The 51,963-nt window shown below is 63.2% G+C and carries 42 protein-coding genes, 2 tRNA genes and 1 pseudogene; 20 read left to right on the plus strand and 25 right to left on the minus strand.

Features of this window, described 5'->3' with window-relative positions:
- Positions 1-53: 53 nt before the first annotated feature.
- From ACQRCJ_RS05020 to ACQRCJ_RS05035, 4 genes and pseudogenes are all read left to right on the plus strand, one after another.
- Entirely contained in the window at positions 54-1,289 is a 1,236-nt protein-coding gene (locus tag ACQRCJ_RS05020) for an FAD-dependent oxidoreductase (RefSeq protein WP_427799428.1), read from the plus strand.
- 93 nt (positions 1,290-1,382) lie between these two features.
- Positions 1,383-1,586: pseudogene (locus tag ACQRCJ_RS05025) on the plus strand (FAD-binding protein); the annotation flags it as partial.
- A gap of 161 nt (positions 1,587-1,747) precedes the next feature.
- A complete protein-coding gene (locus ACQRCJ_RS05030) occupies positions 1,748-3,022 on the plus strand; it encodes an FAD-binding protein (RefSeq protein WP_427799429.1) in 1,275 nt (424 codons plus the stop codon).
- 159 nt (positions 3,023-3,181) lie between these two features.
- A complete protein-coding gene (locus ACQRCJ_RS05035; protein WP_427799430.1) occupies positions 3,182-4,648 on the plus strand; it encodes an SLC13 family permease in 1,467 nt (488 codons plus the stop codon).
- Positions 4,649-4,881: 233 nt separating this feature from the next.
- Here the strand turns inward: ACQRCJ_RS05035 and ACQRCJ_RS05040 are convergent, their stop codons facing one another.
- From ACQRCJ_RS05040 to pyrR, 5 genes are all read right to left on the minus strand, one after another.
- The gene (locus ACQRCJ_RS05040; RefSeq protein WP_427799431.1) at positions 4,882-5,781 is read right to left on the minus strand and encodes an NAD(P)H-hydrate dehydratase; all 900 of its coding nucleotides are present in this window, start codon (positions 5,779-5,781) and stop codon (positions 4,882-4,884) included.
- Complete coding sequence (locus tag ACQRCJ_RS05045; RefSeq protein ID WP_427799432.1) at positions 5,769-6,365, minus strand: DUF3343 domain-containing protein; 597 nt, start codon at positions 6,363-6,365, stop codon at positions 5,769-5,771. The genes ACQRCJ_RS05040 and ACQRCJ_RS05045 overlap by 13 nt, the downstream gene beginning before the upstream one ends.
- 47 nt (positions 6,366-6,412) lie before the next feature.
- The gene (locus tag ACQRCJ_RS05050; protein ID WP_168935002.1) at positions 6,413-6,631 is read right to left on the minus strand and encodes a sulfurtransferase TusA family protein; all 219 of its coding nucleotides are present in this window, start codon (positions 6,629-6,631) and stop codon (positions 6,413-6,415) included.
- Positions 6,631-7,725 (minus strand): YedE family putative selenium transporter, encoded by a 1,095-nt coding sequence (gene yedE / locus ACQRCJ_RS05055; RefSeq protein ID WP_303955718.1) that lies wholly within the window; start codon positions 7,723-7,725, stop codon positions 6,631-6,633. The genes ACQRCJ_RS05050 and yedE overlap by 1 nt, the downstream gene beginning before the upstream one ends.
- Before the next feature lie 346 nt (positions 7,726-8,071).
- Complete coding sequence (pyrR, locus tag ACQRCJ_RS05060; RefSeq protein ID WP_168935000.1) at positions 8,072-8,608, minus strand: bifunctional pyr operon transcriptional regulator/uracil phosphoribosyltransferase PyrR; 537 nt, start codon at positions 8,606-8,608, stop codon at positions 8,072-8,074.
- Between the two features lie 120 nt (positions 8,609-8,728).
- Between pyrR and ACQRCJ_RS05065 the strand changes: the two genes are divergently transcribed.
- The 12 genes from ACQRCJ_RS05065 to ACQRCJ_RS05120 all read left to right on the plus strand — a co-directional run bounded on the left by ACQRCJ_RS05065 (position 8,729) and on the right by ACQRCJ_RS05120 (position 22,196).
- Positions 8,729-9,055 (plus strand): IscA/HesB family protein, encoded by a 327-nt coding sequence (locus ACQRCJ_RS05065; RefSeq protein WP_168934999.1) that lies wholly within the window; start codon positions 8,729-8,731, stop codon positions 9,053-9,055.
- A gap of 171 nt (positions 9,056-9,226) precedes the next feature.
- On the plus strand, positions 9,227-9,553 hold the full coding sequence (locus ACQRCJ_RS05070) for an IscA/HesB family protein (RefSeq protein WP_168934998.1): 327 nt from the start codon (positions 9,227-9,229) through the stop codon (positions 9,551-9,553).
- Between the two features lie 176 nt (positions 9,554-9,729).
- Positions 9,730-10,050, plus strand: coding sequence for an IscA/HesB family protein (locus tag ACQRCJ_RS05075; RefSeq protein ID WP_081446798.1), 321 nt, complete (start codon positions 9,730-9,732; stop codon positions 10,048-10,050).
- 212 nt (positions 10,051-10,262) lie between these two features.
- Positions 10,263-13,721 (plus strand): transcription-repair coupling factor, encoded by a 3,459-nt coding sequence (gene mfd / locus ACQRCJ_RS05080; RefSeq protein ID WP_427799433.1) that lies wholly within the window; start codon positions 10,263-10,265, stop codon positions 13,719-13,721.
- Between the two features lie 57 nt (positions 13,722-13,778).
- The gene (locus ACQRCJ_RS05085) at positions 13,779-14,741 is read left to right on the plus strand and encodes a SurA N-terminal domain-containing protein (protein ID WP_427799434.1); all 963 of its coding nucleotides are present in this window, start codon (positions 13,779-13,781) and stop codon (positions 14,739-14,741) included.
- Positions 14,742-14,816: 75 nt separating this feature from the next.
- Positions 14,817-15,812: a helix-turn-helix domain-containing protein gene (locus ACQRCJ_RS05090; protein ID WP_427799435.1), complete on the plus strand. Its 996-nt coding sequence runs from the start codon at positions 14,817-14,819 to the stop codon at positions 15,810-15,812.
- Positions 15,812-16,564 carry a DNA repair protein RecO gene (gene recO / locus ACQRCJ_RS05095; protein WP_427799436.1) on the plus strand — a complete coding sequence of 251 codons (753 nt, stop codon included), beginning with the start codon at positions 15,812-15,814 and terminating at the stop codon, positions 16,562-16,564. The genes ACQRCJ_RS05090 and recO overlap by 1 nt, the downstream gene beginning before the upstream one ends.
- A 116-nt stretch (positions 16,565-16,680) precedes the next feature.
- Positions 16,681-17,559 (plus strand): glycine--tRNA ligase subunit alpha, encoded by an 879-nt coding sequence (glyQ, locus tag ACQRCJ_RS05100; RefSeq protein WP_006004641.1) that lies wholly within the window; start codon positions 16,681-16,683, stop codon positions 17,557-17,559.
- 3 nt (positions 17,560-17,562) lie between these two features.
- The gene (gene glyS / locus ACQRCJ_RS05105) at positions 17,563-19,653 is read left to right on the plus strand and encodes a glycine--tRNA ligase subunit beta (RefSeq protein WP_303953695.1); all 2,091 of its coding nucleotides are present in this window, start codon (positions 17,563-17,565) and stop codon (positions 19,651-19,653) included.
- Between the two features lie 144 nt (positions 19,654-19,797).
- Positions 19,798-20,067, plus strand: a complete 270-nt coding sequence (rpsT, locus tag ACQRCJ_RS05110; protein ID WP_006004646.1) for a 30S ribosomal protein S20 — start codon at positions 19,798-19,800, stop codon at positions 20,065-20,067.
- Positions 20,068-20,135: 68 nt separating this feature from the next.
- A tRNA-Arg gene (locus ACQRCJ_RS05115) sits at positions 20,136-20,212 on the plus strand.
- A 316-nt stretch (positions 20,213-20,528) separates the two neighbouring features.
- Positions 20,529-22,196 carry a sigma-54 interaction domain-containing protein gene (locus tag ACQRCJ_RS05120; RefSeq protein WP_303995543.1) on the plus strand — a complete coding sequence of 556 codons (1,668 nt, stop codon included), beginning with the start codon at positions 20,529-20,531 and terminating at the stop codon, positions 22,194-22,196.
- A gap of 258 nt (positions 22,197-22,454) precedes the next feature.
- Here ACQRCJ_RS05120 and ACQRCJ_RS05125 read toward each other — a convergent pair whose 3' ends face one another.
- The 6 genes from ACQRCJ_RS05125 to ACQRCJ_RS05150 form a co-directional block, all read right to left on the minus strand.
- The gene (locus tag ACQRCJ_RS05125) at positions 22,455-23,690 is read right to left on the minus strand and encodes an LL-diaminopimelate aminotransferase (protein WP_303955727.1); all 1,236 of its coding nucleotides are present in this window, start codon (positions 23,688-23,690) and stop codon (positions 22,455-22,457) included.
- A gap of 2 nt (positions 23,691-23,692) precedes the next feature.
- The gene (dapF, locus tag ACQRCJ_RS05130; RefSeq protein ID WP_303955730.1) at positions 23,693-24,592 is read right to left on the minus strand and encodes a diaminopimelate epimerase; all 900 of its coding nucleotides are present in this window, start codon (positions 24,590-24,592) and stop codon (positions 23,693-23,695) included.
- Entirely contained in the window at positions 24,585-29,165 is a 4,581-nt protein-coding gene (gltB, locus tag ACQRCJ_RS05135) for a glutamate synthase large subunit (protein WP_427799437.1), read from the minus strand. Before gltB ends, dapF begins: the two co-directional genes overlap by 8 nt.
- Positions 29,166-29,261: 96 nt before the next feature.
- Positions 29,262-31,418, minus strand: a complete 2,157-nt coding sequence (locus ACQRCJ_RS05140) for a glutamine synthetase III (RefSeq protein ID WP_303953712.1) — start codon at positions 31,416-31,418, stop codon at positions 29,262-29,264.
- A 109-nt stretch (positions 31,419-31,527) separates the two neighbouring features.
- On the minus strand, positions 31,528-31,863 hold the full coding sequence (locus ACQRCJ_RS05145; protein WP_300705723.1) for a P-II family nitrogen regulator: 336 nt from the start codon (positions 31,861-31,863) through the stop codon (positions 31,528-31,530).
- A 46-nt stretch (positions 31,864-31,909) separates the two neighbouring features.
- On the minus strand, positions 31,910-33,118 hold the full coding sequence (locus tag ACQRCJ_RS05150; RefSeq protein WP_427799438.1) for an ammonium transporter: 1,209 nt from the start codon (positions 33,116-33,118) through the stop codon (positions 31,910-31,912).
- Between the two features lie 755 nt (positions 33,119-33,873).
- Between ACQRCJ_RS05150 and ACQRCJ_RS05155 the strand changes: the two genes are divergently transcribed.
- The 3 genes from ACQRCJ_RS05155 (at position 33,874) to ACQRCJ_RS05165 (ending at position 35,713) form a co-directional block, all read left to right on the plus strand.
- Entirely contained in the window at positions 33,874-34,437 is a 564-nt protein-coding gene (locus ACQRCJ_RS05155) for an HPP family protein (protein ID WP_289615796.1), read from the plus strand.
- Between the two features lie 196 nt (positions 34,438-34,633).
- Positions 34,634-35,326, plus strand: coding sequence for a hypothetical protein (locus ACQRCJ_RS05160; RefSeq protein WP_304038326.1), 693 nt, complete (start codon positions 34,634-34,636; stop codon positions 35,324-35,326).
- 310 nt (positions 35,327-35,636) lie between these two features.
- Positions 35,637-35,713: transfer RNA gene (locus tag ACQRCJ_RS05165), tRNA-Arg, on the plus strand.
- A gap of 468 nt (positions 35,714-36,181) precedes the next feature.
- On the opposite strand, the gene groL is transcribed toward ACQRCJ_RS05165, so the two are convergent.
- From groL to greA, 7 genes are all read right to left on the minus strand, one after another.
- Positions 36,182-37,828: a chaperonin GroEL gene (gene groL / locus ACQRCJ_RS05170; protein ID WP_006004682.1), complete on the minus strand. Its 1,647-nt coding sequence runs from the start codon at positions 37,826-37,828 to the stop codon at positions 36,182-36,184.
- 60 nt (positions 37,829-37,888) lie between these two features.
- A complete protein-coding gene (gene groES, locus ACQRCJ_RS05175) occupies positions 37,889-38,179 on the minus strand; it encodes a co-chaperone GroES (protein WP_006004684.1) in 291 nt (96 codons plus the stop codon).
- A 475-nt stretch (positions 38,180-38,654) separates the two neighbouring features.
- On the minus strand, positions 38,655-39,092 hold the full coding sequence (locus ACQRCJ_RS05180) for an ACT domain-containing protein (protein WP_168934985.1): 438 nt from the start codon (positions 39,090-39,092) through the stop codon (positions 38,655-38,657).
- A gap of 11 nt (positions 39,093-39,103) precedes the next feature.
- Positions 39,104-39,310 carry a twin-arginine translocase TatA/TatE family subunit gene (locus tag ACQRCJ_RS05185; RefSeq protein ID WP_006004692.1) on the minus strand — a complete coding sequence of 69 codons (207 nt, stop codon included), beginning with the start codon at positions 39,308-39,310 and terminating at the stop codon, positions 39,104-39,106.
- An 86-nt stretch (positions 39,311-39,396) separates the two neighbouring features.
- Positions 39,397-40,254 carry a D-alanyl-D-alanine carboxypeptidase family protein gene (locus ACQRCJ_RS05190; RefSeq protein WP_427799439.1) on the minus strand — a complete coding sequence of 286 codons (858 nt, stop codon included), beginning with the start codon at positions 40,252-40,254 and terminating at the stop codon, positions 39,397-39,399.
- Between the two features lie 5 nt (positions 40,255-40,259).
- Entirely contained in the window at positions 40,260-41,363 is a 1,104-nt protein-coding gene (locus ACQRCJ_RS05195) for an AI-2E family transporter (protein ID WP_204626521.1), read from the minus strand.
- Between the two features lie 161 nt (positions 41,364-41,524).
- Positions 41,525-42,013 carry a transcription elongation factor GreA gene (gene greA / locus ACQRCJ_RS05200; RefSeq protein WP_168935013.1) on the minus strand — a complete coding sequence of 163 codons (489 nt, stop codon included), beginning with the start codon at positions 42,011-42,013 and terminating at the stop codon, positions 41,525-41,527.
- 242 nt (positions 42,014-42,255) lie between these two features.
- On the opposite strand from greA, the gene ACQRCJ_RS05205 reads away from it, so the two are divergent.
- Complete coding sequence (locus ACQRCJ_RS05205; protein ID WP_168934982.1) at positions 42,256-43,836, plus strand: lysylphosphatidylglycerol synthase domain-containing protein; 1,581 nt, start codon at positions 42,256-42,258, stop codon at positions 43,834-43,836.
- Positions 43,837-44,367: 531 nt separating this feature from the next.
- Here ACQRCJ_RS05205 and ACQRCJ_RS05210 read toward each other — a convergent pair.
- The 7 genes from ACQRCJ_RS05210 to ACQRCJ_RS05240 form a co-directional block, all read right to left on the minus strand.
- Positions 44,368-45,726: an MATE family efflux transporter gene (locus tag ACQRCJ_RS05210; protein ID WP_168934977.1), complete on the minus strand. Its 1,359-nt coding sequence runs from the start codon at positions 45,724-45,726 to the stop codon at positions 44,368-44,370.
- 13 nt (positions 45,727-45,739) lie between these two features.
- The gene (locus ACQRCJ_RS05215; RefSeq protein ID WP_427799440.1) at positions 45,740-46,594 is read right to left on the minus strand and encodes an ABC transporter ATP-binding protein; all 855 of its coding nucleotides are present in this window, start codon (positions 46,592-46,594) and stop codon (positions 45,740-45,742) included.
- A complete protein-coding gene (locus tag ACQRCJ_RS05220; protein WP_427799441.1) occupies positions 46,591-47,427 on the minus strand; it encodes an ABC transporter ATP-binding protein in 837 nt (278 codons plus the stop codon). The genes ACQRCJ_RS05215 and ACQRCJ_RS05220 overlap by 4 nt, the downstream gene beginning before the upstream one ends.
- Entirely contained in the window at positions 47,424-48,248 is an 825-nt protein-coding gene (gene opp1C, locus ACQRCJ_RS05225) for a nickel/cobalt ABC transporter permease (protein WP_304014540.1), read from the minus strand. The genes ACQRCJ_RS05220 and opp1C overlap by 4 nt, the downstream gene beginning before the upstream one ends.
- On the minus strand, positions 48,249-49,190 hold the full coding sequence (opp1B, locus tag ACQRCJ_RS05230) for a nickel/cobalt ABC transporter permease (RefSeq protein ID WP_427799442.1): 942 nt from the start codon (positions 49,188-49,190) through the stop codon (positions 48,249-48,251).
- 78 nt (positions 49,191-49,268) lie between these two features.
- Positions 49,269-50,858, minus strand: coding sequence for a nickel ABC transporter substrate-binding protein (gene nikA, locus ACQRCJ_RS05235; RefSeq protein WP_427799443.1), 1,590 nt, complete (start codon positions 50,856-50,858; stop codon positions 49,269-49,271).
- A 282-nt stretch (positions 50,859-51,140) separates the two neighbouring features.
- Entirely contained in the window at positions 51,141-51,482 is a 342-nt protein-coding gene (locus ACQRCJ_RS05240) for a WYL domain-containing protein (protein WP_427799444.1), read from the minus strand.
- Positions 51,483-51,963 lie beyond the last annotated feature (481 nt).

Below are 51,963 nucleotides of genomic sequence, written 5' to 3' on the forward strand. Positions count from 1 at the left end.
GCTTTGTTCCATCGCTGGAAGTGCTCGTGGACAGAGCTTTTTGATCCATGTGCATGGCGGCCTGTCCTGCGGGTGTGGATATTCGCGGCAACCATTATCTGATCCAGCAGGGCAACCTGGACGAAGCCGCGCGCAATTATCTGGCTGTCCAGCCGTTCCCGCCCATCACCGGCCGTGTCTGCTTCCATCCCTGTGAATCCGCATGCGCCCGTGCCCGTGTGGACAGCGCTGTCAATATCAATGCCGTGGAGCATGTGCTCGGCGACTGGGCCGCGCAGATGCCGCTGGAAAAGCCCGTGCGCCGTCACATCAGCAAGGTGGCCGTGGTGGGTTCCGGTCCGGCCGGTCTTTCCTGCGCCTGGTTCCTGGCCCTCATGGGCTATCCTGTCACGGTCTTCGAAGCCCGTCCGTTCCCCGGCGGCATGCTGCGTTACGGCATCCCCGCCTACCGTCTGCCCGATGACGTGGTGGCCACCCAGGTCCGCCGTCTTGAAGAGATCGGCGTGCGTTTCTGCTGCAATACCCGTGTGGGCAAGGGCGCGGACGTCAGCCTGGCCGAACTGAAGCGCCGCGGCTACAAGGCCATCATGCTGGCCCCCGGTACCTCCGCCAGCCGCCGTCTGGAACTGGAAGGCAGCGACCTGCCCGGCGTGCACTGGGGGCTGGATTTCCTGAGCGCCTGCCGCAGCGATGAAAAGCCTGTCATCAGCGGTGACGTGGTGGTCGTGGGCGGCGGTGACGTGGCCGTGGATGCGGCCATCACGGCCCGTCGTCTCGGTGCCGCCCGAGTCCACATGGCCTGCCTGGAAAGCCGGGAAGAGATGCCCGCCTATCCCCACAACCAGAAGGATGCCGAAGACGAAGGGATCGAGTTCCATTGCGGCTTCGGGCCGGCCCGCCTGCTGCAGGAAGATGGCCGTCTGGTGGGCCTGGAACTGCATGCCTGCACCAGCCTCAAGGGCGAGCGCGGCCGCAAGCGTCCCCAGGTTCCCGAAGACCGCCTGCCCGGCCAGGGCATCGGCCAGGAGCCCCGCCATGAGCGCGGCCGTGTGCCCGCCGATCCGCAGGATCCCATGGCGGAGAACGTGCGCCCCCTCGATATGGAAGCCTGCTTTGCCGAAGCCCTGCGCTGCATGACCTGCGGCAGCCGTTCGCGTATCGCCTACAATGACGACTGTATGACCTGTTTCACCTGTGAGCTGCGTTGTCCTTCCGGGGCCATCTTCGTGCATCCGTTCAAGGAACGGTTTGCCCGGACCCTTGATCAGGTTGACGTCGTAAAGAGCTAACTGCCGGAGGACATCATGAAAGAACCCAGAGGATACGAATACACGACGGACCTGCTCGTGGTCGGGTGTGGTTTCAGTGGCATGTGGGCGGCCATGCGCGCCAAGGATTTTCTTGACGACGTGCTGGTGGTGGACAAGGGCCCCCGTGACTGGGGCGGCCTTGGCGGCCTTTCGGGCGGCGACATGATCGTCAAGCAGCCCGACATGAACCTTGATGACCTGCTGGACGATCTGGTCTATTACTACGATGGCCTGGCCGACCAGAAGCTGCTGGGGCAGATCCTGACCCAGTCCTATGACCGCTTCATGGATTTTGAGAACTGGGGCCACAAGTTCGTCCGCAACGACAAGGGCGAGCTGTGCTTCATCCCCCAGCGTGCGCTGGATTACATGCGCTTCTATTACTACCATCCCTACGGCATGGGCGGCATCGACAAGGCCCGCCTGCTCAAGCGGGAGTGCGAAAAGCGCGGCGTGCGCCGTCTGGGCCGTGGGTCATCACCGACGTCATCACCGACGGCGAGCGCGTCACCGGTGCCGTGGGCTTCCACGCCCAGAGCGGCAAGCCCGTCTACATCCGGGCCCGTGCCGTGCTGCTGGCCACCAATACCGGCGGCTGGAAGCCTTCCTACCATCAGAACACCCCTGCCAGCGAAGGCGTGAGCATCGCCTGGAACGCCGGCTGCGCCATGCGCAACTTCGAGTTCTGGAAGGTCTGGAACGTGCCGGTGGATTTTGCCTGGGAGGGACAGACCGGTCTGCTGCCCAAGGGGGCCCGCTTCCTCAACAACAAGGGCGAAGACTTCATGCTTAAGTATTCCCCCAAGTTCGGCGCCAAGGCCGACCCGCATTACAATACGCGCGGCATGATCTGCGAAGTGCGCGCCGGTAACGGCCCCATCCTTTTCGACTGCAGCAAAATGTCGGCCGAAGACGTGGAGACCATGCGCCCGCGTGCGGGCTGGATGGGCCTTAACGACAAGAAGCTGCGGGCCATGGGCATGGACTTTTTCGCCCAGAAGCTGGAGTGGATGCCGCAGGTGCGCCATACCTACGGCGGCATCGTGGCCGATCTGGACGGCGCCACGGCCATCAAGGGCCTGTACGCCGCCGGTCTGGCCCGCAACCCCGACCCCGGTGTCTACATGGGCGGCTGGGCCACCTGCATCACGGCTACCACGGGCTATTCCGCCGGTGAGGCCGCGGCCCGTTTCGTGGAAGGCCATGACGCCGTCCCCTTCGACAAGGCCTATGCCGCTGACCGCCTGAACGGCATCCTGCGTTATCTGGGACGTGACGGCATCGCGCCCAAGGACGTCATCGCCGACATGCGCGAAGTCATGAGCGCCCCCGACGTGGCCCTGATGAAGACGGGGCGCGGCCTGAGCCGTGGCCTGGATCGCGTGGCCGAAGTGCGGGAAGAGTTCCTGCCCGAGCTGGGGGCCCGCGATGCCCACGAGCTGGCCAAGCTCTTTGAAGCGACCTCCACCGTGCTGCTGACGGATCTGTGCCTGACCGCGGCCCTGGCCCGCAAGGAATCCCGTGCCGGTCATTACCGCGAGGATTACCCCCAGCGTGGCAATGCCAACTGGCTCAAGTGGATCGAACAGCGGCAGGTGGACGGACGGCATGAGCTGCACACCGTGCCCGTGCCCCTGGATGACTATCCCGTGAAGCCGTACCGCTATTACATGGACAACTTCACCTGGCCCGAACCTCCGCGTGCGGACTAGACCGACGGCCCGGTGACTGCCGGTGCCATCCCTTGCGGCATGAGCCGTGAGCGGTTCCTTCTGTGAGCCGGGGGCGTCTTCTCCCTGCCTCCGGCTCATTCCGTCCGCAACTTCATCCCCGCGCAGGGCCCCGTGCCCGCGCGATTTACAGGAAACGATATGTCAGCAACGACCCCGGAGAAGAAAGCTCCCCTGTCTCTTGCCTATTATGTCCACAGCCTCGTCTGTCTGTGCATCATGTTCGGCTTCGGCCTGCTGGACCCTGTGGAACCCCTGACCCCGCTGGGGATGCGCCTGGTGGGCGTGTTCCTGGGGGTGCTGTACGGCTGGTTGTTCATCGAGATCGTCTGGCCCAGCCTGGCCGGCCTGCTGGCCATGATGCTGGTGGGCGGCATGAAGCCCGCGACCCTGCTGAACAACAGTTTCGGCCACCCCATCGTGCAGATGATGTTCTTCATCTTCGTCTTCTGCGCCACCATCAACCACTACGGTCTGTCGCGCTTCATCTCCCTCTGGTTCATCACCCGCAAATTCGTGGCGGGCAGGCCGTGGCTGTTCAGCTTCACCTTCCTGGCTTCCATCTTCATCCTGGGGGCGCTGACCAGTGCCTCTCCGGCGGCGCTCATCGGCTGGAGCATCCTGTACGGCGTGTGCGAGGTCTGCGGCTACAAGAAGGGCGACAGCTACCCGACCATGATGGTCTTCGGTATCGTCTTCGCCGCCCAGATCGGCCAGTCCATGATCCCCTTCAAGCAGGTGGCCCTGACCGAGTTCAGTGCTTATGAGACCATGTCCGGCATGGGCATCGACTATGCCAAGTACATGCTCATCGCCTGCCTCATCTGCCTGCTGTGCGCCCTGTTCTTCATCGTGCTCGGCAAGTACATCTTCCGTCCCGACATGAGCAAGCTGCTCAATCTGGAAGCGGACAAGCTGGATACCGACGGCAGTCTGAACCTGACCGGCGTGCAGAAGACCGTGCTCCTTTTCCTCTTCCTGCTGGTGCTGCTGCTCCTGGCCCCCAACTTCCTGCCTGCGGACTTCTTCCTGACCCGCTTTCTCAAGGCCATCGGCAATACGGGTATCGTCATCCTGCTGGTGACGGTCATGGTGGCCATCAAGGTGGAAGGCAAGCCCCTGCTGAATTTCAAGGTCATGGTGGACTCCGGCGTCACCTGGGGCATCGTGCTGCTGCTGGCCTTCGTGCAGCCCCTGACCATCGCCATGGCGGCCCCGGGCAGCGGCATCACGGACTTTCTCATGCAGCTGCTGACGCCTTTCTTCGGCGAGAGCTCTTCCATCACGTTTGCCCTGTTCATCGGCTTCGCCGCCGTGGCCCTGACCCAGGTCATGAACAACGGCGCCGTGGGCGTGGTGCTCATGCCGGTCATCCACAGCTTCTGCCAGGCCTCCGGTATGGCGCCGGAGCTGCCGCTCATCATGGTGGTCATGGGCGTCCACTTCGCTTTCCTGACGCCTGCCGCCAGTGCCAGTGCGGCCCTGCTGCACGGCAACGAATGGTGCAATACCAAGGCCATCTGGAAGTCCTCGCCCCTCGCCATCCTGGGCGCTTACGCGGCCACGGCCATCGTGACCCTGCTGCTGGGCAGCCTGCTGTATTCCTAGGCATTCCCCCAGGCGGCACGACCCGGATGCGTGCCTCCACCGGAGCGGCCCTGCTGGAGGGCCGCTCCCGCAAAGGGGACGACCGGCAGCCGGTCATCACCGTAAACCAGCCATCAAAAAAGCTCCGCCCGCGCACAAGACGCAGGCGGAGCTTTTTTGATGGAGAAAACAGGGACACAGGGCAGGAGCAAGGTCTCGTTCCAGGTCTTGAAGAAACCTGCCGCAAAGCGGGCTCAGGCCCGGCCCAGGGCGAGGATCTCGTCCCTGCTGAGGGGCAGGACCTCGGGCAGGGCGGCGATGAGGCGGCTCACAGGTGTGGACGGATCGGGCCGGCAATGGGCGGCCAGCAGGCGGGCCAGACGTGCGGCGGCCAGGGCGGCCGTGGCGGTGGGCAGACCGGCGCACAGCAGGCCGGTGACGAGGCCGGTCACGATGTCCCCGGTACCGCCGATGCACTCCATGGCCGGGACCGAGGGACTGTCCACTACGGCGTGGAGGCGGCCTTCGTGGATGATATGGTCGGCCTTGCCCTTGATGATCAGATTGGCCGGGCAGTTGCCGTGCTCCTGTGCCCGGGCCAGCAGCACGGGGATGTTCTGTTCCTCGGCCAGCAGGAAGCCGCGCGTATAGAAGGGGTGGGGCGCTTTTTCATCCGCCAGGAAGGCCAGTTCGCCCACGTCCGGAGTGAAGAGTTCGTAGGCATCGGCATAGCCGCTCATCTTGGCCACGTACATGAAGCCCGCATCGGCCACCATCAGGGGCGCGTTCTCCAGTTCCCGGACAGCCAGCAGCAGGCGGTTGTGCCAGTCCACGTCGGGGAAGAGGTAGTGGAAGGTCAGGCCGCGCGGGGCCAGGGCGGGCAGGGCTTTTTCCAGCCAGGCATAGAGCTTGCGGCTGCCGGAACCGGAGCCGGTATCCCCGGCCAGCAGCAGGGCAGGGGGCGTGCAGTCAAGGGCCGCGCAGGTCTGCAGGGCCGTGGCTGCCAGGGCCGCGGTGCCCCGTTCCACGGGCACGGTACGGCCGTCAGGCAGGTGCAGGCCCGCTTCCGAAAGGCTGGCGCTACGTGGGGCGGGGCCTTCCGGCACCAGCAGGGAAAAATCAGGGTCGGGGATGGTTCCGGCTATGATCCACATGCGAGCTGTCTCCGTATCTTCTCAAAGGCTTTTTGCAGGCTGTAGCAGCACAGGGTCTGCCCCATGCTCAGCGGTTCGGGGGCCGTATCCAGCGTTTTGCCGCACAGGCAGTGGGCCAGCCAGGGCACGTCCGGGCAGCCGCCGCCGGAGATGTTGACGATGCGCCGGTCGCGGCAGTCCACCGTGATCTTCATGTTGGCCGCGCGTACCATGAGCCAGTGTTCCAGACGGCTGGTCTGGAACAGGGATACGGGCTCCAGCAGCACGTCATGGGCGCTGACCACCTGTTCCGGCTCCAGATCGGCCGTTTTCAGGCTGGCCAGCACTGCGGCCTGGCGGATGAGCGGGAAGACCACCACCATGTCGCAGCCGGTACGCATCTGCGGGGGCGGGCCCTTGACGTCCACGTCAAAGCCCTGCTGCCGCAGCAGGCGTTCGGCCCGGATGACGTCGCCCGTATGGGAAAAAGCCAGCAGCCCCCGGTCGGAAAGGGCGCGGGGACCTGTGTCGGGAGCGGACTCTTTTTTGAACAGGCCGCCCAGACGGCGACCGAGAGAGGAAAAAAGGGAATGCTTCGAGGTCATGCGTTTCCTGAAAAGGGGCGGCCGGAGCCGCCCCTGCATGGATTTTTTTAGGCCTGACGGCTGATCTCCAGCCGCCAGATGCCGTTCTCTTCACTTTCCGTCACATCGAAGCCGCTGTTGCGGGCCGCGCGGGTCACGTTCTCGCGGCTGGCCTCATTGTCCACCAGGACGGAGAAAGGGCCTTCGGGCTGCTTCTTGGCAGCGGTCAGGAACATCAGGACAGGCTGGGGGCAGGAGAGCCCGCAAGTATCGATAAGGGTCGCCATTACGCACCTCGCTTGCAATTGAAGAAACCGATGAGCAGGCAGACGGCCAGGCCGCCCAGGGCGCCCAGCATGCCGTTGGGGCCGATGCCCGCCGTGCTGGAGGCCATGCCGAAGTTATGGGCGCAGGCCGCGCCCACGATGAGACCGACCACGAACACGGCCGCGTCGTTGTCGCCTTCACCGGCCATGAAGAGCTGGCGGCCGGGGCAGCCGCCGGCCAGGGCAAAGGCCAGACCGGCCGTCACCATGCCCAGGAAGTTCCACAGGCCGTCGGTATGGGCCACGGGCTGGCCTTCAAAACCGGGATGGAAGCCGCCGATGGCCAGATTGGCCACCAGCGCGGCGGCCAGCATGGCCAGGAAGCCCAGGGCCAGATGCCACTGGTTGAACAGCAGGACGTCACGCACGGCGCCCATGGTGCAGAAGCGGCTGCGCTGGGCCAGGAAGCCCACCAGCAGACCGGCACCGAGCGAGAGCAGGAAGGGGGCGTGCATGGAGCCGGGGCCCTTGAGGGAGTAGAAGAGGACGCCGTTCTGGGGCTGTCCTTCCATGGGCGGGTTGAACAGATAGACGGCGACCAGGGCGAGCATGATGCCGGGCAGGATCAGGCCGGACGCCTTGCTCTGGCTCTGGCTGCGGCCCAGGGAGAAGCCCATGCGGAAGAAGACCGTGCCCAGACCGATGCCGACCACCAGGCCGGCCAGGCCGAACAGGGCGTTGGCGTCGCCGCCGGCCAGACGCATGATGACGCGCCAGGGGCAGCCCAGGAAGACCAGGGCGCCGATGGCTGCGATGACGCCCAGCAGGAAGCGGACGGCCGGAGCGGAGCCGCCGCGGGCGCGGTATTCGCCAAAGCAGAGGGCAGCGGCCAGGGAGCCCAGCACCATGCCCATGATCTCGGGACGCAGGTACTGGACGATGGGCGCGCGGTGCAGGCCCACGGCCCCTGCGATGTCGCGGTTGAAGCAGACCACGCAGATGCCCATGTTGCCGGGGTTGCCGGAGAACTGCAAAAAGACGGCGATCAGGCCCAGGATAAGGCCCGTGACCACGATGCCCGTGGTGGACGAGAAGAAATTGAAGCTGTTTTTCATGCGACCCCCCAAAAGACGGGATGCGGCAAAAGTTGAAAAAATGCGCGCAGATCCGTGACGGACCTAGGGGATGGGGGACCGTGATATGGCGAAGGTCAAGGAATCAGGACATGCCGTCGGCGCGACCACCCCGCTGCGCTCCACACCGTGAAGCCGGTGGTGTTGCGTCAGGTATGGTGCATGGGCATAGACGTGCTCCTTGGATCAGACGGGTCGTGATGGATAAGGGCAGCCTAGGAAAAGAACAGGGACGGGTCAAGTTCTTTCGGGAAAAAAGGGGACAGGCGGCCGGACCGGGAGCAGGGCGGGCATGAAAAAAGGGGCATCCGGCGGATGCCCCTTCAGGTCAGTTCTTGGCGGTCAGCAGGACTTCGTCCCGTCCGTCCCGTTCTTCCAGCAGGACGTCCACCTGCTCCTGCGGGCGGGTGTCCACGCTGCGGCCGATGTAGTCGGCCTGGATGGGCAGTTCGCGGTGGCCGCGGTCCACGAGCACCAGCAGCTCCACCTTGCGGGGGCGGCCGTAATCCAGCAGGGCCTCCAGGGCGGCACGGATGGTGCGTCCGCTGAACAGCACGTCATCTATAAGGATGATCTCCGCGTTGTCCACCGGGGCGGTGATGCGCGACTGGCCGATGTGGGGCTTGCCTTCCAGGCTGGTCCAGTCGTCACGGTACAGGTTGATGTCCAGCGTGCCCAGGGGCAGGGGGCGCTGCAGCTTCTGCTGCATCAGGGCGCCCAGGCGGCGGGCCAGGTCGGCGCCGCGGCGTTCGATGCCCACCAGCATGACGCGCTCGCACTGCCCGTGCCGTTCCAGCACTTCGCAGGCAAGACGTTCCAGAATACGGGTCATTTCCTCTTTGTCCAGCAGCAATGTCGTGGGCATAATTCCTCCAGAAGTGATGTCTTTCCATACGCCTTTTTGGCAGCGGAGAAAAGCCCCGCGAGCGATTGACAATCTTTGGGGCTGACCTTACATGTTACGGGCAACACTGGAGGTAGTGCCATGCTTACGTTGACCGATGCCGCCCGGAAGGAACTGGAAGGTTTTTTTGCCGACAGGGAAAAAGCGACCGTTCGCATCTACCTTGCCCCCGGCGGCTGCTCCGGCCCGCGCCTTGCTCTGGCGCTGGACGAAGCCGGTGAGAACGATACCCGGATCGAACAGGGCGGTTTTGCCTTCTGCATCAACAATGAACTTTTGCAGCAGGTGAAAAGCGTCAGTATCGATGCCAACTACCTTGGCTTTCTGGTGACCCCCGAAGTGCCCCTGCCGTCGTCGGGCGACAGCGCCTGCGGCGGTTGCTGCGGTGCCTGCGGCAGCCACCAGTAGCCTTTGACGGGAAGGCGCAGCCTGTTCCTTCCCGCGTCATCCCTGCTCTGACGATACCTGTCACCTCCTGCGTCAACAGTTGCCGCACCGGCAACGGGCGCTGCCCTGAACGGCGCCTCTTCCCCTGCGGGATACGGGAAGTCCGGGACGCGGCATCGTCAAGGAGAAGGAATGATCACTTTGTCTGAAAATGCCCGCAAAGAGCTGGAAGCCTATTTTGCGGACAAGGAACGCCAGACCATCCGTGTGTATCTTGCTCCCGGCGGCTGCTCCGGCCCCCGGCTCGTCCTGGCTCTGGACGAACCCGGAGACGAGGACGCCAGGTTCGAACAGGACGGCTTTGCGTTCTGCATCAACAAGGAATTGCTGCAACAGGTGAAGAGCGTCAGCATAGACTTGAGCTATCTGGGCTTCACCGTGACCCCCGAAGTGCCCCTGCCTTCGTCGGGCGGCAGTTCCTGCGGCGGTTGCTGCGGCAGCTGCGGCAGTCATCAGTAGTCCCTGTCCGGTGGGGCCGGCTGTCCCGGCCCGGCCGGTTTTGTCATAACAGAAGGTCCCGTCTTCTGTTTCCATCAACTGCCGTTACCGGCGGAGAGGGCCTGTTGCCCCAGGGCATCGGTCCCGGTTCCTGACGGGCAGGACGCTCCGCAGATACGGCCCAGAGAGGAATAGGAATGATCACTCTGTCTGAAAACGCTCGTAAAGAGCTGGAAGCCTACTTCGCGGACAAGGAACGCCAGTCCATCCGCGTGTTTCTTGCCCCCGGCGGCTGAAGCGGCCCGCGTCTCGCCCTGGCTCTGGATGAGCCTAACGCACAGGACAGCACCGAGGAAGTTGACGGTTTCACCTTCTGCATGGCCACCGACCTGGTGGCGCAGATCAAGGGCGTCAAGATTGATATGACCTACATGGGATTCACCGTGGATCCCGAGGTGCCGCTGGCCTCTTCCGGCAGCAGCTGCGGCAGTTGCGGCAGCAGCTGCGGCAGTCACTAGGCGGATCGTGATCCGTCGGCTGTCCGTGCGGGGAAATGTTCCCACACCGCCCGGGATGTGCATGCACGCATCCCCCCGGGTCGCTTGAAGCATGGCCCCCGACAGCTACAGATAAGAGATCCCGCAAGGCGGCCTTCGGGCCGCCTTTTTTGAACCCTTTCCCAGGATTCGGCGTCGTTGGTGGCGTCGTTTTTGCTTTTCCGGCGGACAGTATGGCAGATATCCTTTCCCTGCTCTCAGGGCCGGCCGAGGCCCGACACTGGCAGCGCAGCGGCATGGCGTCCTGTTGCCGTCTTGCCTGCGCCGCGCTGGCCCAGGGACGCAGCAGCGTCATCCTGGTGCGCGACCGTGAGGAATACACGGCGGCGCGCGCACTGCTGACCCTTTTTTCTCCTTCGCTTTCCCTGGCTGACATGGCCCCTGATGTCCCTGCCTGGAAGCTGCCCTTTGCCGTGCTCCCTGCCGGTCTTTTACTGCGCCGTGACCGGGATTCGTGGGCAGGACGGCTGGCGGCCCTGTACGGCCTTGCCCAGGGCGGGCCCCGCTGCCTCATCCTGAGCACGGAAGCGCTGCTGCTGCGCCATGTGCCCCGCGATTTTTTTGCCGAGCATACGCTCGACCTGACGCGGGGCAGCGACTATCCGCCGGAGCTGATCCTCGATCAGGCCGTGGAGTGGGGGTACGAACGTGTCCCCCTGGTGACCCGGCCGGGGCAGATGGCCCGGCGCGGCGACATCTTCGACATCTTCCCGTCCGGCTATCCGCGTCCTGTGCGCATGGAGTTTTTTGGCGATACGCTGGAAGAACTGCGCCTGTTCGATGCCGAGAGCCAGCGCTCCCTGCAGGGGCTGGACGAGCTGACCCTGCTGCCGGCCCTGCCTTTCGTGCTGGACGCGCAGGGCCTGGCCGCGGCCCGCAAGCGCATGGATGCCCTGTTCGCCGGGGCGCGCATCAGCGAGAACGACTGCTACACCTTCAAGAAGACCCTGGATGCCGGCGGTCTGGGCCTGCTGCCGGGCGTGGTGCACGAAAAGGCCAGCACCATCGCGGACTGGCTGCCCGAGGAGCCGCTCTGGTTCCTGCCCGGACAGGCGGACTGCGATGCGGCCCTGCACGGGACGGCCATGCAGTTGCGCGACCAGCTGGAAGAAGATGATGCGCCCCTGCCGCAGCCGTCCGCCCTGTGCCTGTGCGGCAGCCTGCAGGATCTGCCCTGGGAAAAGGCCCGCCGTTTTTATCTGGAGCCCCTGGTCATGGGCGTGGACACCGTGGGGGACGACGTACAGGAACGTCCGCTCCATGCCTTTACGGATCTTTTCCCCGTCCCCGGCGCGGCCGACCGTCCGTGGCAGCATCTGTCTGCCGGTCTGAAGGAATGGCAGAACCGGCGCCGTCAGGTGGTGCTGAGCTTTTCCTCGCAGCGCAGCCGGGCCAAGTTCCTCAAACTGGCCGAGCAGGAAGGCATCACGCCTGCCTTGCGTTATGCGCCGGAACAGCGCGGACTGTTCGCCCTGGTCTCCCCCTGGCGTTCGGGTGCGGAGCTGGTCTGGGACGATGTGCTCGTGCTGGGCGAGGACATCCTCTATCCGCGTGCGGAAAAGAAGGCCCGTGCCTCCTCGCGTGCGTTCAAGGGACTGGACAGCTTCGATGACCTCAAGGCCGGGGACCTGCTCGTCCACCGGGATTACGGCATCGGCCGTTTTGCCGGTCTGCACCATCTGGTGCAGGGAGGGCAGGGCAATGACTTCCTTCTGGTGGAATACTCCGGGCAGGACAGGCTCTATGTGCCGGTGGACCGCCTGGGGCTCATCCAGCGCTTCAAAGGTGGCGAGGGTGCGGAACCGGCCCTTGACCGTCTGGGCGGCGCCAGCTGGAGTTCCGGCAAGGAGAAGGTCCGCAAGGCCATCGAAAAGATCGCGGCCGACCTGGTGGAGATGTACGCCTACCGCAAGGTGGCCAAGGGCTTCCGCTACGACCCGCCGGGCGAGCTGTACCACGAGTTCGAGGCGACCTTCGGCTTTGAGGAGACCCCGGACCAGGCCCGGGCCATCGAGGACGTTTTGGCCGATATGGACAAGTCCGAGCCCATGGACCGTCTGGTCTGTGGTGACGTGGGTTTCGGCAAGACCGAAGTGGCCCTGCGCGCCGCCTTCCGCGCGGCCAGCGAGGGGCGTCAGGTAGCCCTGCTGTGTCCCACCACGGTGCTGGCCGAGCAGCATTACCAGACCTTCCGGGCCCGTCTGGCCGGTTTCCCGGTCACAGTGGGCCTGCTGAGCCGTTTCGTGCCCCGTGCCCGGCAAAAGGAAGTCCTCAAGGCCGCGGCCGAGGGGCAGATTGACATCCTGCTGGGCACGCACCGCCTGCTGTCGTCGGACGTGTCCCTGCCCAACCTCTCCTTGCTCATCCTGGACGAGGAACAGCGCTTCGGCGTGCGGCACAAGGAAAAGCTCAAGGCCCTGAAAAAGAACGTGGACGTGCTGACCCTGACGGCCACGCCCATCCCGCGCACCCTGCAACTTTCCATGTCCGGCATCCGCGACCTTTCGGTCATCGAGACCGCGCCGCAGGACCGCAAGCCTGTGGCCACGGCCGTGCTGCGGCGTGACGATGCCACCCTGCGCACGGTGCTGGAACGCGAGCTGGCGCGGGAAGGTCAGGCCTTCTGGGTATACAACCGTGTCCAGGGGCTGGAGCGCGTGGCCGAATATGTGCGCAAGCTGGTACCCACCGCCCGGGTGGGCATGGCGCACGGCCAGATGTCGGAAAGCGAGCTGGAAAGCAACATGCACAAGTTCTGGCACGGCGAGCTGGATGTGCTGGTCTGTACGGCTATCGTCGAGTCGGGCCTGGACTTCCCCCGCGCCAACACCCTGGTGGTGGACCAGGCGCAGCTCTTCGGCCTTGGCCAGCTCTATCAGCTGCGGGGCCGGGTGGGCCGCAGTGACCGTCAGGCCTACGCCTTCTTCGTGGTGCCCGATACGGAGCATCTGAGCGAAGTGGCCGAGGAGCGGTTGCGCATCATCATGGACATGGACTATCTGGGGGCCGGTTTCCAGGTGGCCATGGAAGACCTGCGCCTGCGCGGTGCGGGCAACATCCTGGGCGAGGTGCAGTCCGGCCATATGGGCCGGGTGGGGCTCGACCTGTATCTGGAGATGCTGGAAGAGGCCGTGGCCCGTCTCAAGGGCACGCCCGTCACCCAGGACGTGGAAACGGAACTCAACCTCGGTCTGCCTGCCCATATCCCCCAGTCCTACATCGAGGATGGCCGGGAACGCCTGCGCTGCTATAAGGCGCTCACGTCGGCCACCAGCGGCGCGGCCCGCGAGGAAGTGGCCCTTTCCATGCGCGACCGTTTCGGCAGCTTCCCGCAGGAACTGGTCAACTTCATCGCCGTGCTCGATTTCAAGCAGTTCCTGAGCCATTTGCAGGTCCAGCGTGCAGACATCTATCTGGATCATGTCCGTCTGGTGTGGGGCGACGGCCAGACCGCCGTGCAGCCGGAGCGCATCCTGCAACTGGTGGCTTCCATGAAGGGCGCCCGGATGCTGCCGCCGGCGTCGCTCATGCTGCCCCTGCCTGCGGACAAGGATTTTGCCCAGGGACTGCAGGGGCTGCGGCAGGCCCTGGAAAACATCCGCACACCGGAAGCTCCGGGCGACACGGCCTAGGCCGCGGCGATTGCCAAAGAGGGAAATATTGGCTATTTTCGGCTGCTACTACAGCCTATGCGCATAACGGGAGAATTTGCCTTGAAAAAATATGTCCTTCTGATCCTGATGGCATGGCTCTGCCTAGCCTGCACGGCCCAGGCTGCCCAGCTCAACAAAATTGCCGCGGTGGTCAACGGCCAGGTCATCACCATGTTCGACCTGCAAAAGGCCGCGCTGCCTGAACTGGGGCGTGCCCGTCTCAATCCCAATGACCCCAAGCAGGCCGACAAGGTCAATGTGGTCTTCCGCAAGGTGCTGGATTCCATGATTATGGACATCCTGCTGGAACAGGAGGCCAAGCGCCTGAGCATCACGGTCTCCGACAGCGAGATCGATCAGGAACTGACCAAGATGATGAAGATGCGTCGCCTGAACCGCGCCCAGTTCGAAGCCGAGCTGAAGAAGCAGGGCATGAGCGTGGATGAGCTGCGCAAGAGCATGAAGACCAACATGCTGCGTCAGCGCGTCATGGGGGCCGAAGTGGGCCGCCGCGTTGTGGTGACCGATGACGAGATCCGCGCCTACTACGAAAAGCACAAGGACACCATGTATGACCGCAACGGTCTGCATATGGGCCTGATCGTCTACAATCCCAACGTCAATGCCAGGAGCATCGCGGCGCAGATCGCTTCCGGAGCCCTTTCGTTCGAAGAGGCCGCCCGCAAGTATTCCATCGCCCCCAATCGCGAAAAGGGCGGCGACATGGGCCCGGTGGAGTGGGGACGCCTCAATCCTGAGTGGGAGACCCGCCTGAACAAGATGAAGCCCGGCGATGTGACCGACATCTTCACCGTGCAGGGCCACAAGGCCCAGGTGCATCTGTTCCGTCCCGGACAGAGCGGTTCCGGCCGTCCCATGACCTTTGAGGAAGCCCGGCCCGTCATCGATAACATCCTGCGCCAGCCCAAGGCCATGGAGCGTTTTGACGAATACTCCCAGCAGCTGCGCAGCAAGGCCGTCATCGATATCCGTCTGTAAGATACTGCCTTCCGGCCGGAACCAGACGGGGAGACCCGGCCGGCAGATACCCGCTTTCCCCGTATCGAGGTTTGCATGACTTTTGAAGAACTGGGTGCGGCGCTGTGCGCGGAGCGCGAACGCCGTGGCCTGAGCCTTGATGATGTGGCCGCCCACCTGAAGATCAGCACGCGGCTCATCCAGGCCCTGGAGAGCGGGGATCTTTCCGCCTTGCCCCATCCTGCCTATACCAAGGGCTTTTTGCGGGCCTACGCCTCGTACATGGCCCTGGATCCCGAAGCCGTGGCGGAAGTGGCGCACGCCCTGCAGCCCGCGGCGGCCACGGAATGCACCGTCATGGGGGGCGACGAGGACCTGCGCAGCAATCCCGCCATCTTGCGTCACGGCGCCCGTCAGGGCATCGCGGGCTGGCTGCGTGTCTTCATCCTGCTCATCCTGGTGGTGGCGCTGGCCGGAGGCGGCTGGATGCTGTGGCAGCGGGGCGTATTCAAGGACCTGACCGGCAGCAAGGAGCAGAGCCTGCCGACTGCGGAGCCTGCAGCCGTGGCTCCGGCCCCTGAGCCGGTGGCTCCGGCTCCGTCTGCCACGACGCCTGCGGCACCTGCTCCGGCCGGTGCCCAGACTGCCCCGGCTCCCCAGGGCAATGGCGGTGCGGCCGCTCCTGCCGGTGGTGTGGCGCCTGTGCCCGGTACCGCACAGCCTGAACGCAGTGCCGCGCCCGCGTACACGGGCATGATGGATACCCGGCCTGCGGAGCTGACCTGGGGCCAGACGGCCAATGCCGCCACGGTCCAGGATACGGCCGCCCAGGATCCGTCCCTGCCTGCTGGCATGCACCGTGTGGTGGTGACCGGTATCGGCGAATGCTGGATGCGGGCCACCGTGGACGGGGAAGTGCGCCAGTTCTCGGTGCGCAAGGGTGACATCATCACTCTGGAATTTGCCAAGGCCCTGGAGGTAAAGCTGGGCAACGCCGGTGGGGTCCAGGTCTTGTATGACGGGACGGAACTGCCGGCTCCCGGTCAGGCCGGTCAGGTGAAGACCCTGGTCTTCCCGCCTGCCGCCAACTGATGGAATGGACCGACCAGGCCCTCGTGCTGCGCATGGGGGCCTTTCGTGAGTCGGATCTCTGGCTCAAGCTGTTGTGCCGTGAACATGGCCTGCTGACGCTGTTCGCCTTTGGCGGCAGCCGCAGCAGGCGACGCTTTTGCGGCTGTCTGGATGTGCTGAACAGCCTGCAGTGCCGTGTCCGTTCCTCAAAGGACGGGCGTTTCCTCAATCTTGAGGAGGCGGCCTTGCTGCAGGGGCCGCGCCTGCTGCGGCGCAACTGGCAGCGCATGGGACTGGCGGCCAACTGCCTGCGCTTTGTGGAAGCCATGGGCGTAGGGGAGGACGCCGCGACGGAAGCCTTCCTGCTGGTGGAGGATCTGCGCGCGGTACTGGAGGCGGAAAAGGCCCCGCCTGTGCTCCTGCCCCTGCATTTCCGCCTGCGTCTGGCCGGGGCCCTGGGCTTTGCCCCCAACCTGGGGCAGTGCGGCCGGTGCGGCCGGACCATCAGCGAGGACGCGCTCTTCGTGGTCGATGAAGGCCAGCTGCGCTGTTCCTCCTGTCGCAGCAGCCGCTTCGAACTGGAGCGTTACGGCGTGGAGATCCCCGCACAGGGGCTTGACCTTCTGCGCCATGTACAGCAAAGTTTCCCGTCCGGGTGGCCGGACGGCGAGCTGCCGCCCCCGGTGCGGCGGGCCTGTGCCCGGGCCATCGATGGTTTTGTCCAGTACCATCTGGGGCTGGCCTGGGAAGGGAACTATTTTCGTCGGGTTTGAGTCTGCCCGTCCCGTCTGCGGGACAAAAGACGAACGAAGGGGACGCGTCGGACTGGCGGCGCCGTAGCTGACGCGAGCGTCGCGTCGTGCCGAAATGTGTTAAAAAAGGACTGCACATGTATTTTCAGGATGTCATCCTTACCCTGCAACGCTACTGGGCGGAGCAGGGCTGTGTCGTGGAACAGCCTTCAGGCGTGGAATGCGGGGCGGGGACGTTCAACCCCAACACCTTCCTGCGCGTGCTGGGCCCCGAACCCTGGAGCGTGGCCTATGTGGAACCCAGCCGTCGTCCCACTGACGGCCGCTACGGGGAAAACCCCAACCGCCTGCAGCGCTACTTCCAGTTCCAGGTCATCATGAAGCCTTCTCCTGCCAATGTGCAGGAACTGTATCTGGAAAGCCTGAACGCCCTGGGCATCAATCCTGCCCAGCACGATATCCGCTTTGTGGAAGACGACTGGGAATCGCCTACCCTGGGTGCCTGGGGCCTGGGCTGGGAAGTGTGGCTCAACGGCATGGAAGTGAGCCAGTTCACCTACTTCCAGCAGGTGGGCGGCATCGACCTGCATCCCATCAGCGTGGAGCTGACCTATGGTCTGGAACGTCTGACCATGTATCTGCAGGGCGTGGAATCCGTCTACGACCTGAAGTGGAACAAGAACGTGACCTACGGCCACATCTACCACCAGAACGAAGTGGAGCAGTCCAAGCACAATTTCGAGGCCAGCAACCCCGAGATGCTGCTGCGTCATTTCAATGATTTTGAAGGCCAGTGCAAGGCCATGCTGGAGCAGAACCTGCCCTGGCCCGCCTATGACTACTGCCTCAAATGTTCCCACACCTTCAACCTGCTGGATGCGCGCGGCGCCATCTCCATCACGGAACGCGCCGGCTATATCGGCCGTGTGCGCGCTCTGGCTGCAGGCGTGGCCAAACTGTATGTGGCCCAGCGTGAAGAGCTGGGGTATCCGATGCTCAACACCGAGGCGAGGTAAGGCATGGCGACCTTTGTGCTTGAAATTGGCAGCGAAGAACTGCCTGCCCGTTTTTTGGCCGGCGAAGAAGCCGAACTGGCCGCCCGTTTTACGGCGGCCCTGCAGGAAGCCAGTGTGGAACACGGCGCCCTGCGTACCATGAGCACGCCGCGTCGTGCCATCGTCATCATCAAGGACGTGAACCCCGTGCAGCAGGAGCGCGAGGAAGAAGTGGCCGGCCCGCCGGTGCGTGTGGCCTTTGCCGCTGACGGCAAGCCCACCAAGGCCCTGGAAGGCTTTGCCCGCACCAACGGCGTGAGCGTGGACGATGTGTACCGCATCACCACCGAAAAGGGCGAATACGTGGCCGTGCGCAAACGCATCGGCGGCGCTGCCGTTGCTGACCTGCTGGCCGAGATCTGCCCCGCCGTCATCACCTCCCTGCCGTTCGGCAAGCGCATGCGCTGGGGCAGCAACACCCTGGCCTATGCCCGCCCGCTGCGCTGGATTGTGGCCCTGCTGGATGACGCCGTGGTGCCCTTTACCGTGGGCCCTGTGGCTTCCGGTCGCGAGACCATGGGGCACCGCATCCACGGTCATGGCCCCTTCAGCGTGGCCCATGCCAATGAACTTCTGGCCGTGCTGGCGGACAAGGGCGGCCTGACGCCCGACGCCGCCGACCGCCGCAAGGTCATCGTGGAAGGCGGTGACGCCCAGGCTGCCGCCATCGGCGGCAAGGTGCTGTGGCGTGACGGCCTGCTGGACGAAGTGCAGGGCCTGACCGAACATCCCGTGCCCCTACTGGCCGACTTCGATCCTTCCTATCTGGAAGTGCCCCGCGAAGTGCTGCTCACCAGCATGGAAAGCCATCAGAAGAGCTTTGGTATCGAGGCTGCCGACGGTACCCTGATGCCGCACTTCCTGACCGTGCTCAACATCTCCCCCGAGGACATGAGCCTGGTCAAGCACGGCTGGGAACGCGTGCTGCGTGCCCGCCTGGAGGATGCCCGTTTCTTCTGGCATGCCGACCTGCGCGATAATTTCGACTATTGGCTGGAAAAGCTGGATCACGTCATCTTCATCGGCCGTCTGGGCACCATGGGCGAAAAGACCCGTCGTCTGGAAGCCCTGTGCCGCTGGCTGGCCGAGAACGTGGCCCAGGGCAAGGTCAGCGCCGAGGACGCCGCCCGTGCCGGCCGCCTGTCCAAGGCCGACCTGGTGACCGGCATGGTGGGCGAGTTCGATACCCTGCAGGGCATCATGGGCGGCATCTACGCCGAGCGCAAGGGCGAGACCCCGGTGGTGGCCCAGGCCCTGCGCGAACAGTATCTGCCCGCCGGCCCCGACAGCCCCGTGCCTGCCAGCCTGTGCGGCGCGCTGCTGTCCATGGCCGACAAGGCCGATACCCTGGTGGGCTGCTTCGGCCTGGGCATGATCCCCACCGGTGCCGCCGACCCCAATGCCCTGCGCCGTTGCGCTCTGGGCATCATCCGTATCGCTCTGGAGTTCGACCTGCACTTCGACATCCGTCAGCTGTTCGCCCGTGCTCACGAACTCTATGGTGACCGCCAGTGGAAGCTGGCTCCGCAGGAAGCCCTGGACAAGCTGCTGGACTTCTTTGCGGGCCGTGTGCGCAATTACTGGCAGAACCGTGGCGAAGACAGCCTGCTGGTGGATGCCGCTCTGGGCGCCGGTGTGGCTGATGTCTGCCAGTGCGGGGCCCGCCTGGCCGCCCTTGCCCAGTTCAGCAAGGAAGCCGGTTATGCCGAGGCCGTGCAGACCTTCAAGCGTGTGGCCAACATCGTCCGCAAGCAGGGCGCGGCTGAACAGCTTGCCGCTGCCTGGCAGGCTAACCTGCTGCAGGAAGATGCCGAAAAGGCCCTGGCCGCCACGCTGGACGATCTGCTGCCGCGTCTGGACAGCCTGTGGGAGGCCGGTGACCATACCGCCGCCCTCAAAACGCTGCTGGAAGTCCGTCCTGTGGTGGATGCCTTCTTCGACGGCGTCATGGTCATGTGCGATGATGCGGCGCTGCGCGCCAACCGCCTGGCCATGCTCAATGCCCTGGGCACCCGGTTTGCTCGGCTGGCGGATTTTGCCGCCCTGCAGATCTAAAATGTGGCAAGGGGCGCTGCCCCTTGCATGAAAATGCGCCAATATGGCCGCAGAGCTTGACAGATATGCCATGCTCTGCTAAAAATCCGTCTTCACACGAAGGCACTATACCTGCATTGCAGGCCAAAATATCGGAGGAATACCGTGGCTAACCATAAGTCTGCCATCAAGCGTCATAAGCAGAGCCTGAAACACGCCGCCCGCAACCGCGCTGCCCGTACCCGCGTGAAGAACGCCGTCAAGGCTGTGCGCGCCGCCATCACCGGCAACGATAAGGAACAGGCCAGCAGCGCTCTGACTGTTGCCGCTTCCGTGCTGGCCAAGGCCGCCGGCAAGGGCGCCATGCACTGGAAGAAGGCTGCCCGCAAGCTGTCCCGCCTGTCTCGCGCCGTCAACGCTATCGACGCTCAGTAGTGCGGCTGCACCGGTCACCGTCATTTTTGCTTGACGGACACGGCCGGGTAACGTAATATTTCAAACATGCGCTCGTAGCTCAGCTGGATAGAGCAACAGGCTACGAACCTGTAGGCCAGGAGTTCGAATCTCTTCGGGCGCACCATCACAAAAATAAGCGGTTGGCTGTTATGGCCGGCCGCTTTTTTTGTATTTTCAATGCCTTGTTTCAGGGCCCCGGGATGCCACGGGCCGGTATCTTTCGGGGTTCTGCCCGTACTGCCGCATCATTCCCGGTACGGACATCTTTCCCGCATGGCTCCGGTGTGTCCTCTTCCATGACATGGAGCGCAGGCCCCTTGGGTATCCTGTTTTGCGTGCCGCTTCCGGTGCCGGATGCCGGGAAAGGAGAGATGGCCGATCTCCAAAAGCTGGAGGCGTGCCGGGATGTCCGCAGGCAGCCGGAAAGGGGAGCCCTGCGCATGAAACGACACCAAGAGACGCCATCGACGGATCCTTCCGCCCCTGATCAGAAAGGGGCGGCTCCCTCCACATCTCCTGTGCTGCCGTCGCATCGGCAGCGCGTACGTGAAACGGGCAGCGAGCTGCGGCTGCTGTTCGACCTTTCCCAGGTCATCGACCATTCCCGCGACATCAGCCACAGCCTGGAGGCGACGCTCTCTCTGATGGCGCAGCACCTGCACATGATGCGGGGCATGATCACCCTCGTGTCTCCCCATACCGGCGAGATCCGCATCGAGGTGGCCCACGGTCTGAATCCCGCCGAGCAGCGGCGGGGCCATTATGCGCTGGGTGAGGGCGTCACGGGGCGCGTCATCCAGAGCGGCCAGCCCATGGTCGTTTCCAATGTTTCGGCCAGCCCCATCTTTTTGAACCGTACCCGTTCCCGTGACCTGCAAAAGGATACCATCGCCTTCATCTGTGTGCCCATCAAATTCGAGGACGAGGTTCTGGGCGCCCTTTCCGTGGACCGTATCTTTGCGGATGCCGTGACGCTGGAAGAAGACGAGCGCATCCTGACCATCATCGCGTCCATGATCGCCCATGCGGCCAGGGCGCGTCAGAACGTTATGGACGAGCGCGTCGCGGCCATTGAAGAGAACATGCGCCTGCGCAACGCTCTGTCCGCGCCGCTGCGCCCGCACGGTTTTGTCGGCAATTCCGATGCCATGCGCCTTGTCTATGAGCAGATCTCGCAGGTGGCGCCTTCCACGACGACGGTGCTGCTGTACGGCGAGAGCGGCACAGGCAAGGAGCTGGCCGCCCATGCCATCCATTCCGCCGGCAAGCGGAGCAAGGGGCCGTTCATCTCGCTGAACTGTGCGGCCTTGCCGGAAAACCTCATCGAAAGCGAACTGTTCGGCCATGAGAAGGGAGCTTTTACCGGTGCTTCGGGCATACGCAAGGGACGCTTCGAGCTGGCGGATGGCGGGACGCTCTTTCTTGATGAAGTGGGGGAACTTTCCCTGCTGACGCAGGCCAAGCTGCTGCGTGTCCTGCAGGAGCGTTGTTTCGAGCGTCTGGGCGGTACGGAGAGCCTGTCCGTGGACGTGCGCATCATCACGGCCACCAACAGGGACCTGGCCCGCATGGTGGAGGAGGGCACGTTCCGCCGCGACCTCTATTACCGTCTGAATGTGTTCCCCATCCACATGCCGCCCCTGCGCGAACGGCAGAACGACATCCAGCCGCTGGCGGCCTATTTTGTAGACAAGTACGCTGCGGCCAACGGACGTTCAGGCATCCGCATCTCGCTGGCCGTCATGGACATGCTGCAACGTTATTCCTGGCCCGGCAATATCCGTGAGCTGGAGAACGTCATGGAGCGGGCCGTGCTCCTGGTCGGTCAGGATGGTCTGATCCTGCCCCAGCATCTGCCGCGTGAACTGCACAGTACGCATTGCCCGTTCGGCCCGGAGGCGCACAAGGGATCTGTGGAGCCGTATACGGCTTCCGGCACCTTGCAGGATCGTCTCGACGAGCTGGAGCGCGCCTGCATCACCGATGCCCTTGCCCGGCACAAGGGGCACATGGGGCATGCGGCCCAGGCCCTGGGGCTCACGGAACGCGTCATGGCCCTGCGTATGAAGAAACATGGCATCAGCTACAAGGATTTCCGCCAGCACTGATGCAAGTATTTGCTTGGGAAGGGCGGAAGCTGTCCCCATCCGTGATGGCCGCAGCGTCCGCTCTTTGCCTGTTACAGCACGAAAAAGGCCCGCCGGAGTCATGCTCTGGCGGGCCTTTGCATAAGGGAGCGCTTCGTGCCTTCCCCGCGCTCCGGTATGCCCTTGGGGAAAAGAGTGTCTGTCCTTCCAAAAGAAGACAAAAGTGTGGCGGAGGGGCCCTGCCGCTTTGTTGGCAAGGGCCCCTCCCCCGAATGAGATTTACAAGCTCAGTCCCTGCAAACGTTCCAGGGCCTCGGTGGTATCCTCCTCACTGCCGAAAGCGGTGAAGCGTACATAGCCTTCGCCGCTGGGCCCAAAGCCCGCACCGGGGGTGCAGACCAGGGAAGTGCGGGAGAGCAGAAGGTCGAAGAACTCCCAGGAACCCATGCCGTCAGGCGTCTTCACCCAGATATAGGGGGCATGGATGCCGCCGTAGCAGGAAAGGCCCATGCCCTCGATGCCGGAACGGATACGGGCCGCATTGGCCATGTAGGCCGCGATGGTGGCGCGTACCTGTTCCTGCCCCTCTGGGCTGTAGACGGCCTCGGCGGCACGCTGCACGATGTAGGGACAGCCGTTGTACTTGGTGCTCTGGCGGCGCTTCCACATGTCCTGCAGGCGGACGCGGGAACCGTCCGGGCCGGGGATGGTCACCGCGGCCGGGATGGTGGTGAAGGCGCAGCGCAGGCCCGTGAATCCCGCCGTCTTGGAGAAGGAGCGGCACTCCACGGCCACTTCTTCGGCGCCGGGGATCTCGAAGATGCTGTGCGGCACCTCGCTGTCCGTATCCTTGATGAAGGCTTCGTAGGCCGCATCATAGATGATGAGGGCCCCATGGCGGCGGGCATAGTCCACCCAGGCAGCCAGAGCATCCCTGTGCAGCACCGTGCCCGTGGGATTGTTGGGATAGCAAAGATAGATGATGTCGGGCACCGCGTCGGGAAAGTCCGGCACGAAGTCGTTGGCTTCCGTGCAGGGCAGGTAGATGAGGTCGCTCCAGCGCTCGCCCGTCCACCGGCCCGCGCGGCCTGCCATGGCATTGGAATCCACATAGACGGGATAGACGGGGTCGGTGACCGCTACGCGGCAGGACAGGGAGAACAGTTCCTGGATGTTGGCCACGTCGCACTTGGAACCGTCGCTGATGAAGATGTCCGCGGCGTCCATCTGTACACCGTGGGCCCGGTAGTCATGCGCGGCGATGGCCTCGCGCAGAAAATCATAGCCCTGTTCCGGGCCGTACCCCTTGAAGGAGGCGGACGAGGCCATCTCGTCCACTGCCGAATGCAGGGCCGTGATGACGGCGGGCGGCAGGGGGCGGGTCACGTCGCCGATACCCAGGCTGATGACGGGCAGGGCGGGATGCTGTTCCCGGTGCGCGCGGACCTTGGCGGCCACCGTGGCGAAAAGATAGGCGCCGGGCAGTCCGGCGTAATGTTCGTTGCTGCGGATCATGGCTAGTCCTCCTGTCCCTGGGCAGGGCTGTATTCTCCAGAAAAAACGGTGCGGGCCGGGCCGGTCATCAGGACGTGCCCCGTCCGTTCATCCCAGCGGATGTCCAGCGTGCCGCCGCGCAACTGCACCGCCACTTCCCTTCCCGTACTTCCGGTCAGATGGCAGGCCACGGCCACGGCACAGGCGCCGGTACCGCAGGCTAGGGTCTCTCCGGCACCCCGTTCCCAGACGCGCATGCGTACATGTCCCGCGTCCATAAGCTGCACGAATTCGGTATTGGTGCGGCTGGGGAACCAGGGGTGGTGTTCGAAGGCCGGGCCCACCACAGGCAGATCCAGACTGTCCACATCGTCCACGAAGACCACGGCATGAGGATTGCCCATGGACACGCAGGTCACGGCCCATTCTCGATCCAGCACCCGGATGGGCTGGCCGATGCACGGGCTTTCGGGATCCGATGTCGTGTCGGGGCGGACGGGGATGCGCTGCCGGGCCAGTTCCGGCGTGCCCATGTCCACACAGACACGGGAGGGGCAGCCCCCGGCATCGTCCACCCGCTGCAGGAGCTTGACCCCGGCCAGGGTCTCCAGGCGGATGACGGGCCTGTCGGTCAGGGCATGCTCCCAGGCAAAGCGTCCCACGCAGCGGGAAGCGTTGCCGCACATCTCGGCTTCACTGCCGTCGGCATTGAACATGCGCATGCGCAGGTCGGCACTGTCCGGTGAGGTGGGCGGCAGGATGAGCACCAGCCCGTCGGAGCCCACACCGTAATGCCTGTCGCTGACGGCACGGGCCAGCGAGGGGATGTCCCCTTCCGCGAGCCGCAGATCTTCCGAAAATCCGTCAAGATAGACGTAATCGTTGCCGCAGCCTTCCATCTTGGTGAAGGCGATCTTACGCATGGTCGTTCTCTCCTCGTGCATGGAACACTTCTTCGGTGGCGGAGGCGGTCTCCGCGTCGTGGGCGGCTTCCGCCTGACGGCGGAGCACGTTCTTGTAATCCAGCGGCATGACCTTGACGAAGAGCGGCAGGGCGGCATCCCAGTTGGCCAGCAGGGACGCTGCCTTGGCGCTGCTGGTGCAGGCCACGTGCCGTTCCACCAGGCGGCGCAGCAGGGCCTGATCCTCTTCCTGCCAGACGGATTCCAGATCCACGCTTTCGATGTTGCAGCGGTTCTGGAAATGCTCGTCCAGATCGTAGACGAAGGCCGTGCCGCCGCTCATGCCTGCGGCGAAGTTGTAGCCGGTGCGTCCCAGGACGACGACGGTACCGCCGGTCATGTATTCGCAGCCGTGGTCGCCCACACCTTCCACCACGGCGCAGGCACCGGAGTTGCGCACGGCAAAACGTTCCCCGGCCTGGCCGCAGAAGTAGGCCTCCCCGGCGGTGGCGCCGTACAGGGCCACGTTACCGGCCACGGCCTGTTCCGCCGCCACGAAGCGGGCCCCGGTATCGGGGTGGACCACGATGGTGCCGCCGGCAAGGCCCTTGCCCGCGTAGTCATTGACGCTGCCTTCCACCTCAAGGGTCACGCCGGGGGCCAGGAAGGCCCCGAGGCTTTGCCCGGCCTGACCGTGGAAGTGGAGGTGCAGGCTGTCCTGGGGCAGACCGGCGGCCCCGTGACGCAGGACGATGCTGCCGGAAAGGCGCGCGCCCACGGCACGGTCCACATTGCGGATGGTCCGCTCGATGCGCAGATGGTCGCACTGGCCCGCCAGTACGGGTTCGGCGGCCTGATCGAGGTCCTGTTCCAGGGCCGTGGGTTCACAGACACGGGGGAAGCCCCCGGCATGGTGTTCGCAGGCCGCGTCAGGCGTCCAGAGCAGGCGCGAGAGGTCGAGGGAGGCCGCCCGGCCCGTGATGTCCGTACGCTGTGCCAGCAGATCGGCATGGCCGACGGCTTCGTTCAGGGAGCGGAAGCCCAGGGCGGCCAGTTCACGGCGCACGTCCCCGGCCAGCAGGCGCAGGAAACGTTCCACATGTTCGGGGCGGCCCTTGAAGCGGGCACGCAGCTTTTCGTCCTGGGTGGCGATGCCCGCCGGGCAGCGGCCCTTCATGCAGTTGCGGCACATGACGCAGCCCATGCTGACCATCAGCGCCGTCCCGAAGGCGAATTCCTCGGCGCCCAGCAGGGCAGCCACGAGCACGTCGCGCCCGGTGCGCAGCAGACCGTCGGTCTGGAGGGACACCCGCCGGCGCATGCCGCAGGTCACCAGCGCCTGATGCGCCTCGGCCAGACCGGATTCCCACGGCAGGCCCACATAGTGGATGGCGGAATGGGGGCTGGCACCGGTGCCGCCGTCATGGCCGGAGATGACCACGCAGTCCGCACCGGCCTTGGCCACACCCACCGCGATGGTCCCGACACCGCTTTCGGCCACCAGCTTGACGGAGATGCGGGCCGAAGGATTGAGGTGACGGAGGTCGTAGATGAGCTGCGCCAGATCCTCGATGGAGTAGATGTCGTGATGCGGCGGCGGGGAGACCAGGGAGACCCCGGGCATGGTGGCACGGACACGGGCGATGTCCACCGTGACCTTGTAGGCGGGCAACTGGCCGCCTTCACCGGGCTTGGCACCCTGGGCCGCCTTGATCTGGATCTCTTCCGCATGGGCAAGATATTCCGCCGTGACGCCAAAGCGGCCCGAAGCGATCTGGCGGATGCGGGAGCGCGCGTCATGACGACGGCCGTCCGCGTCCGTCCGGGGCGTGTTGCGGGCCGGATCCTCGCCGCCTTCACCGCAGTTGGAGGGCACGCCGCAGGCATTGCAGCCTTCGGCCAGGGTGCGGTGGGCTTCGTCACTGATGGCGCCATAGGAGATGGCCGCACCGACGAAGTGCCGCAGGATGGCCTCTTCCGGCTCAACATCGTCTAGAGGGACGGGGGCGCGGGCCGGGTCGGGCGCGATCTCCAGCAGGGAGCGCAGCGTGAAGCCCTGGGCTTCCTGTTCGTTGCAAAGGCTGGAGAAGGTCTGCCAGGCCGGGGAGGGAGCCTGTCCGTCCGTGTCTTCATTGACGGCCGTATGCAGGGCGCGCACGGTACGGGGGCTCCAGAGACGCGCCGCAGGGGCGGCAGCGGTGGTATCGGCATCGTCCCAGGCCTGCGCGTGACGCAGGGCGGCATCGCGGGCCAGGGTCTCCAGACCGATGCCGCTGATGGAGCAGGGCGTGCCCGTGAAATAACGGTCGATGACATCCTGTGACAGTCCTAGGGCCTCAAAGGGCTGCGAGCCGCGGAAAGATCGCAGGGTGGAGATGCCCAGACGGGCAAAGGCCTTGAGCAGGCCCTTCTTCAGGGCGTTGATATAGCGTTCCTGCGCGTCTTCTTCGTCAAGAGGCCCGGCGTCCGTGCTCAGGTGGCCTTCCCGGGCCATGCGGCGGACGGCATCCAGGGCCGCGTGCGGGCAGACGGCATTGACGCCGTAGCCGATGAGCTGCGCCATGTGGATGACCTCGCAGGCTTCGCCGCTTTCCGCGATGATGCCGCAGGCATGGCGAAGCCCGGCACGGATGAGATGATGGTGCAGGCCCGCGCAGGCCAGCAGGGCGGGGATGGGCGCCTTGTCCGCCGTCATGGCCGTATCGCTCACCACCAGGATGGTGGCCCCTTGGGCGATGGCAGCCTCGGCGTCAGCGAACAGGCGATCGAGGGCCGCGCGCAGAGCTTCTCCGTCGCCGTGGGCCGGGAAGGTGGCGTCAAGGGTGGCGGCCCGGACGGCGGGACGCCGCGAGGCCCGGATCCGGCGCATGTCGTCCGTGGTGAGGAAAGGATGGGGCAGGCGCAGGACAGCGCAGCTTTCGGGGCCCGGTTCCAGGATGTTGCCCGCACGTCCGGCATGGCCCATGAGCGACATGGACAACTGTTCCCGGTAGGGGTCGATGGGCGGGTTGGTCACCTGGGCGAAACGCTGCTTGAACCAGCGGAACAGGGATTGCGGCTCGTCGCTGAGGCAGGGCAGGGGCTTGTCCGTCCCCATGGAGCAGACGGGCTCCTGGGCGTTCTGGGCCATGGGCACGAGGACCTGACGCTGCCATGTGCTGTCGCAACCGGCCTGACGCAGACGGCGGTCCAGCGGCGGCAGGGCGTGCGCGGCATCGCATTCTTCGCCCATGCCGTTCAGGGTCTCAAGGCGCACGGCGTGCTTCTGGAGCCAGCGGCGCCAGGGCTGGGAGCGTATGACCTGCCCCTTGATCTCCGCATCAGGCGCGATGCGGTGGTGTTCCACGTCCGCCAGGATCATGCGCCGGGGCTGGAGCTGGCCGCGCTGGATGATGTCCTCTTCAGGCACGTCCACAAGGCCGCTTTCCGAGCCGAGCACCATCAGGCCGTCCCGGGAGACGCTCCAGCGGCAGGGGCGCAGGCCGTTGCGGTCGAGCATGGCGCCCACGCGCCGCCAGCCGTCGGTGAAGACGAGGCAGGTGGGGCCGTCCCAGGGTTCCATGAGGGACGAGTGATATTCGTAGAAGGCGCGCTTGTTGTCGCCCATGACGAAGGTGGGCCCGAAGGGTTCGGGGACCATCATCATCAGGGCGTGGGGCAGGGTGTAGCCCGCGCGGACCAGCAGCTCCAGCACGTTGTCCAGGGTCCCGGAATCCGAGGTATCGGGATTGATGACCGGCAGGGCGTCCTTCAGATGTGCTCCCAGCAGGGGCGAGGCGAGCACGGCCTCGCGCACGCCCATGTGGGCCGCGTTGCCGCGCAGGGTGTTGATCTCGCCGTTATGGGCGGCCAGACGGAAGGGCTGGGCCAGGGGCCACGAAGGCAGGGTGTTGGTGGAAAAACGTTCGTGGAACACGGCAAAAGGCGCGGCGCAGTCCTCGTCCGTCAGATCGGTATAGAACTCGCCCAGCCGGGAGCCGGGGAGCATGCCCTTGTAGACGATGCTCCGGCAGGAGCAGCTGGCCACATAGAACAGGCGGGTGTCCTGTCCCTGCCGGCGCAGTTCCTTCCAGATCAGGTTCTCGGCCATGTGCCGGGCAAGGAACAGGCGGCGTTCAAGGGCTTCGGGATCATGGAGCTCGGCGGCTTCGGGGGAGCTGGTATCCGGCAGGACGAGCAGCTGCAAAAAGCCGGGCATGGTCTGACGGGCGGCGGGAGCCAGCACGTCTTCGCGCACAGGGACGTCGCGCTCGTCTTCTACGCGCAGGCCGCAGGTCGTGAAAATCTCTCGGAAACGCTGCAGGCACAGCGCCCGCAGGGCCGCATCCCGGGGCAGGAAAAGCTGGGCCACGGCCCAGGGGGCGGCACAGACCGATAATGCAGGCCACTGGCGCAGGAAAAAGTCGCGCGGCAGGGGGAAGAGGATGCCGGCGCCGTCACCGTTCCTGCCGTCACCGCCGCCACGATGGGCCATGCGGGTCATGGCGCCCAGGGCCATGTGCATCACGTCATGACGGCTCTGGCCGTCCAGATAGGCAACAAAACCCACACCGCAGGCATCATGCTCCCGGCGGGGATCGAAAAGACCGTTCATATGTCACTCCTGGGAAGGCTGGGGAGTGGAGGGAAAACGTCCCCGGGCGGGGATGGTCATGCCCGGCCCGGGGAGACAAAGGAACCATTTCGGGGATCAGTGCAACCAGAGCATCTCCGCATAGGAGGGCAGCGGCCAGACGGCGGCATTGAGCATGCGCTCAAGAGCGTCACAGTGTTCGCGGCAGGCTTGCATGGCAGGGGCCACACCGTCACGGGCGATACGGGCGGCCGTGTGGGCGTCCGCAGCGGCACGCAGCGCAGCGAGCTGCTGTTCCAGAGCAGAAAGGCTGCTGTTCAGGCCCGCAGTATGGCCGCGCAGGCAAGTGAAACGCTCTTCTTCCATGGCGGCCTCATTGCTGACGGCCCGGGTCTTGAGTACCAGATCCGCGGCATTAGCCTGCTCCTGCAGGGCGACGGGCAGAATCTGTGTGCGAGACATGTCCAGCATGAGCGAGGCTTCGATGGCGATGGTCTTGGCGTAGGTGTCCAGCAGGATCTCCTGGCGGGCCAGCATCTCGCGTTCGGAAAGCACGTTCTGGCGCAGGAACACGTCCATCACTTCAGGTGTGTTGTAGCGTTCCAGGGCATCCACGGTAGTGGTCAGGTTGGGCAGGCCGCGACGGGCCGCCTCCACGGGCCACTCGTTGGAATACCCGTTGCCGTTGAAGACCACGGCCTGATGCTCGCGGAACAGACGGGGCAGCAGTTCCTGCAGGGCGGCATTGAGGCTCGTACCGGAGCCCACAGCAGCTTCCAGCTCGGTGGCGATGTCGTCCAGGGCGCAGGCCATGGCCGAGTTCAGGGCGATGTTCACCGGCGCGATGGACTGGGAGGAACCCACGGCCCGGAATTCGAACTTGTTGCCGGTGAAGGCAAAGGGGCTGGTACGGTTACGGTCGGAAAGATCCACGGGCAGGGGCGGCAGGGAGGAAACGCCGATCTCCATGCTGGTGCGGCCGGGCTTGTGGGCCACACCGTTCATGATGGTGTCGATGACGTCGGTCAGCATGTCGCCCAGATAGACGGAGATGATGGCCGGCGGGGCTTCGTTGGCGCCCAGACGATGATCGTTGCCCGCACCCACCGTGCCCAGACGCAGGGCGATACTGTGCTTGTGCACGGCCCGGAGCACGGCGGCCAGGAAGACGAGGAACTGGGCATTGTCCAGCGGGGTCTTGCCGGGATCGAGCAGGTTGTTACCCTCGGAATCACTGATGGACCAGTTGTTGTGCTTGCCGCTGCCGTTGACGCCGGCAAAGGGCTTTTCGTGGAGCAGACAGATGAAGTCATGCCGCGGCGCGATCTCGTGCAGCAGGTTCATGATGAGCATGTTGTGGTCGGTGGCGATATTGGCGTCCTCGTAGATGGGCGCGATCTCGAACTGACCGGGGGCCACTTCATTATGCCGGGTCTTGGCCGGGATGCCGAGGCGGAACAGGGCGTCCTCCACATCCTGCATGAAGGCCATGACACGCGCCGGGATGGAACCGAAGTAGTGGTCCTCCATCTCCTGGCCCTTGGCAGGCGGGGTGCCCATCAGCGTGCGGCCCGCCAGCAGCAGGTCGGGGCGCAGGGCGGCCAGACGGCGGTCAACGAGGAAATATTCCTGTTCCGGCCCCACGCTGGGACGCACGAAGGTGGCCGTATCGTTGCCGAACAGGCGCAGGATGCGCAGGGCCTGGCGGGAAAGGGCGGAGATGGAGCGCATGAGCGGGATCTTGCGGTCCAGGGCCTCGCCCGAATAGCTGTAGAACAGGGTGGGCACATGCAGGGTGCGACCGATGATGAAGGCAGGGACCGTGGGATCCCAAGCCGTGTAGCCGCGGGCCTCGAAGGTGGAGCGCAGGCCGCCGGACGGGAAGGAGGAGGCATCGGGCTCGCCGCAGATGAGCATCTTGCCCGAGAATTCGTTGATGACGCGGCCTTCGCCGGTGGGGGTCAGGAATGCGTCGTGCTTTTCGGCCGTCAGGCCGGTCATGGGCTGGAACCAGTGGGTGTAGTGCGTGGCCCCCTTGCTGATAGCCCAGTCCTTCATGGCACAGGCCACGGTATCCGCGATGTCCGGGTCAAGGCGTTCACCGCGGGCGATGGTGGCCTTCAGCGTGCGGAACACGGGCTTGGGCAGACGCTTTTGCAGGATGTCGAGGGAGAAAACGTCACAACCGAAGATGGTGTCGATATCGGTGGCAGGGGGCTGGTGGTCCGGATGGCTCTGGGCGATCTGCCGGATGGCATCAGTTCGAGCATTCATGGGGAGACTCCTTGGATCTCTTTTTTCAGGCGCGCCGGAAAGGAGAGGGTGACACCTTTCACGGCGGCCTGATGGGGAGGAAAACGGGAAAACTTCTGGCGGATGTTCCTTACAGGGCGGCGGGGCCGCGTTCACCGGTACGGATGCGGATGGCATCCAGCACGTCGTAGATGAAGATTTTGCCATCGCCGATCTCGCCGGTGCGGGCTACGGTAACAGCCTGCAGCACTTTTTCCAGTGCTTCGTCATGGACCACGATTTCGATTTTGATCTTGGGCAGGCAGTCCACGGCGTAGGTGGTGCCGCGATAGACTTCCGTATGCCCGTGCTGGCGGCCGAAACCGCGCACTTCACTGTAGTTCATGCCGTGGATGCCGATAGTGGTCAGCTGTTGCTTCACTTCTTCGAACTTGGAGGGGCGGATGATGATTTCGAGCTTTTTCATAGTAGGCTCCAGATATTCCTAGTGACAGGTGGAGATGTCTCGGCAGTTACAGGGTGTAGCCGCGTTCGTTGTGCAGGCTGAGGTCCAGACCCCGGGTCTCGGAGGCGGGATCCACACGCAGGCCCACCAGGGCATCCGTCAGCTTCAGCAGGATGCGGCTGACCAGGTAAACAAAGCCCCAGGTGGCGACGATGGAGATGATCTGGACCACGAGCTGCCACGGATTGCCGTAGAACAGGCCGTTGACACCGTTGATGCCGGCGGAGGCGAACAGACCGGTGGCAAAGGCGCCCCAGGTACCGCCTACACCGTGGATGCCTACCACGTCGAGGGCGTCGTCATAGCCCAGGCGGTTCTTGAGCAGGATGCCACCGTAGCAGATCATGCCGCCGGCAAAGCCGATGACCAAAGCAGGCATGACTCCCACGAAACCGGCTGCGGGCGTAATGGAGACGAGGCCCGCCAGCGCACCGGAGATGGCACCCAGGGTCGTGGCCTTGCCGAAGCGCAGGTATTCAAGGAGCATCCAGCCGAAGATGCCGCCGGCCGTGGCCAGATGGGTGGTGACCAGGGCGTGACCCGCAAGGGCGTTGGCAGCCAGAGCACTGCCGGCATTGAAGCCGAACCAGCCGAACCAGAGCAGGCCGCCGCCAAAGAGCGTCATGGGCAGATTATTGGGGATCATGGGCGTCTTGCCGAGATCAGCGCGGGGACCTACCGCATGGGCGCAGGCCAGGGCCGCGGCGGCGGAAGCCATATGCACTACGGCACCACCAGCAAAGTCCACGGCGCCCAGCTTGGCCATCCAGCCACCGCCCCAGACCCAGTGTGCCATGGGGCAATAGGCAAAGACCGTCCAGAGTGCGGAAAAGATCAGCATGGCCGAGAAACGGATGCGTTCGGCATAGGCACCGGAGATGAGCGCCACGGTAAGGGCTGCGAACATGCACTGGAAGGCCATGAAGACATTATGCGGCAGATTGGCTGCGGGGCCGTTGGCTTCGCCCCCCACGCCCATGAGGAACACATGGGCAAGGTTGCCGATAAGGCCGGAGATATCGCCGCTGAAGGCAAGGGAATAGCCGAACAGGGCCCAGATGATGGAAACCATCCCCAAGGAGGCATAGCTGTGCATGCATGTGGAGAGGATGTTCTTTGACCGGACGAGCCCGCCGTAGAACAAGGCCAGGGCCGGAGTCATGAGCATGACGAACGTGGCGCAAAGGATGATGAACGCGGTGTCTGCAGGATTCATGGAAAACCTTCCTGTGGTCTGGCGGTGCGACAGGTATCGGGCCTGTGCACTGCGGAAAATATGATTGCCGTTTTCTCAGACAGCGAGCAGCGGCAGACGGCACAGGACAAAGCAATCCTTGTGCCAGAAGCAGATATGAGGAAGGTTTGTTGATGTAATAAGCTAAAATTATTTATAAAAAATTTATATTTAACGAAAGCGCACCAGAATGCAGAAGAAAAAGAGTCCTTGGGAAAGGTATATTTCTACCAAATGGTAGGAATGTGCCGAATGTACGAACATGCGCTTTACGGCACAAACGGGATTTGAGGTTGATAATCTTTATAAATCAACTAGATATGAAGACATTTTTATTTTTCTACCAGGATGTAGAAAGTTGATGCGCTCTGCATTGATTGAACACCCAATCACTGAAAATTGAAATATATCGTATTGATATAATTATATTTTTTTAAATTTATACCAAAATGTGGACAAAGCGGAGCCGCAGGTCCGGACGGACAGACGCTATGTTACGAAGCGTTGTTTTGTGCCGTATAGTTCCCTGCGGACCAAGACAACAAGGGCGGAAAGATATGCCCTGGACAGGATCTGTGCAAAGGCGAAGCTGGCCTGCCTGCATGGTGAGGAACCCATCCTGCTTCTTGCCGGGAAAAGATGGTTTTCGTGCGCCCGCACACGGAATCCCGGGCGTGATGCGGGTATCTCCCTGTGGAACAAGAGGATGACCTTCAAACACAGACAAGGAGATCAGGATGCCCGGACAAGCATGGTTGGCAGGAAGGGGCGCAAGTGCTCTCAAGGTAGGGCGTGCCTGGCTGGGGAGCTGCTGCGGCCTGTTACTGGTGGCGGCTTTGGACAGACTGGCCGTAGGCGATTACGGCGTGCCCATGTTGATAGGTTCTTTTGGTGCCTCGGCGGTACTGCTGTTCGCAGCCCCGGACAGTCCGTTGTCCCGCCCACGCAATCTGCTGGGAGGGCACTTTTTTTCTGCTCTGGTCGGTGTGGCCTGCGCACAATGGCTGCCGCCCTTCTGGGCTGTATGCCTTTGCGTACCCACAGCCATCGCCGTCATGCTGCTGAGCGGGACAGTGCATCCGCCGGGAGGGGCCACGGCCCTTATCGCCGTCACAGGCGGAGAGCAGATCCGGCAGCTGGGCTTCTGGTATGCTGTAGTCCCCTGCCTGGCGGGTGCTGCCCTCATGCTGGCTGTTGCCTGGTCCATGACGGCAGCGACATATCTGTGGGCCCGCCTGTACGGTCGTGTGCGCGTGAAAGAGGGAGAGACGACGGGTCTCCATATCCTGTCAGGAAGGTAAAGTTCACGGGCGGTTGGGCAGGGAGCAGGCTGCCGCATGACAGGATCGGCGGATCCGGCAAAGAAAGGACTGTCCTCCCTGTATGTTTCCTGTTATCCAGCTGTCTTGCCTACGGAAAGGGAATAGGCTACATTATAAAAGGAGTAACCGAAGCACTGTCCTCCAGTGGCTATTCCCTTTTTAAAGGAGATTGTTGATGATAAAAAAGGTCTTTACCGTGCTGCTGGGCCTTCTGGTGGCGGGCACCATGATCTCTGTGGACTGTTCGGATGCGGCGGTCAAGCGTAACCGTGTGCGCCCGCGTACGGTCAGCAAACCGGTGACCCAGCCTGCCCCGACGGCCACGCAACAGACGACCGCTGCCCCGGCAGCGGCGGCTACGGCGACCGCTCCCAAGACGACTACGGCTCCTGCCGCTACGGCCACCCAGCCCACTACGGCCCAGGGCATGCCCTATGGTCAGACGATGGCCCCCGGCCAGACCATGGCCGCACCGCAGTCGCAGGGCAGCGGCATGGGCAGCGCCCTGCTGGGCGTGGGTGCCGGCCTTGCCGGCGGCTATCTGCTCAACAGCGCTCTGTCCGGCTCTGATGCCACCGCCGCTACCGCTGCTGCGCCTGCCGAAGGAGGGCAGTCCGCCGTGGCTGCTGCCCCGGCTCCTGCGGCTGCTCCGGCCTCGCCTGTGGCGAACCTGCTGGGCTACGACACGGCCAACTACTGTACCCAGCTCTCGCAGGGCAATGCTGACGTCATGCAGCAGTGTACTGCCGCTGAGGCCGCAGCTACGGCGGCTTTCCGCCAGTGTGTGGCCATGTCCACTGGGTTGAACGGCATCGGCAGCTACGATGCCCTGCTGCGCTGCCTGCGCGGTACGCCCGCTGCCCAATAAGCTGGCTTCCTGTCAAGAGAATCGTCCCGTCTGATGTTTTCAGGCGGGGCGATATTGTTTTGCAGGGCATGGCGGGAGAAATGGTAAATGGAAAGACTCCTGACTAGAAGGCCAGGCGGGGCTCTGCCAGCATCCTGTCGATATCTGCATACTGGATGGAATGCTTTTTCAGCAAGGCTTCAAGGGCAGGGCGGTCCCATAGGATAAGGCCCGGTGACCGCGCTCCGGAGTACGCTTCAAAAAAAAATCGTTTTCTTTCCTCAAGAGCATTGACAGGCTGCCCGCTTTTCTATAAGAACACCCTCACGACGCGCTCGTAGCTCAGCTGGATAGAGCAACAGGCTACGAACCTGTAGGCCAGGAGTTCGAATCTCTTCGGGCGCACCACAACAAAAACAAGCGGTTAGCTGTAACAGGCTGACCGCTTTTTTTGTATCTTTTCTTCAGCAGGGCGTAGGGGCAAAGATGCCGCATGCTATCGCGCTGTCCCTGTCCAGAGCCTCCCCCTTTGCTTGAAGAGGATATGGTGAGCAATGTTTTCACGTCCAAGGCGAGGCGAGGAGAGGCTGACTATCGCTTTGTCCTGCTATCCTTCCTTCATTGATCTTGCTCATGGCGGACACCGGCCTCCCCGCTCTGGGGGGCGCCTTATTGTTTTGAACAGTGCAGCAGGGATGGGCTTCCCAATGTCCCAAGGGAGTCTGCCCAAGTAAGTTGGCTCCACCTCCGTTTCGCTGTTGTCGAAGCAAGTGTGCCCGGTCGTGATCGTATTACCGGGAAACCTCGGATACAAAAAAGGCCCCGCCGGAAGCGGGGCCTTTTTCATTCAGTCGGAAGCGGGAGCTTCGCGGCGGCTTAGTACATGCCGCCCATGCCGCCCATGCCACCCATGCCGTCAGGCATGGCAGGAGCGTCCTTCTTGGGTTCGGGCTTTTCGGAGATGGCGCATTCGGTGGTCAGCAGCAGGGAGGCCACGGAAGCGGCGTTCAGCAGGGCGGTACGGGTCACCTTCTTGGGGTCGATGACGCCGGCCTTGATGAGGTCTTCGTATTCGCCGGTAGCGGCGTTGAAGCCGAAGCCGTCCTTGCCCTGGCGGACCTTTTCCACAACGATGGAGCCTTCAAAGCCGGCGTTGTGGGCGATCTGGCGCAGAGGAGCTTCGATGGCGTTGCGGATGATGTTCACGCCGGCCAGTTCGTCGTCGTCAGCGGGCTTGATGCTGTCGAGCACCTTGGACACGCGGATCAGAGCGGTACCGCCGCCAGGCACGATGCCTTCTTCCACGGCAGCGCGGGTAGCGTTCAGGGCGTCTTCCACGCGGTCCTTCTTTTCCTTCATTTCCACTTCGGTAGCGGCACCCACATGAACCACGGCCACGCCGCCCACCAGCTTGGCCAGGCGTTCCTGCAGCTTTTCGCGGTCGTAATCGGAGGTGGATTCCTCCACCTGGGCGCGGATCTGCTTCACGCGGGCCTTGATTTCGTCGGCCTTGCCGGCGCCGTCAACGATGGTGGTGTCTTCCTTCTTGACCACCACGCGCTTGGCGGTACCCAGGTCGTTGAGGGTCATGTTTTCCAGCTTGGTGCCGGTGTCGTCAGAAGCCACCTGGCCGCCGGTCAGGATGGCGATATCCTGCAGCATGGCCTTGCGGCGGTCACCGAAGCCGGGGGCCTTGATGGCCACGACCTGCAGGGCGCCACGCAGCTTGTTGACCACCAGGGTAGCCAGGGCTTCGCCTTCCACGTCTTCGGCCAGGATCACCAGAGGACGATTGACCTTGGCGACCTGTTCGAGCACGGGCAGCATGTCCTTCATGCTGGAGATCTTCTTCTCAGTGCACAGGATGTAGGGGTTGTCCATCTCGCATTCCATCTTCTCCGCGTTGGTCACGAAGTAGGGAGAGAGATAGCCGCGGTCGAAGCGCATGCCTTCCACCACGTCCATGGTGGTTTCCAGGCCCTTGGCTTCTTCAACGGTGATCACGCCTTCCTTGCCCACCTTGGCCATGGCTTCGGCGATGATGTTGCCGATGGTGGCGTCGGAGTTGGCAGAGATGGTACCGATCTGGGCGATTTCCTTCTGGTCGCGGGTGGGCTTGGCCAGGTTGGCCAGTTCGCCGATCAGGGCTTCCACGCCCTTGTCGATGCCGCGCTTGATGGCCATGGGATTGCGGCCGGCAGCCACCAGCTTCACGCCTTCGTGGTAGATGGCCTGAGCCAGGATGGTGGCGGTGGTGGTACCGTCACCGGCGGCGTCGGAGGTCTTGGAGGCGACTTCCTTCACCAGCTGGGCGCCCATGTTCTCGAACTTGTCGTCCAGTTCGATTTCCTTGGCGACGGTCACGCCGTCCTTGGTGATGACGGGAGCGCCGAAGGACTTTTCGATGGCAACGTTACGACCCTTGGGGCCGAGGGTCACCTTCACGGCATTGGCCAGCTTATCAACACCACGCGCCAGTTTTTCGCGGGCTTTCACGTCGAAGAGAACTTCTTTAGCGGACATTATATTTTCCTCCTGGGAATAATCGAAAAGCGGAGAGTGTGTATGACCGGCGCGTATGCGTTAGTCGGTCAGGATGGCGAGGATGTCTTCTTCGCGCATCACCAGATGGTCGATGCCGTCCAGCTTGACTTCGGTGCCGGCGTACTTGTTGAAGAGCACCTGATCACCCTTCTTGACGGCCAGTTCAACGCGGGTGCCGTTTTCCAGGACCTTGCCGGGACCGGTAGCGATCACCTGACCCTTGCAGGGCTTTTCCTTGGCGGTGTCGGGGATGTACAGACCGCCGGCGGTCTTTTCTTCGGTTTCCAGGCGCTTGACCAGCACACGATCGTTCAGGGGCTGCAGTTTCATGGTGTCAGATCCTCCAAAAATTTTTATGGCCACGCTTGGGTGGCATGCACAGCGTCCGCGGGGCGGAGCTGAAATTATCGCGTCATGACCGCCGTAAACCATTGCTGCGGTCCCGCAACGGGATAGTAGATAAGACACTCTTTGCGCTTGAAAAGGGGCAAAAAGGAATTTTTTTTGCAGAAAAGTTATTTTTTTAGCATAAAATAAATAAAATCAATATTTTATAAAAACAAAAAACTTTTCTTCCCAGCTGTTTTCCCGGGTACTGGGGAATGGCCGGGAAAAACGCGGCAGGAGCAGGATGAAAAGCGGAGGATGCGGCAGCAAGCGTGCAGCCAGCCTTGTGCCGGCACAGGCAATCCGGTGTGAGGGCGGGGATACCGGATGCATCAGAGCAGACGCTGGGCTGGTTGCGGGCCGAAAAAAGAAAGGCCCCGCATGGGCGGGGCCTGAAAACAGCTATCTGCAAGATAGACTAGTCTTTGTTGCCGAACAGCTGATCCGGCGGCAGGACAGTGAAGCCGTTGCTCTTGAGCAGATCCACGGCCTGGTCGGTCTTGTCGAAACGGAAGATCATGATGGCACAGTCAGCTTCACGGGTGATGAAGGCATACATGTATTCCACATTGATGCCATGCTGCGAGACGAACTGCAGCACGCTGTCCAGACCGCCGGGGGTATCGGGCACCTGCACGGCGACCACACTGGTGCGGCCCAGGGTGAAGCTGTGTTCCTTGAGAACGGATTTGGCTTTTTCCTGGTCATCAACGATGAGGCGCAGGATACCGAAATCGGAGGTATCAGCCAGGGAAAGAGCGCGGATGTTGACGCCGGCCTCAGCCAGCGTATGGGTCACTTCGGCCAGACGGCCGGCGCGGTTTTCCAGAAAAACGGAAAGTTGTTCAGCTTTCATGGCAGGATCCTCTACGCTTTGGGAGCATCGTCGCCCGAGGTGGGCTTTTTGTCCTTGCCGGGGGTGATGTCGATCTCGTCAGGCTCGGACGAGGCCCGGCGGAAATTTCGGATGGCCCGTCCCAGCCCGCCACCGATCTCCGGCAGTTTGTTGGCGCCGAAGATGAGCAGCACTACGATCAAAATAAGTAACAGTTCCTGCATGCCGATGCCGAACATGGGGGCCTCCCTTGAATGTTGAGCCTTTCAGGCCATTGATTTGAAAAACATACGACGTGAAGGTGCCGAGGTCAAGACGTGCTGCGCTAAAGGACACCTCGCATGCGCTTGCGTACCTGCTGGGGAGAGGCGGGTGCCTTGAATCCCGCCTCGATGAGGCTGTGGGCGACCATGTCGCGGGCAGCGCGGCTCCTGCCGCCCATGACCACCACCAGCAGGCGGGTCTTGCCACGGCGGGCCGTGACGATGATGTTGTAACCGGAGGCCACGGTCCAGCCCGTTTTCAGGCCATCGACACCGGGGATGCCCAGCATGGTGTTGGTGGCCCCCAGGGTACGCCCGTTGAAGCGGAAGGAGCGCAGGCTGTGGTAGCGCATGGCCTGGGGATGGCTGCGCAGATAGGCGCGGGCCAGGGTGGCCATGTCGCGGGCCGTGGTGCGCTGGCCCGCTGCGGGCAGGCCCGTGGGGTTCTTGAAGACCGTCCGGGTCATGCCGAGCTGGCGTGCCTTGTGGTTCATGAGGTGGGTGAAGTTGCGGCTGTTGCCGCTGATATGCTGGGATATGGCCATGGCGGCGTCATTGCCCGAAGCCACGGCCACACCGGTAAGGAGCTGGTCCACGGTGACTCTCTGGCGGGGACGCAAACGCATGCTGGAACCGCCCACTCGGGCCGTAGGATGGACACGGATGCTGGTGCTGCGTTTCAGGCGGCCCATCTTGATGCGGTTCATGACTACATACATGGTCATGACCTTGGTCAGAGAGGCGGGCGGGATGGACAGATTGGGGTTGTGCTCGTACAGCACCTTGCCGTTGCTCAGGTTGATCATGACGGCAGCGCGGGCCCTGCGGGCCGCATCGGCACCGGCAGGCAGCGAGAGCATGGCAAGGACAAGCAGCAGGACGCACAGCCAGCGCCCCGGGATGGAGGGGGAGTGGAACATGAGCTTCAGGCCATATGGTGGTAGGTTTGATGGGCTTCTTCCACAGCCTGCATGGCGATGGCCAGCAGCACGGGGCCGATGATGAGCCCCATGGGACCAAAACTGCCAAGACCGCAGAGGATGGCGATGATCAGTACGAAGAAAGGAGCATTGATGCCCTGTTGCAGGAACAGGGGGCGCAGGATGTTGTCCACGCTGGTCACGGCCAGCGTACCCCAGAGGGCCAGGCCCACGGCGGGCATGGTGGCGCCGGAGAACCAGAGGGAAAGACAGAGCGGGCCCCAGACGAGCGCCGTGCCCACAAAGGGGATGGGCGCCACGACCGTGGCCAGCAGCCCCCAGAAGGCAGGCTGCTTGATGCCCGCCACGGCAAAGCCGATACCGCACAGGACCCCCTGGGCGATGGCCACCAGGACGATGCCCAGCATGACGCCCTGCAGGGCCCGGCGGATGGCCAGGACGAAACGGCGCAGCATGGTGGCCGGTATGTGGAAGATGCGGGCCGTGATCAGGTTGATGCGGCTTGCGTAGGCGGCAAAGATGACCGTGAGCGTCACGAAGAGGAACAGGGTCCAGAGGACGGTCATGGTGCCGCCCAGCACGTCCACGCTGCGGTTGATGAGCAGGCCCATGGTATCGGCCAGCATGGCATCGAGGTTGCTGAGGAACTCCGAGATCATCTTGTCCACTTTGGGATAGTCCGCCAGGCTGTGGCGCAGCTCCTGGAAGCGCATGACCCATTCGGGCGGCAGCTGGAAGTTGTTTGCCTGGAGTTCCCGCAGCCTGGCCAGACCACCGGCCACCTGGGGCGACACCAGCAGCACCAGGGTGCTGATGGGGATGACCACAGCCGAGAAGATCATGACGATATAGCCGTACAGCGGCAGGCGATGGGAGCAGGAGATCACGATGTGCCCCAGCCTGCCCGGATGGCGCAGGCGCAGACGCTTGCGCCAGTGCCGGATCGTGCAGCGCATACGCCGGTAGACGGGCAGCGTCAGGCAGGCGAAGCATCCGGCCATGACGATGGTGACGGGGTTGGGGCGGAGCAGCAGGAACCAGGCCAGTGCGGCAAGGATGTACAGGAGGCGCGGCAACATGTTGGGCATGCGGGGAACCTTTAAGGGGCAGAATGGGTCTGGGCGAGGATAGCACGCGGGGCCGGAGCTGCCAAGTTCCCTGTGGGAAGAGGGACGACCGCGGGACAGAAGCCGAAAAAAAGCCCTGTGCAGGGATGCAGCAGGGCTTGGTGGTGTTCCGGTGCCAACGGTTAGTCGAAGATGCTGGAGCCGCGGAAGGTGATGTCCACGATCTCGTAGGTGACGCGGCCGCGCGGGATGTCCACGCTCACTTCGTCGCCCACTTCCTTGCCCAGCAGGGCCTGGCCCACGGGCGAGAGGAAGGAGATGGAACCCTTGGCGGGCTCGGCTTCGTCGGGACCGAGGATGGTGTAGGTGCGGCTTTCTTCGGTATCCACGTCTTCCACTTCCACCGTGGAGCCGAAGATGACCTTGTCACCGCTCAGCTTGTCCAGGTCGACCACCTGGTAAAGAGCCATGCGGGACTCGATATACTTGATGCGCGCTTCCGCCATGCCCTGGCGTTCGCGGGCGGCATCATAACCGGCGTTTTCGCGCAGGTCGCCTTCTTCACGGGCCTCCTTGATGGCCTGGATGATGGCGGGGCGTTCGCTCTTCAGGCGGGCCAGCTCTTCTTCCAGACGCTTGTAGCCCTGCTTGGAAATGGGGATATTGGTCACGGCCATGATACACCTCTGTTCGTCAGATGAAAAAAAAGCGTCCGCTGCGCGGGCAGCGGAGCGCGTGAAAACTGCATTCGTTATTTGGACTATAGCCGTTGCCCCAGTATTGGTCAAGCCCCGCAGACCATACGGATCACCCGTCTGCCGGGATGCCGCCGGGCATGTTGAGGCTTGCACCGGGAGGCAGCTGCGTATATGGTGAAGATAATTTGAACAACTTCTTACCTTGCCGGAACGCCATGAAAAAATACTTGCGTTACCTGGGGCCTGTACTCATAACGGCACTTTTCGTGCTGGCCATATATCTCCTGTATCACAAGCTCAAAGCTTACAGCATCGCCCAGATCAGAGAAAGCATCCAGCAGGTCTCCACGGGCAGTATCTGTTTCTCCATCGGCCTGATGATCGTCAACTACATCATCCTGGTGGGCTATGACTGGCTCGCCCTGAAGGCCATCCACAAATCCCTGCCCCTGCCGCGTGTGGGGCTCGTTTCCCTGGTAGGGCAGGCCGTCAGCTACAACTTCGGGGCACTGCTGGGCGGTACGAGCGTCCGCTACCGGTTCTATTCTGCCTGGGGCTTTTCCCTGGTCGAGATCGTCCGTCTCGTGCTCATGCTGGCCGTCACCTTCTGGGTCGGTGCCCTGGGACTGTGCGGCGTGGTCTTCCTGCTGGCGCCGCCCGTGATCCCTGACGAGCTGCTGGCCAAGATGCCCATCCATGACGTACGCTTCCTGGGGGGCATCCTGCTGGCCATTGCCCTTTCCTATCTGGTGCTGTGCTTCACCATCCGCAAACCGGTCCATATCTTCGGCAAGGAATTCGTCTTCCCCATCCCCCGCATCGCCGTGGCCCAGATGGTCGTGGCCGGGGTGGACCTGATCGCTGCCGCCGCCTGCATGTATGTGCTGCTGCCCGATGATCTGGGCATCGGCTTCATCGACTTCCTGCCCAGCTACCTCATGGCGCAGGTGGCCGTGGTGCTGACCCACGTGCCCGGTGGCGTGGGGGTCTTCGAGCTGGTCATCCTGCACCTGACGCATACCCCGCGCGAGCAGGCTGTTTTTGCAGCCGTGCTGCTGTTCCGCCTGATCTATTTCATCCTGCCGCTGCTGGCCGCCGCGGCCCTGCTGGCCGTGTACGAAGCCCGGCAAAGCCGCAATACCCTGCGGGAAGCGGGACGCTGGCTTTCGGTACTTTCCCATTCCATCGCGGCCTACACCACCTTCGTGGGCGGCTGCATCCTGCTGGTCTCCGCCATGCTGCCGACGCTGCCCGCCGTGGTGGCGCAGCTTGACGACTTCCTTCCCCGTACCCTGCTCATGGGCGGGCATCTGGTCTGTGCGCTTTCCGGGGCCTTGCTGCTCTTCGTGGCCTATGGGCTGGAGCGGCGCCAGAACCGTGCCTTCTGGATGGCGGTGATCCTGTTGCTGCTGGGCATCGCAGGGGCTTTGCTCAAGGGCCTCTCCTTCCTGGCCGCCGGTGCCGCCCTGGTGGTGCTTATAACGGTCTGGCTGTCCCGGCGCCGCTTCTATCGTTCTTCCTTCTTCTGGGAAGAAGCCATCCCGGCACACTGGCTGGTCCTCGCCTTTGCGGCTCTGGGCCTGGCCATGGGCCTGGGCTGGTTCATCTACCATCCGGCATGGGACAGGGCCACCCTGTGGGGCTTTGAGCAGCACTTCAACGCTTCGCGCGTGCTGCTGGCCGATGTGGGCATCGCGGTCGTGGTCCTGGTGTCGTGGCTCGTCCGGGTCAGCCTGCGGGCCCGCAAGCGCCTGCAGGAACGCAATCTGCAATCCGGGCGTGTCCCGCGCGTCTGAAGTCGAGATGTATCTGAGGGCTGTCCCGCATGGGGCAGCCTTTTTCGTTGGCGGGGCAGAGGATGGGCCGGAGTTCTTTTTGAGGCTGCGGGCAGACTGTCAGCCGCGGCAAGCATGACCGGGGCACGCGTTTTCTCCGGTCGGACCGGTAAAAAGGAGGCCGGAGGGCTTCCGCCGTCTGGCTGCAGGTGTCCGGGCCGGGACATGGCATGCGCCTGGCAACGTGGCGGATGACAGGGCAGCGAAAACGCCGGCTATTGCCGCTATACTGGTGTTTTTTGGGGGCGTCTTTCAGGCTGGAAGACGCCCGTTACCATTCGGAGGTATGGACCATGATGACGGAAGAAATCCTGTATGCCCGCCTCAAGGAGGCATTGCGTGATGCCATCGCACGGCATCATCTGCCGTGTATGGTGGTCACGGGCAGGGAGAGGTCACGCTCACGGAGCAGGGCGATCGTTTTTTGCCCCGGGGCGGCTTCCGCCCGCGAAGTTTGATGAAAGTTCATGTACGTCTCTGTCAGGATAAGGTTCAGCAAAGGGCCGCGCCGCCATGCCTGAAGAAAGGCGCGTCACGCAGCCGGGGCCAGTAGCGCAGCAGGAAGAACGACCTGCCGGCATAAAAGATCAGGTATGCGCCCCACAGGCCGTGGTTGCCCCAGAAAGGGACAAAAGCCAGCCAGGCCAGACAAAAAGCCACGAGGGCCTGCAGGGTGGAGAGGAAGACCGGGCGGGTCAGGCTGCTGCCCGTGAACAGGCCATAGTAGGTCAGGCCCAGGGCCGCGCATGCCGGGAAGCATATCCCCCAGTCCGCATACCGTTCCGCAGCGGCCAGGACTTCCGGCAGATCGGTGAACAGGCGCAGCAAAGGCGTGTGCCCCGTGGCGTAGATCAGGGTCATGCCCAGCAGCGCCGCGAGGGACCAGTGCAGGGTAAGGCGCCGTGTCCTTTCCAGAATGGCGGCACAGCCCTGTCCGGCGGCCTTTCCGGCAAATACGCTCGATGTATTGGCGATCCCCTCGAAAACATAGGAGAAGATCAGCATGATCTGGAGGATGACGGCATTGGCCGAGATGGTCAGGGTCCCGAAAGATGCCGTGGTGATCATGAAGATGTTGGTCTGGGTCAGCAGGCAGACCGTACGCAGGAACAGATTGCCGTTGACCCGTGCCATGCGCAGCATTTCCCCCACGCGGACGAGACTGGGGAGCGGGGCAGGGAGGGGAGGCAGGGAATCCCGCATGGCGACCAGCCCGGTGATGGTGGCAAACAGGCAGGCCAGTACGGATGCTGCGGCCACTCCCGGTACCCCCCAGCCGAACAGGCTTACGAAAAGCAAGTCGAGCAGCATGTTGACCGCATTGCCGCCTATCTGCATGAGCAGGGAGGCCCTGATGCGGGCCTGCCCCATGAGCCAGCCCAGTATGGCGTAGTTCAGCAGCGTGAGGGGAGCCGTCCAGATCAGGATGTCGTAATAGATCCCGGCGACTTCTCTGGCAGCCGGATCAAGGCGCAACAGGAACATGGCACCGGAAAAGACGGCATCCCGGCACAACAGGATGAGCGTGCCCAGCAGCAGGGCCATGATGCCCGGCAAAAGGAATGCCTTCCAGGCGGCCTCCGCATCCCCTGTGGCCAAGGCCTGCGCGCTGAACCCTGTGGAGCCCACGCGCAGGAAACCCAGCAGCCAGTACAGGGTATTGAAGATGACGGCACCTACGGCCACTCCCGCGATATAGGAAGGGTCGGAAAGGCGTCCCATGACAGCCGTATCCACGGCGCCGATGAGCGGCTGCGTCACCGTGGAGAGGATGAAGGGCAGCAGCATGGCTGCATATTCCCTGCGGGAGGGGGCGGACAGGGCGGCCGCCTGGGGAGGAACCGGGGGCATGAATCTATCCTTCTCAGGCAATGGCCGCGTAACGATCCTGCCCGGTGCGGGCAGCCCCGCTGCCGAGCTCCACACCGATGCCCATGACGGATCCCAGCAGGTTGCGGGCATAATCGTTACGGATCATGGCGATGCGCCGGATATCGTCCACCTGTTCCACGATGGTGCCGGCGTCGATGAAAATGACCCGGTCACACAGGTAGGTGATGCTGGTCAGGTCGTGGGTGATGAACAGGTAGGAAAGCCCCAGATCCCGGCGCAGCTCGATGAGCAGGTCCATGATCTGCACCTGGGTGGAAGCGTCCAGCGAGCTGATGGCCTCGTCCAGAAGGATGATGCGCGGCCGGATGGCCAGGGCACGGGCGATGCATACACGCTGCAACTGACCGCCGCTCAGTTCATGCGGATAGCGGGAGATGAACGCGGCCGGCAGGCCCACCTGCTCCAGCAGCTCACAGATCCGGGCGCGTCGGTCCACACGCTGGCCCGTACTGCGTTCCAGGGCCCGCAAGGACTCCCCGATGATATGTTCCACCCTGAAACGGGGATTGGCCGAAGATGTATAGTCCTGAAAGACGACGGAAAGGCTGTGGTGCAGGGCGGCAGCCTCGCGGGCGGAGCGTCTGGCATACAGATCCAGCCCGTTGATGCGCACTGTGCCCCGCTCCGGTTTGAGCAGGCCGGAAAGCACACGCCCCAGCGTGCTCTTGCCGCTGCCGGACTCACCGATGATGCCCAGGCATTCCCCCTCGCGGAGGCTCAGGGAGATGCCGCGCAAGACCTGCTGCCGTTCCCGGCCGAACAGGCTTTTCTGGTTTTCCTTTTTGAATGAGACGTGGATGTCGTCTGCGTGGAGCAGTGTGTTCATGCGGGTATCCTTCCGGGGACAGGAGCATGCAGCGCATCCAGGAAGCGGTGCATGACGGCCCTGTGCTGTTTGATGAGGTGTCTGGTGTAGGTGTCCGTGGCGTTGTCGAAGATCTCCTGTGCCGTACCGCTTTCCACCGCCTTGCCGTCATGCATGACGATGAGCCTGTCAGCGATGAGCGACAGCACGCCGAGGTCATGCGAGATGAAGATCATGGAGACTTCCCCGCGCTGCTTGATGCGCAGGAATTCCTGCATGATGGCATACTGGCTGATGGAGTCGATGGCTGTCGTTGGCTCGTCGGCAATGATCAGCGAAGGCTGCATGCAGATGGCCAGCCCGATCATGACGCGCTGCAACATGCCGCCCGAGAGCTGGTGCGGGTACTTGCGCAGCACGTCCGCCGGGTCGTGGATGCGCATCAGGCGAAGGATGTCCTCCATCCTTTTTTGCAGGGGCCTGCCTTTCAGGGCGGTGTGCTCCTGCAGGGTCCCGGCCATCTGCTCCCCGATGCGGTACAGGGGATCGAAGCAGGACATGGGATTTTGCAGGACCATGCTGATCTTGCCGCCCCGCAGGCGGCGCAGCTGCTCCGGTGTCTGGCTCAGCAGGGGCTTGCCTTCAAAGCGGGAACTGCCGGTGACCTGGAAGTTGTCGTCCAGCAGGCCCAGCAGGGCCTTGCAGGTCATGCTCTTGCCGCTGCCCGATTCTCCCAGGATGCCCAGGCATTCTCCCCTGGCCACGGAAAAGGAGACCCGGTCCACCAGCTGCACCAGACGCTTTCCCTGTCGGAAGTGGACGGACAGGTCCCTGACGGTGAGGATATCGTTCATTGGCGCACCTCCTTGGGATCGAGGGCGTCGCGCAGGCAGTCGCCCAGCATGTTGAAGGCCCCTACCAGCACCACCACGGCGATGCCGGGGACGATCATCTGCTCGGGGTTGGAGACCATGACGTTCTTGGCTTCATTGAGCATGGCGCCCCATTCGGGCACAGGGGCCTGGACGCCCAGCCCGAGGAAGGAAAGGGTAGAGATGTTGAGGATGGCCCATCCCGTATCCAGCGAGGCCAGTACGGCCAGTTCAGCGGCGATGCAGGGAAGCATGTGCCGGGTGAGGATGTAGAAGTTTCCGGAACCGATGCTGCGGGAGAAAAGCACGAAGTTCATGCCCGTATACTTGATGGTCGCAGTCCGGATCATGCGGGCGTACCAGGCCCATTTGATAAAGATGCTGGCAATGACCACATTGCGGATGTCCACCCCCAGCAGGGCGACCACGGCCAGGATGATGATCTGGCTGGGGAAGGAGAGCATGACGTCCACCACACGCATGATGACTTCATCCACCGTGCCGCGGAAGTAGCCTGCGGTGATGCCCATGATCACGCCCAGCCCGATGGTGCCCAGCATGGTCAGCAGGGAAAGGAAGAGCGTGGGCCGTATGCCGAAGAGCATGCGCGAGAACACGCAGCGCCCCAGATGGTCCGTGCCCAGGGGATATTGCCAGGAGGGGCTGTCGAATTTGTTGAGGATGTCGTTGGCATAGGGATCGTTGGGCGCCACCCACGGAGCAAAGATGCCCAGCAGGGCCGTGACCAGGACGATCCCCATGCACAGCAGGGCCATGGGATTCTTGAAAAGTTGTTGCAACATTTACGCTTTCCTTTCGCGCAGGCGCGGGTCGGCCACATACTGCAGGATGTCGAAGAACAGATTGAAGAAGACAAAAAGCACGCCTACCAGCAGCACATAGGCCTGGATGACCGGATAGTCGCGATTGAAGATGGAGGCGATGCACAGGCGCCCCACACCCGGCCAGGCGAACACGTTCTCCACCACGATGGTGCCGGCGATGAGCTGGGGGATGCTCATGCCGATGGCGGTCACGCAGGATTGCAGGGAGTTCTTCAGGATATGGCGTACGAGGATGCTGCGCTGCTTCAGGCCGAGGGCCTGGGCATAGAGCACATAATCCTCGCGCATGTTTTCCAGTATGTTGTTGCGGATCAGGCGGATATAGGTGGAGATGTAGCTCAGCGCCACGGTGAAGGCCGGCAGGATAAGGCTGGAAAAGCCCCCGTAGCCGCTGGTGGGCAGCAGGTCCAGCTTGATGCTGACGATCCAGATGAGCAGCAGGCCTACCCAGTAAACGGGCATGGCCGTGGTGGCAAAGACCACACCGCGCATGATGCGGTCGAACCATGTGTCCTTGTAGACGGCGCTCAGGAAGCCGATGGGCAGGCTGAGCACGATGACGTAGACCAGCGAGAGCCCGGCCAGTTCCAGGGTGGCCGGCAGACAGCGGCCTATCTCGCCCAGCACCGTCCGGGCAGGATTGGTGTAGCTCACGCCCAGGTCGAAGTGCAGGCAATCCCAGAGCCAGTGGGCATAGCGCACCAGAAAGGGCTGATCCAGACCCAGTTCGGCACGGGTCTGGGCGATGAGTTCTTCCGTGATGATGGGGGTCTGGCGGATGCGCAGGGCCACCTCGGCAGGGTCGGAAGGGATAAGGTTGATAAAGACGAAGCACAGGAAGGATATGCCCAGCAGCAGGGGCACGGTGGCCAGCAGGCGCATGATGATGTAGTTTTTCATGAGGCGATCCGGGCGGGAAAGGCGGGGAAGGGCCGGCCTGTGGCGGGATAGCCCTTCCCTGCGGGGACTTCCGTCCCGCTATTTCCCTTCAAAGTACATTCTGGTGAACGGCACTTCGTACTGGGTCTGGTTGAAGCCCACCCCCTTGAGACGCCTGGTGAAGAGCGCCTTGTTGGTCTCGTAGGTCAGGGGGATGTAGATGGCATCCTCATGCAGATGGGTCAGGGCAAAGGTGAAAAGCTCCTGCCTGCGGATCGGATCGGTGGAGGACATGATTTCCGTGATGGCCGCATCGATCTGGGCCTTGTCGGGCAGGGAAAGCTGGGCGGCATAATCACCGTAGACGCGCTGGCGCATGGCGGCCATGGAAGATTGCGGGTCGTAAGGCATGCCCCAGCAGATGTTGAAGATCATGTCGAACAGGCCGTTCTTCATGTTGTCGCGATAGGACTGTTCTTCCTCGCCGCGCAGGCTCACCTTGATGCCGAGCTTGCCGTATTCATGCTGCAGGTATTCGGCGATGGTCTTTTCCGTCACGCTGTTGCTGTTGTAGAGCAGCCCCAGCTCCATGCGCTTGCCGTCCTTCTGGCGAATGCCGTCGGAGCCCGGCTTCCAGCCGGCCTCGTCCAGGATCCTGGCGGCCTTGGCCATGTCATATTCGTAGGGTTTCAGATCGATGTCGCAATAGGGGACACTGCGGGCATACAGCGTATCTGCGGGAAGTTCGGTATTGTGGAACACCCCCTTGGCGATGGCGACACGGTTGGTGGCATGCTGCAGGGCCTTGCGGACATGGATGTCGGCAAGCACGGGATTCTGCCCGTTGAGGACGATGTGCCGGATGGACGTGGGGGCGGAAAGGGCAACGCCGAACCCTTTGCTGTCCTTGTATTTGTTCAGGGTATCGGCATCCAGCATGTTCTTGCCCCAGATCAGGTCGATCTCGCCTTTTTCCAGAGCCAGGATGCGGGTCTGGTTGTCGGGGATGACCTTGACCACCACACGCTTGATCTTGGGCTGTTCGCCCCAGTAGTTCTCGTTGGCCTTGAACACGGCGTATTCGTCCGTGACGACCTTGGTCAGCTTGTAGGGCCCGGTTCCCACATAGGCCGTCACGCCGTTCTTGGTGGATCCGTTTTTCATGGCCTTGGGCGAGACGATGGCAAAGGGACGGGTCACGCCCAGTTCCGTAAGCATGGGCCAGTACGGCGCCTTCATGAAGATGCGGAAGGTCTGGGCATCAGGTGCGTCCACCTTTTCCAGCAGGTGCATCATCTCCAGCCAGGTATGGCGGGCACGGTTTTCCAGGATGGCATCGAAGTTGGCCTTGATGGCAAAAGCATCGCACGGGGTCCCGTCAGTGAACATGACGCCCTTGCGGATATGGAAGGTGTAGACTTTGCCGTCGGCAGAAATATCCCAGCTTTCGGCCAGGCAGGGCTTGTAACCGTCGGCCGTGATGTCCACCAGGGTCTCGAAGATCATTTCCTGGGCATACATCTCACCGGCATACAGGTGGGGATTGAGATCACGGACATCCCGGTAATTGACAAAATTCAAGGTGTCGGTGGTAGTACCCGTGGCCCGGGCATCAAGGCCGGGAAAAAGGAATGTCCCTGCCAGGGCAAGAGAGAAGGCCAGCTTGCCGAAAGTGGAATGAATGGTCATGCAGTCCGTCCTTTGTTATAGAATAAAAATTCATTTTCATTTCCAATGGACTCTATGCTATAACCTTCTGATGCCGCAAAATACTTTTTTCCCATTACCCGTGATAGGAAAGGAGAATCACGGCAGGGCGGAGCATGGATATCCCAGGAGCCCTTCAGGCGCTGGGGCAAAGGTAGAGTACGGACTGACTGGAACCTGCGTGGATGCGAACGGGGTGGCCCAAGACGAAGTACCTGATAGAGGAACATCCGGTAAGGATGCACACAGGACCGGCATCGTGGGCTACTCCCGCAGCCGCAGGGAGCAGGCCGCGGCAGGAGAGTCACCGCTTTCGGCCGTGTCTGCCGGTTTGCGCGGCGTGTGGTACAGGCGGGCCATGGCAGAGACCGTTTTTTTGATCTCCCTGCGCAGCCAGTCCGGGGCCAGCACCTGGGCCCTGTCAGCAAAGCCCAGCACCCAGGAAAGACACTCCGCTTCGTTATGCGCCCTGATAGGCAGCGTGACGGAACCGTCGTCATGCATTTCGCAACGCTGGTCCCGGCTCCAGCAGCGTTCGGCCGCATAGGTGGCGGCCTCCGGGGCAAAGCGCAGGCTGACTTCGAAAGGTTCTTCTTCCATTTCCATGATGCCAGCCCCTCGCCGGACGGTGCGGGGATGTCCGGCAGGGAGGCAGAGCTGCGTCCGGTGACGCGACTGGCCGTGATGCGATGCAGCGCCAGCAGGGTCGTATCGTCGAACAGACACTCCACCGGACCGTCATCCGTGACCATATAGCCTTGCACGAAAAGGCTCTCGCGATAGGCCAGCAGGCGCAGCGACGCATACTGCCAGGTCTTTTCCTGCCGGTGCAGAGCGGCACGGTAGCTCACGGTACAGACGCTGCGCGCTTGCATGGCCTGGGTCAGACAGTCCAGCGTGGCCGCAAAGGGGGCGTAGTCGATATGGCCCTTGCTCAGCCGACAGCCGATACCGCCTGGCGGCAGGCTCTCTGTGTCCGGCAGCCGGGCGGCCGCCTGATACGGGCTGTCACACATGACGCGGTGCATGTCGTCCGGCAGACAAAAAAGGCGTACCGGTATCCGGTACGCCTTTCGTGTTTCGTGCG

The sequence above is a fragment of the Desulfovibrio sp. SGI.102 genome, from assembly GCF_050314315.1.
Lineage (GTDB): Bacteria > Desulfobacterota > Desulfovibrionia > Desulfovibrionales > Desulfovibrionaceae > Desulfovibrio.

Bases quoted from the DNA above. Each gene is read 5' to 3' on its own strand.
- ACQRCJ_RS05020 (WP_427799428.1), top strand. From the start codon at position 54: ATGGCGGCCTGTCCTGCGGGTGTGGATATTCGCGGCAACCATTATCTG.
- ACQRCJ_RS05035 (WP_427799430.1), top strand. From the start codon at position 3,182: ATGTCAGCAACGACCCCGGAGAAGAAAGCTCCCCTGTCTCTTGCCTAT.
- ACQRCJ_RS05040 (WP_427799431.1), bottom strand. From the start codon at position 5,781: ATGTGGATCATAGCCGGAACCATCCCCGACCCTGATTTTTCCCTGCTG.
- ACQRCJ_RS05045 (WP_427799432.1), bottom strand. From the start codon at position 6,365: ATGACCTCGAAGCATTCCCTTTTTTCCTCTCTCGGTCGCCGTCTGGGC.
- ACQRCJ_RS05050 (WP_168935002.1), bottom strand. From the start codon at position 6,631: ATGGCGACCCTTATCGATACTTGCGGGCTCTCCTGCCCCCAGCCTGTC.
- yedE (WP_303955718.1), bottom strand. From the start codon at position 7,725: ATGAAAAACAGCTTCAATTTCTTCTCGTCCACCACGGGCATCGTGGTC.
- pyrR (WP_168935000.1), bottom strand. From the start codon at position 8,608: ATGCCCACGACATTGCTGCTGGACAAAGAGGAAATGACCCGTATTCTG.
- ACQRCJ_RS05065 (WP_168934999.1), top strand. From the start codon at position 8,729: ATGCTTACGTTGACCGATGCCGCCCGGAAGGAACTGGAAGGTTTTTTT.
- ACQRCJ_RS05070 (WP_168934998.1), top strand. From the start codon at position 9,227: ATGATCACTTTGTCTGAAAATGCCCGCAAAGAGCTGGAAGCCTATTTT.
- mfd (WP_427799433.1), top strand. From the start codon at position 10,263: ATGGCAGATATCCTTTCCCTGCTCTCAGGGCCGGCCGAGGCCCGACAC.
- ACQRCJ_RS05085 (WP_427799434.1), top strand. From the start codon at position 13,779: ATGCGCATAACGGGAGAATTTGCCTTGAAAAAATATGTCCTTCTGATC.
- ACQRCJ_RS05090 (WP_427799435.1), top strand. From the start codon at position 14,817: ATGACTTTTGAAGAACTGGGTGCGGCGCTGTGCGCGGAGCGCGAACGC.
- recO (WP_427799436.1), top strand. From the start codon at position 15,812: ATGGAATGGACCGACCAGGCCCTCGTGCTGCGCATGGGGGCCTTTCGT.
- glyQ (WP_006004641.1), top strand. From the start codon at position 16,681: ATGTATTTTCAGGATGTCATCCTTACCCTGCAACGCTACTGGGCGGAG.
- glyS (WP_303953695.1), top strand. From the start codon at position 17,563: ATGGCGACCTTTGTGCTTGAAATTGGCAGCGAAGAACTGCCTGCCCGT.
- ACQRCJ_RS05120 (WP_303995543.1), top strand. From the start codon at position 20,529: ATGAAACGACACCAAGAGACGCCATCGACGGATCCTTCCGCCCCTGAT.
- ACQRCJ_RS05125 (WP_303955727.1), bottom strand. From the start codon at position 23,690: ATGATCCGCAGCAACGAACATTACGCCGGACTGCCCGGCGCCTATCTT.
- dapF (WP_303955730.1), bottom strand. From the start codon at position 24,592: ATGCGTAAGATCGCCTTCACCAAGATGGAAGGCTGCGGCAACGATTAC.
- gltB (WP_427799437.1), bottom strand. From the start codon at position 29,165: ATGAACGGTCTTTTCGATCCCCGCCGGGAGCATGATGCCTGCGGTGTG.
- ACQRCJ_RS05140 (WP_303953712.1), bottom strand. From the start codon at position 31,418: ATGAATGCTCGAACTGATGCCATCCGGCAGATCGCCCAGAGCCATCCG.
- ACQRCJ_RS05145 (WP_300705723.1), bottom strand. From the start codon at position 31,863: ATGAAAAAGCTCGAAATCATCATCCGCCCCTCCAAGTTCGAAGAAGTG.
- ACQRCJ_RS05150 (WP_427799438.1), bottom strand. From the start codon at position 33,118: ATGAATCCTGCAGACACCGCGTTCATCATCCTTTGCGCCACGTTCGTC.
- ACQRCJ_RS05155 (WP_289615796.1), top strand. From the start codon at position 33,874: ATGCCCGGACAAGCATGGTTGGCAGGAAGGGGCGCAAGTGCTCTCAAG.
- ACQRCJ_RS05160 (WP_304038326.1), top strand. From the start codon at position 34,634: ATGATAAAAAAGGTCTTTACCGTGCTGCTGGGCCTTCTGGTGGCGGGC.
- groL (WP_006004682.1), bottom strand. From the start codon at position 37,828: ATGTCCGCTAAAGAAGTTCTCTTCGACGTGAAAGCCCGCGAAAAACTG.
- groES (WP_006004684.1), bottom strand. From the start codon at position 38,179: ATGAAACTGCAGCCCCTGAACGATCGTGTGCTGGTCAAGCGCCTGGAA.
- ACQRCJ_RS05180 (WP_168934985.1), bottom strand. From the start codon at position 39,092: ATGAAAGCTGAACAACTTTCCGTTTTTCTGGAAAACCGCGCCGGCCGT.
- ACQRCJ_RS05185 (WP_006004692.1), bottom strand. From the start codon at position 39,310: ATGTTCGGCATCGGCATGCAGGAACTGTTACTTATTTTGATCGTAGTG.
- ACQRCJ_RS05190 (WP_427799439.1), bottom strand. From the start codon at position 40,254: ATGTTCCACTCCCCCTCCATCCCGGGGCGCTGGCTGTGCGTCCTGCTG.
- ACQRCJ_RS05195 (WP_204626521.1), bottom strand. From the start codon at position 41,363: ATGCCCAACATGTTGCCGCGCCTCCTGTACATCCTTGCCGCACTGGCC.
- ACQRCJ_RS05205 (WP_168934982.1), top strand. From the start codon at position 42,256: ATGAAAAAATACTTGCGTTACCTGGGGCCTGTACTCATAACGGCACTT.
- ACQRCJ_RS05210 (WP_168934977.1), bottom strand. From the start codon at position 45,726: ATGCCCCCGGTTCCTCCCCAGGCGGCCGCCCTGTCCGCCCCCTCCCGC.
- ACQRCJ_RS05215 (WP_427799440.1), bottom strand. From the start codon at position 46,594: ATGAACACACTGCTCCACGCAGACGACATCCACGTCTCATTCAAAAAG.
- ACQRCJ_RS05220 (WP_427799441.1), bottom strand. From the start codon at position 47,427: ATGAACGATATCCTCACCGTCAGGGACCTGTCCGTCCACTTCCGACAG.
- opp1C (WP_304014540.1), bottom strand. From the start codon at position 48,248: ATGTTGCAACAACTTTTCAAGAATCCCATGGCCCTGCTGTGCATGGGG.
- opp1B (WP_427799442.1), bottom strand. From the start codon at position 49,190: ATGAAAAACTACATCATCATGCGCCTGCTGGCCACCGTGCCCCTGCTG.
- nikA (WP_427799443.1), bottom strand. From the start codon at position 50,858: ATGACCATTCATTCCACTTTCGGCAAGCTGGCCTTCTCTCTTGCCCTG.
- ACQRCJ_RS05240 (WP_427799444.1), bottom strand. From the start codon at position 51,482: ATGGAAATGGAAGAAGAACCTTTCGAAGTCAGCCTGCGCTTTGCCCCG.